The organism is Microcoleus sp. Pol7_A1, assembly GCF_036701085.1.
Taxonomy (GTDB): Bacteria; Cyanobacteriota; Cyanobacteriia; order Cyanobacteriales; family Microcoleaceae; genus Microcoleus; species Microcoleus asticus.
In genome coordinates this window covers 1-57,388 of sequence record NZ_JAUBQD010000005.1, presented here as the reverse complement: position 1 = coordinate 57,388, position 57,388 = coordinate 1, and the positions used below count along the sequence as shown (strand labels likewise).

56 protein-coding genes (1 of these 56 cut by a window edge) are annotated in these 57,388 nt (G+C 46.5%); 27 read left to right on the top strand and 29 right to left on the bottom strand.

Annotated elements, in window-relative coordinates:
• The 4 genes from QUA20_RS05275 to QUA20_RS05260 form a co-directional block, all read right to left on the bottom strand.
• A protein-coding gene (locus tag QUA20_RS05275; protein ID WP_333186098.1) for a chromosome partitioning protein ParA crosses the window boundary here: on the bottom strand, positions 1-1,003 show its start. Its footprint begins 1,004 nt before the window's first position; 1,003 of the gene's 2,007 nt are visible here — the first part of the coding sequence; it begins with the start codon at positions 1,001-1,003; its stop codon lies beyond the left edge, outside the window.
• Between the two features lie 52 nt (positions 1,004-1,055).
• Entirely contained in the window at positions 1,056-4,064 is a 3,009-nt protein-coding gene (locus QUA20_RS05270; RefSeq protein ID WP_333186094.1) for a peptidase domain-containing ABC transporter, read from the bottom strand.
• Positions 4,065-4,197: 133 nt separating this feature from the next.
• Positions 4,198-4,947 carry a peptidylprolyl isomerase gene (locus QUA20_RS05265; protein WP_333186091.1) on the bottom strand — a complete coding sequence of 250 codons (750 nt, stop codon included), beginning with the start codon at positions 4,945-4,947 and terminating at the stop codon, positions 4,198-4,200.
• A gap of 314 nt (positions 4,948-5,261) precedes the next feature.
• A complete protein-coding gene (locus tag QUA20_RS05260; protein WP_333186088.1) occupies positions 5,262-9,113 on the bottom strand; it encodes a glycosyltransferase in 3,852 nt (1,283 codons plus the stop codon).
• 360 nt (positions 9,114-9,473) lie between these two features.
• On the opposite strand from QUA20_RS05260, the gene QUA20_RS05255 reads away from it, so the two are divergent.
• From QUA20_RS05255 to QUA20_RS05245, 3 genes are all read left to right on the top strand, one after another.
• Positions 9,474-11,147: a methyltransferase domain-containing protein gene (locus QUA20_RS05255; RefSeq protein ID WP_333186085.1), complete on the top strand. Its 1,674-nt coding sequence runs from the start codon at positions 9,474-9,476 to the stop codon at positions 11,145-11,147.
• A gap of 83 nt (positions 11,148-11,230) precedes the next feature.
• Complete coding sequence (locus tag QUA20_RS05250) at positions 11,231-12,100, top strand: calcium-binding protein (protein WP_333186083.1); 870 nt, start codon at positions 11,231-11,233, stop codon at positions 12,098-12,100.
• A 40-nt stretch (positions 12,101-12,140) separates the two neighbouring features.
• Positions 12,141-12,968 carry a Uma2 family endonuclease gene (locus QUA20_RS05245; RefSeq protein ID WP_333186081.1) on the top strand — a complete coding sequence of 276 codons (828 nt, stop codon included), beginning with the start codon at positions 12,141-12,143 and terminating at the stop codon, positions 12,966-12,968.
• Between the two features lie 12 nt (positions 12,969-12,980).
• On the opposite strand, the gene QUA20_RS05240 is transcribed toward QUA20_RS05245, so the two are convergent.
• The 3 genes from QUA20_RS05240 to QUA20_RS05230 all read right to left on the bottom strand — a co-directional run bounded on the left by QUA20_RS05240 (position 12,981) and on the right by QUA20_RS05230 (position 15,267).
• Positions 12,981-13,787, bottom strand: a complete 807-nt coding sequence (locus QUA20_RS05240) for an MOSC domain-containing protein (protein WP_333186078.1) — start codon at positions 13,785-13,787, stop codon at positions 12,981-12,983.
• A 116-nt stretch (positions 13,788-13,903) separates the two neighbouring features.
• Positions 13,904-14,203, bottom strand: coding sequence for a putative quinol monooxygenase (locus QUA20_RS05235; protein WP_333186076.1), 300 nt, complete (start codon positions 14,201-14,203; stop codon positions 13,904-13,906).
• A 386-nt stretch (positions 14,204-14,589) separates the two neighbouring features.
• Positions 14,590-15,267, bottom strand: a complete 678-nt coding sequence (locus tag QUA20_RS05230) for a hypothetical protein (protein WP_333186073.1) — start codon at positions 15,265-15,267, stop codon at positions 14,590-14,592.
• A 274-nt stretch (positions 15,268-15,541) separates the two neighbouring features.
• Between QUA20_RS05230 and QUA20_RS05225 the strand changes: the two genes are divergently transcribed.
• The gene (locus tag QUA20_RS05225; RefSeq protein WP_172186419.1) at positions 15,542-16,021 is read left to right on the top strand and encodes a hypothetical protein; all 480 of its coding nucleotides are present in this window, start codon (positions 15,542-15,544) and stop codon (positions 16,019-16,021) included.
• A gap of 138 nt (positions 16,022-16,159) precedes the next feature.
• Here QUA20_RS05225 and QUA20_RS05220 read toward each other — a convergent pair whose 3' ends face one another.
• A complete protein-coding gene (locus QUA20_RS05220) occupies positions 16,160-16,663 on the bottom strand; it encodes a hypothetical protein (protein WP_333186070.1) in 504 nt (167 codons plus the stop codon).
• Between the two features lie 553 nt (positions 16,664-17,216).
• On the opposite strand from QUA20_RS05220, the gene aroA reads away from it, so the two are divergent.
• Entirely contained in the window at positions 17,217-18,572 is a 1,356-nt protein-coding gene (gene aroA, locus QUA20_RS05215) for a 3-phosphoshikimate 1-carboxyvinyltransferase (RefSeq protein WP_333186068.1), read from the top strand.
• Between the two features lie 126 nt (positions 18,573-18,698).
• Here the strand turns inward: aroA and QUA20_RS05210 are convergent, their stop codons facing one another.
• Together QUA20_RS05210 and QUA20_RS05205 are read right to left on the bottom strand one after the other, a co-directional pair.
• Positions 18,699-19,136, bottom strand: coding sequence for a CAAD domain-containing protein (locus QUA20_RS05210; protein ID WP_333186064.1), 438 nt, complete (start codon positions 19,134-19,136; stop codon positions 18,699-18,701).
• 196 nt (positions 19,137-19,332) lie between these two features.
• Complete coding sequence (locus QUA20_RS05205) at positions 19,333-20,340, bottom strand: 2-hydroxyacid dehydrogenase (protein WP_333186062.1); 1,008 nt, start codon at positions 20,338-20,340, stop codon at positions 19,333-19,335.
• A gap of 247 nt (positions 20,341-20,587) precedes the next feature.
• On the opposite strand from QUA20_RS05205, the gene QUA20_RS05200 reads away from it, so the two are divergent.
• Entirely contained in the window at positions 20,588-21,592 is a 1,005-nt protein-coding gene (locus QUA20_RS05200; protein ID WP_333186059.1) for an ion transporter, read from the top strand.
• Positions 21,593-21,999: 407 nt separating this feature from the next.
• Here QUA20_RS05200 and QUA20_RS05195 read toward each other — a convergent pair whose 3' ends face one another.
• The 3 genes from QUA20_RS05195 to QUA20_RS05185 all read right to left on the bottom strand — a co-directional run bounded on the left by QUA20_RS05195 (position 22,000) and on the right by QUA20_RS05185 (position 24,498).
• Complete coding sequence (locus tag QUA20_RS05195; RefSeq protein WP_333186056.1) at positions 22,000-22,734, bottom strand: ABC transporter ATP-binding protein; 735 nt, start codon at positions 22,732-22,734, stop codon at positions 22,000-22,002.
• 167 nt (positions 22,735-22,901) lie between these two features.
• Positions 22,902-23,579, bottom strand: a complete 678-nt coding sequence (locus QUA20_RS05190) for an energy-coupling factor transporter transmembrane component T (RefSeq protein ID WP_333186053.1) — start codon at positions 23,577-23,579, stop codon at positions 22,902-22,904.
• On the bottom strand, positions 23,572-24,498 hold the full coding sequence (locus QUA20_RS05185; protein ID WP_172186427.1) for an energy-coupling factor ABC transporter permease: 927 nt from the start codon (positions 24,496-24,498) through the stop codon (positions 23,572-23,574). The genes QUA20_RS05190 and QUA20_RS05185 overlap by 8 nt, the downstream gene beginning before the upstream one ends.
• A 2-nt stretch (positions 24,499-24,500) precedes the next feature.
• Here QUA20_RS05185 and QUA20_RS05180 point away from each other — a divergent pair, with 2 nt between their 5' ends.
• The 9 genes from QUA20_RS05180 to QUA20_RS05140 all read left to right on the top strand — a co-directional run bounded on the left by QUA20_RS05180 (position 24,501) and on the right by QUA20_RS05140 (position 32,968).
• Positions 24,501-24,638: a hypothetical protein gene (locus QUA20_RS05180; protein WP_333186050.1), complete on the top strand. Its 138-nt coding sequence runs from the start codon at positions 24,501-24,503 to the stop codon at positions 24,636-24,638.
• Positions 24,639-25,600: 962 nt separating this feature from the next.
• Positions 25,601-25,924: a hypothetical protein gene (locus tag QUA20_RS05175; protein ID WP_333186047.1), complete on the top strand. Its 324-nt coding sequence runs from the start codon at positions 25,601-25,603 to the stop codon at positions 25,922-25,924.
• 116 nt (positions 25,925-26,040) lie between these two features.
• Positions 26,041-26,475 carry a ferritin-like domain-containing protein gene (locus QUA20_RS05170; protein ID WP_172186430.1) on the top strand — a complete coding sequence of 145 codons (435 nt, stop codon included), beginning with the start codon at positions 26,041-26,043 and terminating at the stop codon, positions 26,473-26,475.
• 206 nt (positions 26,476-26,681) lie between these two features.
• Positions 26,682-27,641: an FTR1 family protein gene (locus QUA20_RS05165; protein ID WP_333186045.1), complete on the top strand. Its 960-nt coding sequence runs from the start codon at positions 26,682-26,684 to the stop codon at positions 27,639-27,641.
• Between the two features lie 600 nt (positions 27,642-28,241).
• Positions 28,242-28,979 (top strand): response regulator transcription factor, encoded by a 738-nt coding sequence (locus tag QUA20_RS05160; protein ID WP_172186445.1) that lies wholly within the window; start codon positions 28,242-28,244, stop codon positions 28,977-28,979.
• Positions 28,980-29,366: 387 nt separating this feature from the next.
• Positions 29,367-30,437 (top strand): chlorophyll a/b binding light-harvesting protein, encoded by a 1,071-nt coding sequence (locus tag QUA20_RS05155; RefSeq protein WP_333186043.1) that lies wholly within the window; start codon positions 29,367-29,369, stop codon positions 30,435-30,437.
• Positions 30,438-30,459: 22 nt separating this feature from the next.
• Positions 30,460-31,950, top strand: a complete 1,491-nt coding sequence (locus QUA20_RS05150) for a chlorophyll a/b binding light-harvesting protein (RefSeq protein WP_333186042.1) — start codon at positions 30,460-30,462, stop codon at positions 31,948-31,950.
• Positions 31,951-32,056: 106 nt separating this feature from the next.
• Positions 32,057-32,395, top strand: a complete 339-nt coding sequence (locus QUA20_RS05145) for a hypothetical protein (protein ID WP_333186040.1) — start codon at positions 32,057-32,059, stop codon at positions 32,393-32,395.
• Between the two features lie 57 nt (positions 32,396-32,452).
• On the top strand, positions 32,453-32,968 hold the full coding sequence (locus QUA20_RS05140; protein ID WP_333186038.1) for a transcriptional repressor: 516 nt from the start codon (positions 32,453-32,455) through the stop codon (positions 32,966-32,968).
• A 365-nt stretch (positions 32,969-33,333) separates the two neighbouring features.
• On the opposite strand, the gene QUA20_RS05135 is transcribed toward QUA20_RS05140, so the two are convergent.
• Both QUA20_RS05135 and QUA20_RS05130 read right to left on the bottom strand, forming a co-directional pair.
• The gene (locus tag QUA20_RS05135) at positions 33,334-34,185 is read right to left on the bottom strand and encodes an Npun_R2479 family HD domain-containing metalloprotein (protein WP_333186036.1); all 852 of its coding nucleotides are present in this window, start codon (positions 34,183-34,185) and stop codon (positions 33,334-33,336) included.
• Positions 34,186-34,373: 188 nt separating this feature from the next.
• Positions 34,374-34,595, bottom strand: a complete 222-nt coding sequence (locus tag QUA20_RS05130; protein WP_333186033.1) for a hypothetical protein — start codon at positions 34,593-34,595, stop codon at positions 34,374-34,376.
• Positions 34,596-35,062: 467 nt separating this feature from the next.
• On the opposite strand from QUA20_RS05130, the gene rpsL reads away from it, so the two are divergent.
• Together rpsL and rpsG are read left to right on the top strand one after the other, a co-directional pair.
• Positions 35,063-35,443 carry a 30S ribosomal protein S12 gene (gene rpsL / locus QUA20_RS05125; protein ID WP_172186436.1) on the top strand — a complete coding sequence of 127 codons (381 nt, stop codon included), beginning with the start codon at positions 35,063-35,065 and terminating at the stop codon, positions 35,441-35,443.
• Between the two features lie 138 nt (positions 35,444-35,581).
• Positions 35,582-36,052 (top strand): 30S ribosomal protein S7, encoded by a 471-nt coding sequence (rpsG, locus tag QUA20_RS05120; RefSeq protein ID WP_006632196.1) that lies wholly within the window; start codon positions 35,582-35,584, stop codon positions 36,050-36,052.
• On the opposite strand, the gene QUA20_RS05115 is transcribed toward rpsG, so the two are convergent.
• Entirely contained in the window at positions 36,049-36,207 is a 159-nt protein-coding gene (locus tag QUA20_RS05115; protein ID WP_333186030.1) for a hypothetical protein, read from the bottom strand. The genes rpsG and QUA20_RS05115 overlap by 4 nt on opposite strands.
• A 191-nt stretch (positions 36,208-36,398) precedes the next feature.
• On the opposite strand from QUA20_RS05115, the gene fusA reads away from it, so the two are divergent.
• The 7 genes from fusA (at position 36,399) to QUA20_RS05080 (ending at position 43,666) form a co-directional block, all read left to right on the top strand.
• Positions 36,399-38,471 (top strand): elongation factor G, encoded by a 2,073-nt coding sequence (gene fusA / locus QUA20_RS05110; RefSeq protein ID WP_172186438.1) that lies wholly within the window; start codon positions 36,399-36,401, stop codon positions 38,469-38,471.
• 102 nt (positions 38,472-38,573) lie between these two features.
• A complete protein-coding gene (gene tuf / locus QUA20_RS05105) occupies positions 38,574-39,803 on the top strand; it encodes an elongation factor Tu (protein WP_333186026.1) in 1,230 nt (409 codons plus the stop codon).
• Positions 39,804-39,978: 175 nt separating this feature from the next.
• Positions 39,979-40,296, top strand: coding sequence for a 30S ribosomal protein S10 (gene rpsJ / locus QUA20_RS05100; protein WP_006632193.1), 318 nt, complete (start codon positions 39,979-39,981; stop codon positions 40,294-40,296).
• A gap of 159 nt (positions 40,297-40,455) precedes the next feature.
• Entirely contained in the window at positions 40,456-40,953 is a 498-nt protein-coding gene (locus tag QUA20_RS05095; protein ID WP_333186023.1) for a helix-turn-helix domain-containing protein, read from the top strand.
• A gap of 50 nt (positions 40,954-41,003) precedes the next feature.
• Complete coding sequence (locus tag QUA20_RS05090) at positions 41,004-41,525, top strand: IS630 family transposase (RefSeq protein ID WP_333186020.1); 522 nt, start codon at positions 41,004-41,006, stop codon at positions 41,523-41,525.
• Positions 41,526-41,863: 338 nt separating this feature from the next.
• The gene (locus tag QUA20_RS05085; RefSeq protein WP_006632192.1) at positions 41,864-42,505 is read left to right on the top strand and encodes an LON peptidase substrate-binding domain-containing protein; all 642 of its coding nucleotides are present in this window, start codon (positions 41,864-41,866) and stop codon (positions 42,503-42,505) included.
• 222 nt (positions 42,506-42,727) lie between these two features.
• Positions 42,728-43,666 carry a PspA/IM30 family protein gene (locus QUA20_RS05080; protein WP_333186017.1) on the top strand — a complete coding sequence of 313 codons (939 nt, stop codon included), beginning with the start codon at positions 42,728-42,730 and terminating at the stop codon, positions 43,664-43,666.
• 33 nt (positions 43,667-43,699) lie between these two features.
• Here the strand turns inward: QUA20_RS05080 and QUA20_RS05075 are convergent, their stop codons facing one another.
• The gene (locus QUA20_RS05075) at positions 43,700-44,341 is read right to left on the bottom strand and encodes a pentapeptide repeat-containing protein (RefSeq protein WP_333186014.1); all 642 of its coding nucleotides are present in this window, start codon (positions 44,339-44,341) and stop codon (positions 43,700-43,702) included.
• A 34-nt stretch (positions 44,342-44,375) separates the two neighbouring features.
• Complete coding sequence (pheA, locus tag QUA20_RS05070) at positions 44,376-45,302, bottom strand: prephenate dehydratase (RefSeq protein WP_333186012.1); 927 nt, start codon at positions 45,300-45,302, stop codon at positions 44,376-44,378.
• A gap of 208 nt (positions 45,303-45,510) precedes the next feature.
• On the opposite strand from pheA, the gene QUA20_RS05065 reads away from it, so the two are divergent.
• Complete coding sequence (locus tag QUA20_RS05065) at positions 45,511-46,089, top strand: DUF1997 domain-containing protein (protein WP_333186009.1); 579 nt, start codon at positions 45,511-45,513, stop codon at positions 46,087-46,089.
• Positions 46,090-46,230: 141 nt separating this feature from the next.
• On the opposite strand, the gene QUA20_RS05060 is transcribed toward QUA20_RS05065, so the two are convergent.
• The 5 genes from QUA20_RS05060 to pgl form a co-directional block, all read right to left on the bottom strand.
• The gene (locus tag QUA20_RS05060; RefSeq protein WP_333186007.1) at positions 46,231-46,683 is read right to left on the bottom strand and encodes an FHA domain-containing protein; all 453 of its coding nucleotides are present in this window, start codon (positions 46,681-46,683) and stop codon (positions 46,231-46,233) included.
• A 724-nt stretch (positions 46,684-47,407) separates the two neighbouring features.
• Positions 47,408-48,139, bottom strand: a complete 732-nt coding sequence (locus QUA20_RS05055) for a PRC-barrel domain-containing protein (RefSeq protein WP_333186004.1) — start codon at positions 48,137-48,139, stop codon at positions 47,408-47,410.
• Positions 48,140-48,194: 55 nt separating this feature from the next.
• A complete protein-coding gene (locus QUA20_RS05050; protein WP_172186325.1) occupies positions 48,195-48,686 on the bottom strand; it encodes an FHA domain-containing protein in 492 nt (163 codons plus the stop codon).
• An 82-nt stretch (positions 48,687-48,768) separates the two neighbouring features.
• Positions 48,769-49,557, bottom strand: a complete 789-nt coding sequence (locus QUA20_RS05045) for an FHA domain-containing protein (RefSeq protein ID WP_333186000.1) — start codon at positions 49,555-49,557, stop codon at positions 48,769-48,771.
• A gap of 205 nt (positions 49,558-49,762) precedes the next feature.
• Positions 49,763-50,482 (bottom strand): 6-phosphogluconolactonase, encoded by a 720-nt coding sequence (gene pgl / locus QUA20_RS05040; RefSeq protein WP_333185997.1) that lies wholly within the window; start codon positions 50,480-50,482, stop codon positions 49,763-49,765.
• 450 nt (positions 50,483-50,932) lie between these two features.
• Here pgl and QUA20_RS05035 point away from each other — a divergent pair, with 450 nt between their 5' ends.
• Entirely contained in the window at positions 50,933-52,294 is a 1,362-nt protein-coding gene (locus QUA20_RS05035) for a hypothetical protein (RefSeq protein WP_333185995.1), read from the top strand.
• 222 nt (positions 52,295-52,516) lie between these two features.
• Here QUA20_RS05035 and QUA20_RS05030 read toward each other — a convergent pair whose 3' ends face one another.
• The 5 genes from QUA20_RS05030 to QUA20_RS05010 all read right to left on the bottom strand — a co-directional run bounded on the left by QUA20_RS05030 (position 52,517) and on the right by QUA20_RS05010 (position 56,371).
• Entirely contained in the window at positions 52,517-53,683 is a 1,167-nt protein-coding gene (locus tag QUA20_RS05030) for an LptF/LptG family permease (protein WP_333185992.1), read from the bottom strand.
• 81 nt (positions 53,684-53,764) lie between these two features.
• On the bottom strand, positions 53,765-54,493 hold the full coding sequence (lptB, locus tag QUA20_RS05025; protein ID WP_172186330.1) for an LPS export ABC transporter ATP-binding protein: 729 nt from the start codon (positions 54,491-54,493) through the stop codon (positions 53,765-53,767).
• Positions 54,494-54,665: 172 nt separating this feature from the next.
• Positions 54,666-55,136 carry an LptA/OstA family protein gene (locus QUA20_RS05020; RefSeq protein WP_172186331.1) on the bottom strand — a complete coding sequence of 157 codons (471 nt, stop codon included), beginning with the start codon at positions 55,134-55,136 and terminating at the stop codon, positions 54,666-54,668.
• Positions 55,137-55,453: 317 nt separating this feature from the next.
• The gene (locus QUA20_RS05015) at positions 55,454-55,861 is read right to left on the bottom strand and encodes a DUF309 domain-containing protein (RefSeq protein WP_333185987.1); all 408 of its coding nucleotides are present in this window, start codon (positions 55,859-55,861) and stop codon (positions 55,454-55,456) included.
• Between the two features lie 147 nt (positions 55,862-56,008).
• Entirely contained in the window at positions 56,009-56,371 is a 363-nt protein-coding gene (locus QUA20_RS05010; protein ID WP_172186333.1) for a ferredoxin-thioredoxin reductase catalytic domain-containing protein, read from the bottom strand.
• A gap of 300 nt (positions 56,372-56,671) precedes the next feature.
• Between QUA20_RS05010 and QUA20_RS05005 the strand changes: the two genes are divergently transcribed.
• Entirely contained in the window at positions 56,672-57,022 is a 351-nt protein-coding gene (locus tag QUA20_RS05005; RefSeq protein ID WP_333185984.1) for a hypothetical protein, read from the top strand.
• 158 nt (positions 57,023-57,180) lie between these two features.
• Here the strand turns inward: QUA20_RS05005 and QUA20_RS05000 are convergent.
• A partial coding sequence (locus QUA20_RS05000) for a transposase (RefSeq protein WP_445304644.1) occupies positions 57,181-57,388 on the bottom strand: 208 nt, incomplete at its 5' end.

Sequence of the window (57,388 nt, the reverse complement as noted above, 5' to 3'; positions counted from 1 at the left end):
CTCGGCGCGTATTTATCTCACCTCGGCGCGTGTTAATTTCGCCTTTGCGGGCGTTAATTTCACCTTCGCGCTGCTTGATTTGATCTTGCTGTTTGAGAACGTCGCTTTGTCCTCTGAAAACATCTTGTTCCTGTTTTTCTTTTTGCAGTTCAGCGATCGCTCCTTGCTCCACCAGAGGGCCGAGTCTGCCTAGAATGTTTTGATTCGACTTCAATACTTGTTGGGATTTGGCTAACTGTTCGTCCGCCAAATCTCTCTGAGCCAGGGCAGATTTTACTTGCTCTTGCGAAGAACTTAACTGCTGCTGAGCATAATTTAATTGGTTCTGGGCAAAACCCAGTTGTTGCTGTGCTACGGTCATTTGATCGCCTGCGGCTTTCTCAGCATCCTGAGCTTGCTTCAGTTGTTTTTCCAACTCCTGAACTTGTCCTTGGGCTGCGGCTACGCGAGACAAAAATTCCGATCGATAATTAACATAAAGCCCTTGCTGAGCAGCATCAAAATTTCCGCTCGCTCCCCGATTGAGGTACAGCTCGTCAATCAAAGCTTGCAGCACTTGATTTTGTGCCGTGAGGCTCTGTCTGTCTTTGATAGTTGATTCTAGGCTTGAAGGAATAGGGCCTTGAATTTTGCCGTTAACCACATCTTCGTAAAATTTGTTTTCCTTTTCCAGAGCCTCTTTAGTTTTCTTAACAGAAGTTAAATCAGCACTGGATGCAAGGGGGTTAAAAGTGAGCAAAGGCTGGTTTTTTTCTACCCGATCGCCATTTTCAACGTGAACTCTCACCACAGCTCCTGTAGCAGGTGCTTGGATGTCTCTAGCACCATCTTTGAGTTCTAATTGGCCGATAGCGGGGACAGCTTGCTCTACGCTAGCAAAATAAGCCCAAACTACAGCAGAAGTGGTCATCAGCATGATCATCCACAAAAACAAGTGCGACCAAATCGCTGGTTTTTCGAGAATGACTGGTTGCTCAGAAAGTATTAACGATTTCATAGCCATTTGTTAGTTCTCAGTTGTTAATTGTTAGCGATCGGTTGTGAGTTGTTAGAGATCAGGTATTCGATGACTCTTGTTGTTGGAAGAGGCAGTAGTAACGCCCTTTAAGAGCCATTAATTCTTTATGAGTTCCCCGCTCGACTACAGAACCTTGATCCATCATAATAATTACATCAGCGTTTTGGATGGTAGTCAGGCGGTGAGTAATGAAAAACACCGTGCGGCCGGCGAAAGCTTCTGCTAAGTTATTGCAAACTTGGCGTTCGGAATGGTAGTCGAGGGCGCTTGTAGCTTCGTCCAAAATCAGCAGTTTCGGGTTTTGCAAAATCGTGCGGGCGATCGCCAAACGCTGCCTTTGACCCCCAGAAAGCGACGAACCCCGCTCTCCGACGATCGTATTGTACCCAGCAGGCAAGCCCATAATAAAATCGTGAGCCACCGCTAGTTTCGCAGCTCGCACAATCTCATCGGTACTCGCATCGGGATTGCTCAGAGCAATATTTTCCTGTACCGAGCAGTTAAACAGCAAAGTATCTTGCAGCACCACCCCAAGTTGGCTGCGCAGCGAATATAATTCCACCTTGGCAATGTCGTACCCGTCAATAAAAATCCGGCCCGACAGCGGCGGATAAAGACGCTGTAACAGCTTCATCGCCGTACTTTTCCCGGAACCGCTTCCTCCCACAATTCCCACAAAACTGCCAGCGGGAAATTCCAAATTCACATTCGCCAGTTGCAGCGGCCCGCTTTCGAGAAATCTGAAGGAAACCTCCTCATAGGTAACCTGCCCTTGAATTGCCGGCAGCGGGATATTGCTGCGGTCTTCATCGCTGGTTTCCGTCGGCGTATCGACCACATCCTTAAGCATATCGATCGACATCGAGACTTCTTGGAAACTCTGCCACACGCTCACAAAACGCAGCAGCGAACCTGTCACGTTCCCGGAAATAATTCGGAAAGCAATCAACTGACCCAAAGTAATTTCATTTCCCAGTACCAAATAAGCTCCCACCCACAACTGAGCTAAGTTACCCACCTGGTTTAAAAAGCTGCTAATCGTACCCGCCGCAGTCCCCGTGATAATTGTTTTAAAACTGGCTGTAATGTATTTTGCGTAGCGGCTCGACCATTCCCAGCGGGATTTCAATTCAATATTTTGAGCCTTAACAGTTTGAATCCCGCTGACTACTTCCACTAAATAAGATTGAGAGTCAGCAAAACGGTTGTTTCTCTGTTTGATCAGGCGCAGCACCAGCGGATTGATTAGAACAATCATCAGCCCCAGTATCGGTACCACTGCCAAAGATACTGCCGTTAGCTGCACGCTGTAGGAGAGCATCACGGCGACGTAAACCACCGAAAATACCGCATCGAGAACCACTGTCAGAGCTGTACTCGTCATGAATTCCCGAATCTGACCCATCATGCTGAATTTGTAAACCAGATCTCCCACGCGCCGGTTGTCAAAGTAATTTTGGGGCAGCCGGAGCAAGTGGTCGATTACCTCCGCACTCAATTTGACATCGATGCGGTTTGAGGTATCTATAAACAAAAAGGTACGCAAACCGTTGAGCAGTCCTTCAAACAGAGCAACACCTAATAGAAATGCTCCCAAAATATCCAAGGTGTCAATGCTGCGCTGACCTAAGACTTTATCAATAATTACTTGGCTGATTAATGGGTTGGCAAGACCAAATAACTGTACAAAAAACGAAGCGAGCAACACCTCAAAAAACACTGTCTTGTGTTCCATGAGGGCCGGCACAAACCACCAGAAGCTGAACTGCTCTTTTTGTTCGACTTGCGGAGCTTGCAGCAGCAGGACTTCTCCTGATTCTCCCCAAATTTCTTTAAACTGAGGTATCCGCTTCCGCATCAGCCCCTGTTCGGGCGTGGCAATCACCAATTCTTGCTCGGTGATGCTGTAAATAATGGCAAAGCTATCTTGCCATTTAATCATTACGGGGGCTTTGATGCGGTTGATGGCTTCTGCTGGCACTTGCGCCAATTGAGGCGTGAGGCCGATGCTTTGGGCGATCGCCCCGCAGGCTTGCATACTGATAGAACCAGCAGTTTTTAACTGATTTTCTAGAACTTTGCGGATGATATCTCGACGAAATTTGAGGCCGAAATACTTGCTCAACATCTGGAAGCAAGCTAGCGGGCTGTCAATCTGCCCTTTGGCGCGGAAAACTGGGTATCTCGCCGCATCCTTTGGTTGGTCGGTTTTGGGTTCTGGGGGACGGTCTGGGCCGGGTAGAACCTCAATTAATTTTCCGCCGGGCGGCTTCTGCCCCAAGCCTGCTGTATCTGTCGTGCCATTTAATGGGTCTGTTTCGGGTTGGGGTTCTGGGGGTTCCCGGAAGCCGACTAAGCGGGCGCCGAGGCGACCTTCTATTTTTAAGGATTTGGCTGCGTTTTCCACTGAGAAGCGGCTGCCGGTGGGAAAGTCGCCCAAGACGCCGCTGCTGACGAGCCAAATTCGATCGGCATCTAGCTCTTTGGCGATGTCTTGAGTTTTTTTGTTGCCGTTTGGCACGTTGACAACTGTCGCATCTTGCCAAGCTTGCAGGGTGAGTTCCTTGAGATTGGAAGTGCCGTCTGCTTGGCGCTGCAACTCCAGGCTCAACAGTTCAAATACTTCGCTCAAGGAACAGTGTTCGCGAAAAGCTTCTCCAAATGTCGGCTGTTTTTCCAGTACGCTCAGGAAATCTTCGGCAGGTAGGACGATCGCGATCACATCTGTAGAAGCGATGGCGGTTTCGCAGGGAACTCCCCTGAGCAAGCCAGCCCAGCCGAGAATTTCCTGCGACTGCACCAACCGCAAACTTACGTGACGCTGCGAGCGCTGGTCAAAGCCCAGCAGCCGGGCCTGGCCTTGATAGATAATTGCCACCTGAGTCGGCATTTTTTCCCGTTCAAACAGCGGTTGCCCCGTCCGGTAGCCGAGGAGTTGGCATTTAGCCACCAAGGCTGACAGAGCCGTCTCAGAGAGTCGGTCAAAGGGAGGTGTTTTAGCTAGGAAATCCTGAATCTGGGAGAGGGAAACAGCGGAAGAAGTCATCCGATTTTAGATTTTAGATTTTAGATTTTAGATTTGAATCCACAGATGAATCCGGAGGCTTTTTGTCAAGATGCTACGCTTTTTAAAGTCTCCACGGGTAAATCCGGGGGCCCCAGAGCAAAATTGCTTTCGGTCATGATATTGAAGACACGGAAGAGAGGGGCTGTAGCGGGCCTATTTGCGATATCTGTTCGGCGAGCCAGCTTTCAAAGAGTTCGTTAATCAAGTGCAGCCGCATCGATTCATCGAGCTGGGCCGGCATGAACTTTTCTAGTCGAATAATTACCATCCATTCTGCCAGAGGACGCGGCGTCCAGAGTTGATTTGGCTGGCTGACGGACAAAAGTTTGCTGATTGCCGGGTGGGGCTGGCTGAGGGGTACAGGGCCCAACAAGCCGCCGGACTTGGACTCCGGCCCTTCGGAAAAGTCGCGGGCCACTTCAGCAAAGGTTTGTTCCCCTTCGAGGATGCGAAAGTAAAGTTCGTTTGCCAGTGCTGGATTTTTGGTGCGCACCAGGGAATAGACTACGTGGTCTAGGCTGGCTTTGCGGGTTAAAAAATAATTATCTACTTTAGGTCTCCAAGTGGCTTGCTTAAATTTTTCGATCAGCAAGGGCCTAACGGCCATCTCTTGAAGTTCTTCTTCCGTCATGTTTTGGCTGCGCAGCCAAGCTTCTTTGGCTTCGGGGGCGGTCAGTTGGTGTTGTGCCAGAAAGTTCTCGACGGCGGATTGGCGTTCTTCGTCGCTGCAACTAAAGGATGCGATCGCTTGGTCTACTATTACACCCCGCAAGAATTGTGGCATCAACTGGTACCGCTTCAGGAGCGATGGCATATCCTGAGCTTGCAGTAATTTATCGCCTATTTGAAAAAGTCCTGTCATTTTTTTATCTCCAACTGACTTGCGCTTCCCCTTTTAATTTAGCTGTGGCAGGAAAAGAGCGACAACCACTAACCCCTCGATTCCCCGATGATAGCAGACCGTCAGCGGGCTAGCGCTATTGCTGTCTATTTCTTGACGCTCTGCCTAGCGAGGGGTTCCCCGCGTGTCTCAGAATGGTAGTGGAATAAGGTGAGAGTGGGATCGGGCGAGAGTGGAAAAATCTTTCTTCTGCCATCTTCCTTCTTATCTCAACATCCATCCGTTAAATCCGTTAAAACCCGTATACTGCTTCGTCGCCGAACTTCCTTCTTCCTTCACTCTCGGAATAGTCTTTCAAACAGTGTTCCGAGTTGGGTCGAGCAAGCGCGACTGTCGAGATACTTAGGGTTTGCCGCCATTTTTTGCTGGATTCGATCGCGGTAGTGCCGGCGCAGTTCTGGGTTGATCCCCAGTGCTATGCTGAGCTCTAAATAAGAGTTCTCGCTGTTTGCTACCAGTTCCGGAATTAGCAGTTCTTCGAGCACTGCGGATGATTGTCGCGATCGAGTTGTTTGCCCTTTTCTTACCACTACAGGCAACCCTGCCAACAGCGGTTCTGCTAAGGAGCAGGCACTGCTGTATGGATAGGTGTCTAAATATATATCAGCCAATTCCAGACATTTTATGCAATCTGCGCGAGATGGCAGCGCTTTAATTACAACTAAGCGCTTTTTGTCAATGCCAAATTCCGCAAATAGCGATCGAATTTGTTTGTAAAAAAGTACCGTCGGATAGTTTTCATTGCGGGAACTAAAGGGATACAAAACTAAAAGAGAATTCGGTACGGCAGCAATAATTTTTGCCCAAGTTTTTCTCAATTCTGGGATAATTGTAAAAGCTTGAGCGCCTGACATGAACACTACAGATTCGTCGGTGGCTCCCCAACTCCTGCGAGTCGGTTCAACGGTCGCAGGTGCTGATGCTACAGTATAGCTTAAACAAACTCCCGAGCCTTTTAAAGTAATTAATTTTTCGCGATACTCTGCAGCAGCACCTGCGGGCAATGTCAAATCTCCGGCAATAAAATAATCGATATTTCGGCAGCCGGTAGTGGCGGGGGTTGATGCACCAGTAGCTATTTGCACTCGCGCTAGCCGGTGCAGGCACAGCAGGGCGCTTGGTTGGGCAGTGTCGGTAGTATTGGTGCAGATTAGCAGAATATCTAAATCGTGCGATCGAATTTCTCGGACTTGATTTGGCAAATCTTCTGACAGTTGCACCAGTTTGTCGGCGCAATTTTCGCAATATTTCCCCAGTCGCTCGTCTTGTACCTGGGAATGGTACACGATAATTTCAAATTTGCTTCTGTCTAAATATTCAAAACTCGCAATTGCAGCACGAGTCTCGGATTTATCATTAATTTTATCTAGTAAAAAACCGACTCTAATTTTAGTTATTTCAGATTTTATATTAGCATAATTCCAGTCTATTTGACAGCCGATATTTTTCAAATGATATTCCAAAATATCAGCTCGCTGGGTCAATATATCGAACAAATTTGCCTCGCTCAAGTACAAAGCTTTGAAGCTAACATTTTGCGTCATAAATGCCGCTAAATAACGCCAAACTTCCGCATCGGGAAAACTGGCGATATTAGCAGCGACGTACTTGATTAGCTGCTGGAAATATTCAGAGTACCTTTCAACTTCCCACTTTTCTTGCAAATAACTGGGAGACTGAAATAAGAATGTCAGAAAATCGTCAAAAAACCACTGGGGAATCGCTGCATTTTTATACTCTAGCGGCAACTGATAAGCGTCGCAGTACAGCATCGCTGCGAGGGTATATTGAATCTTATCGGCAATTTCCCCTCCTTCAGCAAGTTTCGAGGATAACTGCTGGACAAAACTTTGTTCTGACGCAGTTAAAGTTTCATTTTTGAGACCGCTATCTAGTAGCAACTTATGAGCTTGCCCAGCTTCTTGCGAGTAAGCACTTTCTAATTTTTCCGCTGGCCAATTCAGCCAATTTGTAGCTATTTCTTGGCGGTATTGCCGCAGTTGCGCGAGAAAAGACTGGTTTGAGGGCGATTTTTTGTACTGTTCAACCAGTGCTGACAAGTCAGATATACGAGGCTGGGTTCTTAATGCCAATTTGTGGCGAATTGTCTGTTTGATTTGTTTATTCAGGAAACTGTAATCAGGACTATTTAGTAGTTTATTGTAAAATCTGACTACATCCTTATGATTTTCCCCAGCAGCAAAGTTTTTCCAAGTTTGTTGTTCGGGATGAATCCGCAGTGACGACAGTTTTTCGTCTACAAATCCGATGTGATAATTCCCCATGATCCGCCACCACATATCTAAGTCTACATACTGAGATAATCCCGAATCAAATAATCCTATTTCGGTAAAAACTCGGGCCGCAATTAAGACGGTACTCGGTTCGCCAATTTTGTTGATGGGGTTGCTCAAGCAGTTAGTATCTGCCAGTAATTCTTTTCCTGGCTGAATAGATTTTAAATTCGACCAACTTTTATGCAAATCTTTAATTGATTGGGAAGCTCTCCGCAAAATCGGGTTAGATTCATCTTCAGCTATGGTGATGCCGCGCGGGGAGAAAACCATACCTATTTTTGAGTTTTGCTGAGCGACTGCAACCATTTTTTCAATACATTCTGGTGCTAGCAAGTCGTCTTGAAAGAGAAATTTAATGTATTGACCTTTTGCTTGGGATATGCAAAAGTTCCAGTTTTGTGATAAGCCGTAGTTGCGGTGCAGTACGATGCGGAAATCGACTGAGGTTTGTAATTGGAATGATTGGGCGATCGCAATTGTGCGGTCTGTGGAGCCGTCGTCGGATATAATCAGTTCTATGTTAGCGTAGGTTTGGGCCAAAGCACTTTTGATTGCTTCCCCAATAAATGCTTCTCCGTTGTATGTCGGAATGCAAATGCTAACCTTCGGCTGCTCGTTTGGCAGTTCTCCTTTTGATTGACTTTGTTGCTGAGATGGCGACAAGTTAGCCCTAAATTTTGCAGAGTTCGCTTTGGCAGTTCCTGACAGAGGTATGCTTTGAAACTTATCGGTAATCTCGGCAATATATTCGAGACGTTTTCTAATTTTATTCCCTGTAACTTGCGGGTTGAGTAAAGTCTTAATTTCCTCAGCAGCTATCGCTCCAATTTGTTTAGCTTCCCGGTAATTGTTGAAGACGTACCGCATTAAATCAGCAGCGTGTTCGACATCCGCTTCAGCCCAAACATTGCCTTTTTTGTAAGGCCCGCAATCTTTCTCAATTGGGATTAACTTATACTTGACTAAATAGCTGTTGCCGACATTCATAAATTCTGTATTTGATGAATAGCCGGTGGCAATTACGGGTTTGCCGTAAAACATGGCTTCAGCCATTGTTAAGCCAAATCCTTCGCAGCGGTGCAGGGATAGATAACAGTCGCAATTGTACAGCAAACCGTTAATTTCATCTTTGGACAAATACCCGTCTAGATGTTTGATATTTGAAGAATTTTCTAGGGCAGAATTTAACAATTTTTGCTGATCAAGATTTTTGTCGGAGTTGGAAGATTTGAGAATTAACAATAGGCGGTCATCTTCGCCAAAAGCTTGTTTAAATGCTTGAATGGCAGCTAAAGGATTTTTGCGCTCGATGCGGCTGGAAAAGTCGAACACAAACAAGAAAATAAATTTATCTTTAGGTAAATTCAGTGCTTCTCTGCTAAGAGATGGTGCGGGGAGAGCAATACTGGGCATGATTTTGATAACGGGAATTGGCGAGATTGCGGAAATTGCCTCGGCGCAATAGTTGCTATAAGTCCATATTTCGTGAAAGTGATTAAATGCTGGCTGCCATTCAGGGGGAAATGCGGGAAGTTCCCAGGCCCAAAAGCCGATATTGTATTTGTTTTCAAAATAGCTGGAATCTGTATGTTTGATAAATGTTGCAACTTCATCTGCGTTGACTTGAATTAAGTTTACGGGATGGGGATTGTCTTGGCTAAAGTTTTGATAGGTGGTGTCTTTTTTGCGGTGGGGACTGCGGGTAAAATTGTTGATATTGAAAGGAATGTTGGCGGCTTCTGTGGCTCTGATGTTGGCTCGGACACCTTCTCCTATGCCAAATTCGCCGCTGATGTAGCCGGCGATGTTAATTCCTAGGTTTGAGTTCATAGTTTATAATGTATTCAGCAAATTGTTGGGTTGATTTTTGGGAAAAAAGCCGAATTAATTGAGATGCTCAATCGCGCTAAATGAGGGTATGGGTTGAGAATAAATTATAATTTTGCTCAATATTTGCTAAGATATAGCAATCCTTGCAGGATGGGTGAATAAGATTAAATGAACCGCAGAGGGCGCAGAGGAAGAGAAGAGAGGGAAGAGAAAGAGTTGGCAACAGAAAATTTGGTGCTTGACAAATGTGCCGATCGCTATTGTATACTGGCATCGCAATGCTAACCTTCGGCTGGTCGTCTGTTGGCATGGGTTGCTCGGTTTTATTTTACGATAAACTAATCAGGAATTTTAGAGAAAGTGATCGATCGCGCCAACCACGACCTGTTGAAGCTGCTACCGCCGGATGCTAAAGTCATTGTTGAAATTGGCTGCGGTACGGGTTCGACAGGCGAACAGTACAAGCTGATCAATCCCCATTGTCAGTATATTGGCATTGAATGCGATCGAGAAAAAGCTAAAATTGCGGTTGATCGGCTAAACTGGGTGACGGTAGCAAATATAGAAGAAATTTCCATCGAAAGTCTCGACATCGCTCCAGGAACCGTCGATTGTTTGCTTTTTGGCGACTTGCTACCCTACCTCAAAAATCCCTGGGATATCCTCAAGCAGTACAGTGCTTTGCTGAATCGAGAGGGGCAAATTCTCGCTAGAATCCCCAATGTTCAATACTGGCGGCGAATTGTCAATCTGCTGCGGGGACATTGGGAAAATGCCGACAGCAAGATGCAGCACTGGTTTACTCTAGAAAGTATTAAATCACTATTTGCTCAAGCCGGATTGCAGGTTTATGAATTTCAAGGAAAGGGACACAAAACCGAAAATTTTGTCCGCTTTCAGGAATTGCTGCATCCAATGGTAAAGGCTTTAGAGCTCACATCAAGCAGTTTTGCTACGGAAACAGGTGCTGAATATTATATCGTGCGATCGACCAAATCGACCGTACCTGCGCGCAGACTGCTGATTCAGACTATCATTATGGCTCCTACAGGGTGCGATCGCGTGCGAGTTTTGGAACCGGACAAATTTAGCGCCACAATTCCCGGTGTCCGCACCGTATCCGGCGTGAAAGCAGCAGAATTAATTCCGCCACTGTCTGGAGAAGAAAAAGTCTTCATCTGGCAGCGGACAATCATGCAATATCCCGGCTATATTCCCCAACTCAAAGAACTGCTGCAACAAGACTATTTAATAGTAGCTGAAATTGACGATAATCCCGTCCGCCGCCGCGAATACGCCGACAATAATTACCTCAGCTATCGCGGCTGTCACTGCGTTCAAACTTCTACAGAACCCCTCGCAAAAATTTTGCGGCACTACAATCCCAATGTGGCCGTATTTCCCAATCAATTAGCTTATCTACCTCCGCCGCGAATTTATCCGGCAGAAGATACAGTCACAATTTTTTTTGGTGCGCTAAACCGCGAAAAAGATTGGCAGCCGATTATGCCAGCGTTAAATCGAGTTTTAGTCGCACACAAACACCAGATTCGAGTTAAAGTAATCCACGACCGCAGATTTTTTGAAGCTTTAAAAATACAGCAAAAAGAATTTGAACCATTTTGCAGTTACGAACGGTATCAAGAAATTATGTACAGTTGCGATATCGCTCTGTTGCCGCTCGTTTCCAACCCGGTTAACGAAATGAAATCCGACTTAAAATTTATTGAATGTGCAGCGCGGGGAGTAGCGGTGCTGGCAAGTCCCACCGTGTACGAACATTCGATTGTCGAAGGTGAAACCGGATTGATTTATAGATATGAAAAAGAGTTTGAGATTAAGCTAAATTCGCTGATTTCTGACACTTCTATGCGTCGGAAAATAGCCGCGAATGCTTACGAATGGGTGCGCGACAACCGCTTGCTGTGCGGACACTACCGGCAGCGACGAGATTGGTACTTACAAATGCGGGACGAGTTGCCGCGTTTAAATGCTGAGTTGCGCGATCGCCTGCCGGAGTTATTTGGTGGCTAAATGCGGTAAGATTTATAGGGTTATTGTGCGCTCGTTCTGTTTAATTGTTTAATTGTTTAATTTTTAATTGTTACTCCACACCAATGCGAATTCTATTCACTATTGCTCACTTTTACAATCCCAGCGGCGACGGGAAACACGCTTCCCAGCGAAATGAACCGCAACCGCGACTAAATGCTTTAACCGCTTCCGTGACATCGCTGCAAGCTTTGTACGGCAAATCTCAGTCGATGATTGACATTCGCGAATGTGCAACTATCCCTGCCAATCAATCTCAACAGCATGAAATTGACATTGTTGTTTGCACTACTCAAGGCTATCATCTGTTGCCTCAACTGCCAGTGCAGCCCAGATCTTTTATGCACCACCCTACAAAATGCGAACCGCTGCTGTTGGGTTTTGAGTGTCAAGCAGTTTTGCGAGCGTGTCTCGACAAATACGATTATTTCTGTTACTTGGAAGATGATTTAGTTCTGCATGACCCGTGGTTTTTTAGTAAATTAAAGTGGTTTACACATCACGGGGGAAATGGGAATTTGCTGCAACCTAATCGCTATGAAATATCGCCTCAAGGGGCTGTTTTTAAAGCATATGTTGATGGTTATTTAGCGGAAACAGCTACTGCTAAGTTTCAAAATGTGGAGGAGCATCGGCAGTTAATGGGAAAAATAATGGAACAAACAATCGCTTTTGAGCGGGCTTTAAATCCTCATTCCGGCTGCTATTTTTTGAATGCGGATCAGATGGCACACTGGGCTAAGCAGTCTCATTTTTTGGACAGGGATACTAGCTTTATCGGCCCGCTGGAAAGTGCGGCGACTTTAGGAATTATGCGGACTTTTAGAGTTTATAAGTCCACTCCTGCTTATGCTAATTTTTTGGAAATTCAACATTTTGGAGCGAGTTTTCTGAAGTTGATTGGTAATAAGGTAAGGGTGCCGGAAGCAGGATGAGTTAAGATATTCAGGTAAGCTGCAATACTTGAGAGGTAGCATGAACCAGGCAACCGAAAAGATTGTCCTTCCCTCTCCCTTCCCCGACCACACTCAACTGCCAGAGGAAGATGGCACTTTCGTGAAGAATTTTCAGGAGCGTCCCCAGAGCATTATTTTGACTGATTCTATTGGGTCGGTATTGCAACGGCTTCATCCCGATGGGCAATATGCTATAGGGCAAGACTGTGGCATATATTGGCGAGAAACAGACCCGCAAGAAAAGGGAGCAGAAGCTCCTGATTGGTTCTACGTGCCGAACGTGCCACCAAGACTAGGAAATCAGATTCGTCGCTCTTACGTGCTGTGGCGGGAATTCATGGCTCCGATGATTGCTTTGGAGTTCGCATCGGGAGACGGTTCACAAGAGCGAGACACAACGCCGTTATCGTACTCAGAAGTCGAATCGGCGCCAAGACCTGGGAAGTTTTGGGTCTATGAGCGGATCGTGCGGATTCCGTATTATGGCATCTATGAGATCAATAGTGGCAGGCTGGAGGTTTACAGCCTGAACAATGGGTTTTACCAGCAGTTGCTTCCGAACTCGCGCGGTCATTATCCGATCGCGCCAATGGGCGTAGAATTAGGACTGTGGCAAGGCAGTTATCAAAACCAGACAATGCTGTGGCTGCGGTGGTGGGATAGCGAGGGCAATTTGCTGCTGACAGGTACAGAACGAGCTTCCTTAGCAGAGCAGGCTTTGAGTACAGAAGCCCAAGCGCGGCGGGATGCCATCCCTCGGTTGTTGGCAATGGGATTGAATACAGAGCAAGTGGCAGAAGCGCTGAGTTTATCAGTAGAAGAAGTTAGGCAGCATTCACAATCTTAAGGTTGCTTTTTATTAATCAGAAGTCAAAACATCGCCGATTTTAACTGTGCCGCTGTTGATAATTTTGGCTAAAACTCCAGTTTGTGCGTGACCGAATTCCTTTTGGAGTAAACTCAGTAGGGAAATATCCCGATCGCCCGTTTCGGGATTCACTTCTATATTGACACAGCGACCGATTCGTGCTGTAACTTGTATGCGCGCCGTGCCTAATTGAAACTGTTTTCCGATCAACTCAAATTCTGACCAAGCTGCCATACCTTCTAGCACAATGTTCGGGCGAAATCGACCCACGTCTATGTTTTGAAGAGCAATTTCTGTTAATTGGTCTAATGTGGCTTGACTGAGTAAAGAAATGTGTACGGGTTCTCGATCGGGATAACGAGTTTCGCCGCTGCTGTCGCCGACTAATTGCAAAGGTGCAAGCTGCGGATGTCTCGCTTCTTTTGTGGGTTGAATTGCGGCCAGATATTCGGTGAAAAAAGTGCCGATGCGATCGCGCCCCGCTGCTGTGTTCGTTTCTGCTGATAACACTGCAACTCCTTGACGCTGGACTGTTAAAACGGCCGTTTCCGGTTGATAATGACATTCTAAAGCTGCTAACAGAGGCCAATCATTTTGGACGGCAAAATGTTTTTTGCTCATCCAAGGGACATTTTGGACGGGCATCTTTGCAGCTTCAATATTATCTGCAAACATGAGAGCAAAAGCTCGATCGCCCTTAATTCCGTGTCCGGCTGTTAAAGCAAACTCCGACATTTCTTGCGGTGTCAGCCCTTTAATTGGATAAGTGAATAACTGTTTTATGGTTGCTAATGTCATAAAATTTTCCGAAGTTACTACAATTTTAACTCTCACTCTTTTCCCCCCTTATTAAGGAGGGCTAGGGGGGTCGAAGCTAATTCAAAAACCTTAATAAAATTGCTATAAAAACCCGATTAAGCTAGCAATTCATAGCGGCGGATATCTGGAGGCCCAACAGCCAAACCGTCTAATTTCTGCACAGCGTCTTGAATGTGATCTGAACCGAGATGTAGTTCGAGCAAAGCTGCACTTTCCCACTCTTCAACAAACGTAAAATCTGTGGGATCGGCTTGATTTTGCAGGAGTTCGTATTTGATGCAGCCTTTTTCTTTGCGAGTTGGCTCCATAATGCTCAGCAGCAGAGATTTAAGTTCTGCTACTTTGTCGGGAAAGGCAGCGAGGCGGGCGACTACTCGCAAGGTTGTTTTGGACATAGGAGAAAAAAGAAACAGATATGACAATCGAATTGACCGCTTGCTATGAGGCAAACTCAACAAAACACAATTTTACTTAAAATAACCTAAAGAGGTCGATCGGTCAATCGATTTGAGATTTGAGATTTGAGATTTTAGATTAAAGAATTGAAGCATTGACCCCACGGATAAATTCGGGGGTTGCTTTATCGGATACAGGCTTTTTATTTCTGGACGGATGAATCCGGGGGCTTGTATCCTGGATGCTTTCGGTCAACGGCACTAAAATCAGTCAAGCAGGCGCTCAAGTCTCAGAAACTCGGTTTCTTGCCAAATTCTTCGTTACTAACCGCAGAGCGTCGTATAAACCGGGTTTCTCGATCTATTTTGGCAAATACCGGAGGAACTCAATCTTTGGGATAAAATCGCTTCTTTTCTGTAGAATATTCCCAGGCGAGATCCTCCGGGTCTTTTTCGCGGCTCCACTGAGCAAACTCCGGCTTAACTTTCCACTTGCCGATCGTAGTTGCGTGAACTTTGAACCGGCGGGAGAGTTCCGTCTGAGTAAAAGAGATTTTGGGTTTTTCAGGAGTCTTGGTTTGAGCAATGGGGAATAAATTTGGTTTTTTCTCTTGTGCTTTTTCCCGATTTGTGGGAGGCTCTTGAACAGCTATTCCCGCATTAGCTGTTTCGCTTTGATTGACAGGTGGAGCTATTTGAAAATAATACAAAATTCCGCCTTGTTCCGTCACTTCAAACTCCGCTGCAAACTCAGAGGCCCGTTCGTCGAGATACTCTTGAACCTTTTCTCCGGGGAGTTTCGCATTCATCGCCAAATCCAAAGCCGTAACTCGCCCTTGATTTTCCTTGATCAACTTGTAGAAAACCGAGTCTAAATGAGCGAGTTTGTGTTTTTGCTGCTGCTGGTAGAGCTTGTAAGCCCAAGCAATGCCCGCTGTGGTGGCGATCGCCCAAAACATCCCTCCCGACTCGAAACTGGCAACCGCCGTCAAGGAAATAGGCAAAAGCAGGGTAAGATATCCCCAAATGCTGCCCTTCTTTAGGTTATTGCTGTTTTTGACCATAATTCCTAAACAGGTACGTAGTTTAGCTTAGTAGAGCGTGTCTGAATGCCGCGAAAGTTTTTCGACAGTCGATATATCGATCGGCCCGCTGACACACCCAAAAACGGATACTGTGCCGCGTACACTCGCCTTGTGGACAATCCCTAATTTTAGACCAAAGTTCCAGCTCCTTTGATTCAATGTCGCAAGTAAATCGAAAATCGAAAATCGAAAATCGAGTGACGCACTCTACGACAAAATCCCAGAATCTACTTTTTTTTGCAACCGAGGGTTCATGTACTTTTTTCGCAAACAGATTGCCATCCTGCTGATAGTTGTTGCTTGCTGTACGCTGACGATTAGTTGCAGCGATAGCCGAGCTGTCCAGTGTACTAAATTTACTGAAATTGTCAACAAAGGCAACGCTCTCATTGATGTTGATAAAGACAGCAACGATGCTGCAACGACCGACAATTTAGCTAAAAATTTGAACCTGATAGCGACTGAACTTGAAGATCTGCGAATAACAGATCCAACCCTCAAAGAAATTCAGGAGCCATCGGTTAAATCCTTCCAGGAAATTAGTCAAGCACTCGGCGACATCAGCAAAAGCCTTCAGGCTGGAAATCTCGCTTCTACAAGTATAGAAGGTCGAGAGCAAATCCAAACAGCTCAAGCAGATATTATTAGAGTCGGCCAACAGGCGAATCAAGCAGCCGCAAATCAAGACGCTTTGACTAGCAAACTGATTAATTATTGTAAGAGCAGTTCCTAACGATTAATAGTTTTGAGTTTTGAGATTGCCACGCGAGCCGCGAACAAGGCTGCGCCGTGCATGAGTTTTGGAAGGCGTCGCCTTCACCGGACATCTACTAATTCCCAATTACCCATCCCCAATTATCCATCCCCAATTTTAGTGATGAATTTCTAGATTCAAAATATAGCGACCGAGTTGCACTTTCTCCGACCACAACTCATATTCTAACCGCAGGTGTTCCGGTTCTGGCTTTCCTGTCAGCGTCAAGTTGCGAGTGAAGTTACGGAGTCGCAACTGTTCGGGAGTCGCCAGCGATTCGCCCTGAAGCCAATAACGGCTCAGCCCGTACATTTCTCGTTCCCAGCAATGGCGGTAACTATATTTGCCGTTTCCTTGCATGGTCATAATGACTCGATAGGGTGAAACTTCTAGCCAGAGCAACCGGGGTTTTGTAGTTGGGGGTAAGATTGTAACTTGCTCGCCAGATTCGTCGGAGTCGTCGGAAAATTGGCGATCGATTATTGCTGGTTCGTGCAACAACAAGTGAAAGCGATCCCGGTCTTTTTGATAAAGCGTACCAGCCGTTTCAACGACTGACCACAAAGGTAAATCTGTGGATACCAGCGATAAACTTACAGGCTTGCGGTGATGGGTCAGCATAAACAAAAGTGTAGGGGTTGTTGTGGATCGGGTAGTTTCAGATTTGAGACTTGAGATTTTAGATTTTAGATTGGCTGGCTTCCAAATTCCGGAGCTTTTGCTTAAAAAAATGAAAACTCTACAACTCGCAATCGAAAATCTAAAATTGTTCTGTCAAAATTCAATCATCTGGTCGATAACTGAGAGCAGAACATGAAATCTAGGCAGATAGACAGATAGTATTTGTCAGGACCCCCATAGAGGCTAGAAACCCGGTTTCTACGAAATTTGGCATTTAGTAATGATAAATATACGAAGAAACCGGGTTTGTGAGGTCGCAAGTGCGATCGCGAACTATTTGTGAAATTAAGGTGAAATTAAGGTAAAATCCGTGCAGTTGCGCCCGCTTTCTCTTGTCGCTGACAACTGACAGCGCACTGTCCCGGCGAGTTTAATCAGCCTTGGAGTTAACTGGACACATTGGGAAAAAACCCGCAGGCATTCCAGAAGACGACTGACTTAGGACTGGGAAAAAGGTAGGATAGCTAACGCCATCCCATCCTAGTTTATCTCAATGCAAGCTGACATTATAACTACTTCGCTTCTTGACAAAACTCAAACTTTAAGCATTCAAAAACCGGCCTCGGGCTTGTCGCTGGTCGGGAGGATTCGAGTTCCGGGCGATAAGTCGATTTCTCACCGAGCTTTGATGTTAGGTGCGATCGCCCGAGGTGAAACTACAATTGAAGGATTGCTGCTAGGAGAAGACCCCCGCAGCACTGCTAAATGTTTCTCGCTCTTGGGAGCCAAAGTTTCTGAACTCAACGCGGAACGGGTGACAGTCACGGGTGTCGGAATTGGCGAGTTAGAGGAGCCTGTGGAAGTCTTGGATGCGGGCAATTCCGGCACGACGATGCGGCTGATGTTAGGAATTTTAGCCTCTCATCCGGGGCGTTTTTATGCGGTAACGGGTGACAGTTCTTTGCGATCGCGCCCGATGTCGCGCGTCATTAAACCGCTGCAACAAATGGGAGCGCAAATTTGGGGTAGAAAGAGCAATTCTTTAGCTCCTTTAGGGATTCTCGGACAGCAGTTAAAAGCGATTCACTACCATTCTCCGATCGCCTCGGCTCAAGTTAAATCTTGCATTTTGCTGGCCGGTTTGATGGCAAGCGGAGAAACTACAGTCACAGAACCCGCTCTGTCGCGGGATCACAGCGAGCGGATGCTGCGGGCGTTTGGAGCCCGATTGAGCGTCGATCCAGAAACTTGTAGCGTGACAGTCACTGGGCCGACACAACTGCAAGGGCAGAATGTGATTGTACCGGGGGATATTAGTTCGGCGGCATTTTGGCTAGTTGCTGGGGCGATCGTCCCGGGTTCGGAACTCGTAGTCGAAAATGTCGGCGTCAACCCAACCCGTACAGGCATTTTGGAAGCTTTGGAGATGATGGGCGCCGATATTGAACTGCAAAATCAGCGAGAGGCAGCCGGAGAACCTGTAGCGGATATTTTGGTTCGCAGTTCCGGCCAATTGCGGGGATGCACCATTGCTGGCGACTTAATTCCCCGACTGATTGACGAAATCCCGATTTTGGCCGTAGCGGCGATCTTTGCGTCCGGTACTACAATAATTCGAGATGCGGCCGAGTTGCGGGTCAAAGAGAGCGATCGGCTGGCCGTGACTGCTGCTGAACTCAACCGCATGGGAGCCCAAATTTCCGAGTTACCCGACGGTTTAGAAATTACCGGGGGAACTCCTTTAACTGGCGCCGATGTTGACAGCTACACCGACCACAGAATAGCGATGAGTTTGGCGATCGCAGCCCTCAACGCCACAGGTATTACTAACATTCACCGGGCAGAAGCCGCTGCCATTTCCTACCCGGACTTTACCGCCACTTTGCAACAAGTTTGCCATCCAAATTGAGAGCGGGATAGTGGGAGAGCGGGAGAGGGAGGAGTCCGAGATTTGGACAGGGGAGAGCGGGAAAAATCATCTTTCTTCCTTCTTCCCTCTTCCTTCTTCCTTCTTCCTTCTTCCTTCTTCCTTCCCTTAAGAATCTTTACCTACAACTTGTTCTTTTAAAGAATCGATTTCCGTTAACAACTCTTGGCGATTAGAAGCTTTGAGCAGATAGCGGTAAACAAACCAGCCCGTATATCCCATACCAATCAACTCAAAAATTGGAGCTACCAAAGGGACATCATTAAGAGCATCTAAAACTCCCAGCATTACCTTAATGCTAATACCGCCTGCCAGGATTAAACCAACAGTTATGAGAGGCTTTTGGTAGTCAGCAAAAAAATTGGATAGATAGGCTGGAAGTTCCGACAAAATTGTAATAACTTGGTCTTTAATATCTTGGAGCTGGTTTGTCGGTGTTTCTGTGGTTGTCACTGTAGTCATGACCCCCGGTTTGTCCTCCACCAGGTCTACTGTGACGACTTCAGTGACTGTTTGTGTCTCGTCAGAAAAGTTAGCTTGTGTCATTTGATACTTTCTCCGGTGTCTAGTAAAATTGCAGGCTGTGAGTTGCTGGCAGTATAATTCTCAGGCAATTAGCACAGGACTCATGCAGCCGCGACTAATTGATGAGACTAAGGCAGAGCTTCCAAAATTGCAAGCAAAAATAAGGATATAACTTCATTTTAAACAATTCCCCTAGCTGGCAAATCGGTCTTTTGACTCATTTTTTCACTCGATCGAGGTCGATTTGATTCGCGCAAGGGCGTCCTTGTTCAAAGTCGGCGATATTGGCGATCGTGGTTTCGGCGATATTTGTCAAAGCTTCCTCGGTGAAAAAAGCTTGATGTCCGGTAATCAGGACGTTGGGGAAAGTCAGCAAGCGCTGAAATACGTCGTCTTGAATGACGTGATTTGACAAATCCTCAAAAAACAGATCCGTCTCTTGTTCGTACACATCTAAGCCGAGGTAGCCAATTTTACCAGACTTCAGTGCTTTGGTCACAGCTTTAGTGTCAATCAACTGACCGCGGCTGGTATTGATCAGCATCATCCCCGGTTTCATTTGCCCGATCGCCTCTGCACCGATCAAATGGTAAGTTTCCGGCATCAGCGGACAGTGAAGGCTGACAATATCAGAGGCTGCGAACAGTTCCGGGAGTGAGACGTATTCCATGCCTAGGGCAAGGCAATCTACGTTTTGGAAAAAATCGTATCCCAGCAGGCGACACCCGAATCCGTGCAGAATTTGGGCAGTAATTGCGCCAATTCTGCCAGTTCCCACGATTCCCACCGTTTTGCCGTGGAGGTCAAAACCCAACAGGCCGTCTAAGGCGAAATTGCCTTCGCGGACGCGGTTGTAAGCCCGGTGGATTTTGCGGTTGAGGGACAAAATCAGAGCGACTGCGTGTTCCGCGACGGCGTAGGGAGAATAAGCGGGAACTCGGAGGATAGTTAGGTCTAAATCCCTCGCTGCTGCTAAATCGACGTGGTTGAATCCAGCCGATCTCAAAACCAGTAAGCGGACGCCTTTTTCGGCGATCGCCCGCAGCGTTTTCGCGTCCAAGCAGTCGTTAACGAACGCGCAGACGGCCGGAAATCCAGCGGCCAAAACGCTGGTTTCTAGGGTCAGATGCGCTTCAAAAAAAACCAAGTCGTGTTGACCGCCGACATTGGCTGCTGTCAGAAAAGTGCGATCGTAGGATTTGGTATTAAATACGGCTACCTTCATGCTTTTTGCCTCCAAACCCAGTAATAGTTGGAAAATTTTTCCAGATTAACTCTAAATTTTACTAGAATGCCGTTGCCCCAAACAACCCAGTTTCCACCGCGTTCAATATAGAGTTTCGCAACGAGAGCATCTTTGAAGAAACCAGATTTTTAGCCGTAAGGCAAATCCTGCTTAATTTTTTGAATATAATTGCTTAGACTGTAGTAAAGCGCGATCGTTAATTGTCCATTTTTTAGGAGAAACTCAGATGCCCAAACAAATCAAAACTCAAATCTATGCAATTTTAGAAAAATCCGATATAGGCAATTTATACAGTTTAGCAGACGATATTGTTATCACTTTTTTAATTGTAATAAACGTCGCAGCTTTTATTGCTTCTACTTCACCCGCATTGTCGCAAGAACAAAAGTTCCTTTTAGAAATTATCGAAATTGTTTCATCCTTAGTATTTACAATAGAATATCTTTTGAGGGTGTGGGTGTGTACAGTCGATAGCAGATACAGCCACCCGCTTTGGGGAAGATTGAAATACGGTATTACACCGCTAAGTCTGATCGATTTAATTTCAATTATACCGTTTTACTCAGTGCTGTTATTTCCTAATTTAAGCTTCGTTAATTTAATTCGCCTGCTGCGCTTGTTGCGGTTGCTAAAAATGAGCCGTTATTCAGATTCGCTCAGAACTCTGGGAGCAGTATTGTACGCTAAAAAAGAGGAGTTAATTGCCACTGCCTTTGCAGTTTTTATTCTGTTAATATTTGCCTCTAGCGTCATGTATTTTGTTGAAAATGAGGCGCATCCAGAAACTTTTGCGAGCATCCTCGATGCAATGTGGTGGGGAGTTGTGACCTTAACTACTGTCGGTTACGGTGATATTTATCCAATCACTCCTTTAGGGAAATTTTTAGGAGCAATATTAGCATTTTTGGGAATCGGAATTTTTGCGTTACCTGCGGGGCTCATTGCTGCGGGTTTTTCCGAGGAAGTTCAAAGGAAAAAGCAGGAAAAAATGGCAGCAAATTTACAGCAATCTGCTAATTATCAATCGGTCAAAATGCTGGCGGAAATCGAGGCCGGGTTTCAACAAAACCAAAGTGCGATCGCGCTTCACATTGAAAGTTCATCCGAGTTGATGAAAATGTGTGTTTTAACGGCGAAAGAGAAGTTAGGAAATGATTTTCAAAATGAAGAAATTATTCGCGATTTAGCTATTCATTTTTATAATGAAGCAGTTCGCAAATTCGAGCTTTAATAAGAGATATATATTGCCTGTCATTGCGACCGAAGCGTTAGCAGATCAAGCCGAAGCAAAGCACTCACTTGCAGTTATGACCGAAAGCATCCAGGATACAAGCCCCCGGATTCATCCGTCCAGAAATAAAAAACTTGTATCCGATGAAACTTGCCCCCCAAATTTATCCGTGAGGTCAGTCGATTTTAGATTTTAGATTTTAGATTTTAGATTTTAGATTTACTCCACAGATAAATCTGGGAGCTTGAACTAGGGTCTAAAATTTTTATCTTTCCACGACTTAAGTACGTGGCCGCGTATCCGTTTTTGGGCTGGGTGAATGCTTCAATTCTTTAATCTAAAATCTAAAATCTAAAATCTAAAATCGATTGACCGTTTTATGTACAGCACTAATGACTAATGGCTAATTACCAGTCTGGCGGCAAATTGTAATATTCAAGAGTCGATCGATCTTTTAGCAATTCTTGCGTTTCTCGATCGACCTGAATCTGACCGTCAGCCAAAACTAACGCCCTTTGAGTCGTTTTCCCGATCCAATTCAAATTGTGGGACGCGATCAAAATTACCTCGATCGGCAATTGGGACAAAACCTTAGCCAAGTGACGCCGCCACGAGGGGTCGAGTCCGTTGGTCGGCTCATCTAAAATCAAAATTGCCGGCTCTAATGCTAAAATTGCTGCTAATGCTGCCAACCTTCTTTGACCACCCGAAAGTTCGTGGGCCGAACGGTTGGCAAATTCTACTAAACCGAATTCGTCTAATAGAGCTAAAGCTCGATCGCGCGCAACTCCTGGGGGCACTCCGTAATTGCGCGGCCCGAACATTACATCCTCCAAAATAGTGGGCATAAATAGCTGGTCGTTAGCGTCTTGAAAGCAAAATCCAATCTGCCTGCGCGCCTGCGATAAAGTCGCCTCTTCCAGCTTTTTTCCCTGCACTCTAATCTCGCCCGATTGAGGCATTTTTAATCCGATCAAGTTTTCGAGCAAAGTGCTTTTTCCAGCGCCAGTTAAACCTAGTAGAGCAACTCTTTCTCCGGGTTGTAAGGTGAAGGAAATTCCTTGCAACACAGGTTTTTGCTGCGGATATCCGAATACTAAGTCTTGTACTTCAATTGTTGGCATCACTTTGAGATTAGTCATCCGATTTTAGATTTTAGATTTTAGATTTTAGATTGAATAATTACTACTCGTTCCCAGGCTCTGCCTGGGAACGCAGATCGGGAGGCTCTGCCTCCAATTTTGCTCCGCAAGAAGCGAGGCAGAGCCTCTGGACATCGGTTCCCAGGCTCTTCATGGGAACCAGTTAATTACCCATTCCCGATTACCCATTCCCAATTACCGTAAGAAGCTGTTGTTAATGCGGCTGCGGTTAAAATTGTGAATGTCAGCCAGAGTCGCTCTTTTGGTGTCGATTTTGAGTCGGCGGGCAAACTTCCTTGATAGCCGCGAATTAACATGGCTGCATGAACTCTTTCCGCCCGATCGAGACTTCGCAAATAAAGCGCTCCGATCATGGAAGCACTGGCGTAGCGCAGCCATCCTCCCGTACCCGATAAGCCTCGTAGTTGAGCCGATCTTTTCATCCGGCTGACTTCGGCTAGCAAGATTTCTAAATATTGTCCCGCTAAAAGTACAATCTCTTGCAAGCCTGCTGGTAGGGGTAATCCTTTGAGGGCGATTCCGAAACTGTGGGGCGGCAAAGTTAGCAGAAAACTGTTCATGATCAGCAGGCAAATTAGGGAACGCAGCAACAGAAAACTGGCGCGTTCCCAACCTTGGGGCAGCACTAATAAGGAGAGAAAAAGCAATTCTGCTCCCAACAGTTGCGCTAGGGTTCGCACCGGAGCCTTGAGCCAAAACGACCAAAAAAGTGCGATCGTCCCATAAATCCACAGCCACAGCCAAGCGCCTGTCTTCATAAAACCAATACCGATGACAATTATGAGAGACAGACGCAATCGGAAAGGTATGGAGAGCTTAAGCATTTTTAGGTTTAACCAACTGAGCAATCCCAAAAGCCGCGCCGAAACAGACAGCAGAGCCTAAAACTCCAGCAATGCTAGTACCTATAGGCTGTTCTTCTAATCCTTTAACTGTGTAATCTGCTAAAGGAGTAGGATTTTCGATCGCCACAGCTTCTTTATCTTTAAAGCCGTATTTTTCGGCTACCGCTTCTAACCCGTCAGGCCAACTTGAAGCAAACAGCGAAAGCACCCCCGAAATTAATAAAACTCCGATTATCGGCACTACCCATTTCTGCAATTGTGGCTGTTCTCCCGGCAGTAAATCCGGCCGCACTTTGACGAGATAAGTTAAAACGCCGCCTGTAATTATCCCTTCGCCAATCCCAATTAAAATATGTACGCCTACCATTGCTGGCAGTGCGATATTGAGCCCTACTGTTCCAGAAATTGCCAATTGGATCGCCACACAAATCGAAGCAGCCACGACGCTGAGGGCGGCGGCGATACCCGCGGCTAGGGGCAAACGATTTCGCGAACCTCCCAAGAGTTGCTGTAGCGGCTGCAACAGCCACCAACCCACCCAAATGCCAACTAGCCCCATGTTAAAAATATTGGCTCCCAGGGCGGTGATGCCCCCGTCGGCAAACAAGACGCTCTGAATTATAAAAACTGTGCTCATTGCCAAAGTGGCTGCCCAAGGACTCCCCAAAACTACAGATGCCAGCGCTCCTCCCAACAAGTGTCCGCTGGTGCCGCCGGCTACGGGAAAGTTGATCATCTGGGCAGCAAATACGAAAGCTGTGGTTAAGCCCATGATTGGGGCTTGCCGCAGTCCAAGACTGGCGCGGGTTCGATTTAGGGCAACTGCAATTGCTGCTACACTTGCTATGCCGGTGGCAATGGCTACTGGCGGTGAAAGAAAACCATCAGGTATGTGCATTGATGTATCCCAAACAAGAGAACTTCCAGCCTTTTAGTCAACTATTTTTTACAAAAATTTACTATCCCCTGTGGGGGTATTTCTGCGATCGGGCGATCGGGGGACTTGTGGCGGGCGATCGCTTATTCGATATAGATTAGCGCCTCAGGGCCAGAGTTTTGAGGAGCAGAAATTTTACATTAAATCATCCTGAAGAATTATTTGGATATTTTACAGACAGCCTGCACATTGAAGCTTTTTCATAAGAATTATCAATATTTATTTACAGATTCACAAGCAAAATGTATTCACCGTCAAGCTCAAACAAGAATATTAAAAAAATATAAAGAATTAACTGAACATCCCTAATGGGTTTTATTGTCATTTATTGAGAAAAAATTGCATTAAGTTTGTGACGACAGCAGCAGTGAAATTGCCCGATCGCTAATCAAAGCCAAAGTATTGCGTGTTTTTGAAACTAAAAAGTCCGAATTATGGCTAGTTAATATAGTTATTGGTTTCCGTCACAGCTATGTACTGGCATCCTCTCTTTCCCTATTTACCGTAAAATTAGGTAATGTGAGGTTTGATAATAAAGACAAAAAATAAACCACTCCCAGCCAGGGAGATGCACAAAATAGTTTGGGTTAGCATCGGAGTTTTGATTCTTTTCTTTGTGACCAAGAATTTCTTGATGGTACCCGCCACGTGATTTATCCGTGGAATCAATCCAAAATCTAAAATCCTCAAGCCCCCGAATTTATCCGTGGGGTCAATCCAAAATCCAAAATCTAAAATCGAATGACTTATCCCATCGCAATGTGGCGTTAGCCAAAAAGAAAAGTTTCGCGGTTTTCACGTCAAGTCTTTGACAATTGAGGGTCAAAATCCCGGTAAGGTAGCAGATGCTAATCCTGTTCCTAATAAATCGGCCCCATCAGCTATTGCGAGTAGCAGTGCGCTTCCGGCTATGGTTACTGACAGTCAAAAAAAGCTGCCTGAAAAGTCTCCTGATGTTGCACCTTTTACGAATAAGTCTTCTGAAACAGCTATTGCGAGTAGCCCTAAAGATCGGACTGTCTAAGCTGCACCTGTATCAGCAGGTAAGCAGGAAGTTCAGGCGGTGGATGGAACAAATCAGACAGCAGAAATTACCGATCGCGCTAAACTAGATGAGTTAGCTCTGAAAGTCTACGATCGCATAAATCAGACTTGGCAAAGTAGCCCTACTTTCACTCAAAATCTAGTCTATAGGGTCAGTGCAAGTCAAGATGGGGCGATCGGCAATTTCGAGCCCCTGAATCAACCAGCCAAGGATTACACCCAACAAACTCCTTTGCCAAATCTGCTCAAATTTGCCGAGACTAGCAACAGCAGCAGTGCGCCACCAGTCGCTAAGTTTACTGTAGTATTTGCTCCTACTGGAACCTTAGAAGTTAACCCGTAACTCACATACAACACCTATCCGGTAATGTGCAAACTGTGCGCCTTAATTTTACTTTTTAACTTAAATGTGATATTATAAGCAACGCCCTGTAGGGTATTCTACATCTAAAACAACAAATGAAAGAACTTGACGAGAAAAAAACCCAAGAACTGCTATGCACCATCATGGAATGGGAACTAGCAGGAGTCGTGCGCTACACCCACTATGCACTCATGGTGACAGGGCCAAACCGGATTCCCATCGTACAGTTTTTTAAAGCACAAGCAACCGAATCCCTACTCCACGCCCAACAAGCCGGAGAAATTTTAACAGGTTTAGAAGGGCATCCCACCCAAAAAATTGCTACGATCGAAGAAACCTACAAACACTCGGTAAAAGACCTTTTGGAAGAAAGTCTAAATCACGAAAAAAAAGCGCTCAAAAAGTATAAATCTTTACTTGAAGTAGTGACAAACTCCAGCGTTTATCTGGAAGAATATGCCCGCAGTCTGATTGGACAAGAAGAATTGCACCAAGTAGAACTAAAAAAAATGCTGCGGGATTTTAGTTAAGGAAAATAAGAGTCGGCAGTCCTTATTTATTAGTCCTTAGTTACTCGCGAACCGCCTTAAGAATACCTGCTGCTTCTCTTCTTTCTATTCCTTCGTGACAAGAGCGCTAACGCGCCTTCGCGGTTCAATCATTTGATCTTCTGCTAGCGCTAAAACAAAAGTTGCTAAGGACTAAGGACTAACTACAAATTAGCAGTTATCAAAAAATGAATTTTACTGAAGCCATCCCAACTTTTGTAATTACCCTCCGCGAAGGCGTTGAAGCCGCTTTAGTCGTGGGAATTGTGCTAGCTTGCTTAAAAAAATCCGAGCAAAGTCACCTCAATTCTTGGGTTTATACAGGTATCGCAGCCGGCATTGCTGCTAGCGCTTGTGTAGGTGCATTATTCAATCTGTTGCTCCACGCGCTCTCAACATCAAATCAGCCTTACGCACCAGTAATTAAGCAACTGCTCGAAGGTTCTCTTGGAATTGTTGCCATAGTAATGCTAAGCTGGATGCTAATTTGGATGACTCAGCAAGCGCGCTTTCTCAAAGCTGAAGTAGAAGGGGCAGTTTCAGCAGCTTTGAAAGAAAATACTAATGCTGGCTGGGGCGTATTCGGCTTAATTTTTATCGCTGTACTTCGCGAAGGTTTTGAAACAGTTATATTTGTCAGCGCCCAATTTCAACAAGGTTTAACTCCGGCTTTAGGTGCTTTGGGCGGTTTGCTTGGGGCGGCAATCATTGGCACGCTAATATTCAAGTGGGGCGTCAAAATTGATATCCGCCTCTTTTTCAAGTTTATGGGGATTTTGTTGCTGCTAATTGTAGCGGGTTTAGCAGTATCTGCACTCAAACATTTTGACCAAGCGGCTGGGATTTTGTCGCAGATGAATAGCAAGTATGCAGCGATTTGTTTTTATTACGATCGCCTCGCACCACTCCACTCTTGTATTTTAGGTCCCCTCGTGTGGAATGCAGCGGAAATTTTGCCCGATCGGGAATTTCCGGGAGTGGTTCTAAAAGCACTGTTTGGATACAGAGATCGACTTTATCTCGTCCAAGCGGCGGCTTACACAATATTCTTAGCCACCATCGGCGGTCTTTATTTCCAAAAATTAGGCTTTAAGGCGACTGTTGCCAGCAAAAATACTCAGCCAGCTCAATCGCAAACTCGCCCTTAGTAGGTATGTATGCAAGCGGTTTTTATAGGTTGTTTCGCTGATTTCAGGGCGATCGGAAAATCAGCCCCACTTGCAAAAAAATAGGCTTGAAATTTTCAGGTGGCGGGATTGATTATTTGACTTTTATCCGATACTATTAAACGATATTAATATATTTTTTTTTTATAAATACTTATATTGATATTATTTAAATCTCCCGTCAACAGCCCAAAAAAGTAAGCACTACCCCTCAACAAACACATTTTTGTTTAATAAAAATTAACAACTTCAAATAATTAACAGTTAAGGGTTAACAGGGTTCTGCAAGACGCGGGCTGCCGTTAGGGGGATTCTGTGAAGTCGCAGGCGCACCCTCCAAAAGTTCAAGCTGTTCTTGGTCGAAAAAAATCGGCCCCCAGCAAGATTCTTGGCGAACAGTTTTCTGATATGCGCTCCTAGGGCTTATAATTAGTACAAGAATATTTACAGAGCCCGGAAAGTTCTTAATGAACCTTATCATCCTTAATGAAGCTTAAAATTAAAAAATTGTTCGTTAAAGTTACCTGGAATCCCCAGAAGGCTGTAGGCTCTGCCATTCGGTTAGCGGTGAGATAAATAATGATGCCCCGGATACTTGTTATTGATGATGACGCGGCGATCGCCGAACTCGTAGCCGTCAACCTAGAAATGGCTGGCTACGAAGTCACCCAGGCAGAAGACGGCATCAAAGGTCAGGCACTAGCCATACAACTGCTTCCCGACCTGATCATGCTAGATCTGATGCTGCCTAGAGTAGACGGATTCACAGTGTGTCAGCGGTTGCGGCGCGACGAGCGCACAGCCGACATTCCCGTCTTGATGTTGACCGCCTTAAGTCAAACTCAAGACAAAGTAGAAGGCTTCAACTCCGGCGCCGACGATTATCTGACCAAACCCTTTGAACTAGAAGAGATGCTGGCACGAGTGCGAGCCTTGCTGAGGCGCACAGACCGCATCCCCCAAGCTGCCAAACACTCCGAAATCTTGAATTACGGCCCGCTGACCCTTGTCCCCGAAAGGTTTGAAGCTGTTTGGTACGCTAAGACCGTCAAACTGACTCACCTAGAGTTCGAGTTGCTGCACTGCTTGCTCCAACGCCACGGTCAGACAGTCTCTCCCAGCGAAATTCTCAAAGAAGTGTGGGGTTACGACCCCGACGACGACATCGAAACTATTCGCGTACATATCAGACACCTGAGAACCAAGATGGAACCCGATCCCCGCCATCCTCGGTACATCAAAACCGTATACGGGGCGGGTTATTGCCTGGAGTTGCCTAACAACGAGCAAGTAGCCGAAGAAACCAAATCCTCTGCTTGAGCGATCGCGCCCGATGCAACAAGCAATTACAAATCTAGCTAAAAAAGCCTGGGAACACTTGCTCTCAGGCTTTTGATTTGAAATGTCCAGGCCACTCAATGGCTGCACCTTAATAAAATATTTTATCAATAAATCTATAAATATTTACTGACTGTCAACCTAGAGCAGTAATGAAGCTTGTGCGAGCCGATCGCTCAAACCACCCTAAAAAATTAGCTTTAAGCTCTTTTGGGCGAGTGGTTTACATATCTTAACTAAAAAAAGTGAAAAAAATTATCAAAAAGACTTGACTAAACTTTCAAAATTGTTGATTATCTATATCAATAAGCCGCACAAGCTTAAGACTCAATTGACATCTTTCTCAAGAGGTAACTCGCCGTGACAAGCATGGCAAAAAAATCCTTCCCAGCCGAAGGAGAAACCTTTCCCTGGTGGGCCGGGAACGCCCGCTTAATTAACCTTTCCGGTCGTTTGCTGGGTGCTCACGTCGCCCACTCCGGCCTCATCGTCCTCTGGGCGGGAGCCTATACCCTGTTTGAGCTTTCCCGCTTCAACCCAGAATTGCCCATGTACGAACAAGGCTTAATTCTGCTGCCCAACCTAGCCAGACTCGGCTTGGGCGTCGGTGCCGGAGGCAAAATTGTCGATACCTATCCGTACTTCGCCGTTGGCGCGATTCACTTAATCAGCTCAGCCTTTCTCGGCTTCGGCGGCATCTTTCACTCCCTCAAAGGGCCAGAAACCCTCGAAGAAAGAACTCCTTTCTTCGGCTACAGATGGGAAGACAAAGACAAAATGACCACCATCTTGGGCATCCACCTAGTTTTGTTAGGTATCGGTGCCTTCTTGTTGGTGGCCAAAGCAATGTATTTCGGTGGTTTATATGATACCACAGTCGGGCAAGTGCGGGTAATTTCGGAACCCACACTCAACCCCGCTGTCATTTTCGGCTACCTGTTCGGTGCAGGTGGCAAACACTGGCTCGCCGCGGTTGACAACCTCGAAGATGTTGTCGGCGGCCATATCTGGGTAGGAATCCTCTGCATAGTCGGCGGCCTGTGGCACATTCGCACCCAGCCTTTTGCTTGGACGGAGCGCCTCTTCATCTGGTCAGGAGAAGCTTACCTCTCCTACAGTCTCGGCGCCCTAGCCTTAATGGGCTTCATCGCCACCTACTTTGTGTCGGTCAACACCCTAGTCTACCCAGAGGAATTCTACGGGCCGGCCCTAAAAATCGGCTTCGAGCAATTTCCTTACTTCCACAGCCAAGGAATGCTGACCTCCCGCGTCTGGTTGGCTAACACCCACTTCTGGCTCGCCTTCTTCGTCCTGCAAGGACATTTATGGCACGCCCTGCGAGCAGCAGGATTTGACTTCCGCAAAGGCAAAGTCGTGCAGCCAATGCGCGAAGACATCCAGCCAAGGGGCGGCCCAATTGCAGCCAGTCCAGCCAGTTAACCGCATCAGGAGGAAAGCAAAAATGCAAGGAATAGCAGATCCGAATTTAATTCCAGAACCGGACAACCCACAAAGCGAGTACGGCTGGTGGGCCGGCAACGCCCGCTTCATTGACCTTTCAGGGCGAATTTTGGGAGCTCACGTAGCTCACGCAGGTTTAATCGTACTCTGGGCCGGGGCAATGACCCTGTTTGAACTCTCGAATTTCAACCCAGAGTTGCCGATGTACGACCAAGGTTTAATCCTGCTGCCGCACTTGGCAAGTTTGGGTTTTGGAGTAGGAAAAGCAGGTCAAATTATTGATACCTATCCCTACTACGTCATCGGAGTTTTGCACCTAATTAGCTCTACCGTTCTCGGTGCAGGCGGGCTTTACCATTCCTTGCTCGGCCCGAAAGTATTGCCGCAAAACAAAACTTTCTTTGGTTCTTTCGGCTACGACTGGGAAGACAAAGACAAGATGACAACCATCATCGGCATTCACCTATTGCTGTTAGGTGCTGGTGCTTGGTTGTTGGTGGCAAAAGCCTTATTTTGGGGCGGTCTTTACGATCCCCACGTTGCTGACGTGCGGATAATTAGCGAACCGACGTTCAATCCCGCCCGCATTTTTAGCTATCTCTTGCCCGTACACGGCCCGGAAGGAATGGCAGCAGTTGACAACTTAGAAGATGTTGTCGGCGGTCACATTTATGTTGGCTTGCTCTGCATTCTTGGCGGTTTCTGGCATATCTTTACCAAGCCTTTTGTTTGGGCCCAGCGAGTGCTGTTTTGGTCTGGGGAAGCTTACCTTTCTTACAGTTTGGGCGCTCTGGCTTACATGGGCTTTTTGGCAGCCTACTTCGTGACTGTAAATGATACGGTTTATCCAGAGGTTTTCTACGGCCCTGTGGGTTTGACAGGTCCAGATGCAGCGGTTGTTTCTTCGCGGACTTGGCTGGCAACAACTCACTTTGTCTTGGCGATTTTGGCGCTTTCCGGTCACATCTGGCACGCGCTGCGCGTTCGGACAAAAGCAGCAGGGTTTGATTTTCGATCGGGCGAATTTGTAACGGCAACTGCCAGGAATGTTGAAAAGTCCGATCGGGTTCAAGCTCAACCCGCAGCAGCAGTAAGTTTTTCCGATGTGACTGTAACTTTTTTACGGAATTTGCCGATTTACCGCAAAGGATTGTCTCCCATAGTCAGGGGATTAGAAGTTAGTTTGGCTCACGGCTATTTCCTGGTAGGAGCTTTTGCAGTATTGCTGCCTTTACAAGAAAAAAGTTTAGCACCTCTAGCAGCATTGCTGGCAACTCTGGCATTAGTCTTGATTTTGGCAATGGGCCTCTCCATTTACGAAAATCGGAACATCGAAGCCGATAAAGTTCTTTACTGGCACAAAACGCCGGAAGATTGGAGTTTATTCCGGGGCGGTTTGGTGATGGGCGGTACCAGTGGAGCCTTCCTTGCCTATTTGCTGCTAGACAATTTTGCTGGCATTGATGCAATTTTCCGAGGTGTTGTGAACTGAGGTTAAAATAGCATCTGAATCAAATTTAAGCAAGAAACAAAGTTCAACTTTCTTGCTTAAATTGGCTCAGTTCGGAATTTGTATGTACTGTTGAGAAAATCTCCCTATGACTGTTTTTATTTGCTGTTTCTGTATCGTGACTGTCATGGTTCTGTTTTCGTGGAGTGTTGCAGTAGCGCTGCGAGAAGGAGTCCATCAAATTCGGCGACTGCATCAAATTCCGTGTTCGGATTGCGAGTTTTTTACTAATGACTACCGCCTCAAGTGTACTGTGCGGCCGTGCGTTGCTTGTACTGAGGAGGCGATCGGCTGTACTGACTTTGAACCGAAAACTTGTTTAGCCAATTCTTGTCAGCAACATTGCTCAAAGCTTCACAAAGCTTACAGAGAAATACCGACAACTAATCCTCCAGTTACACCTTTACCAACAGGGATAAGTAGCTAGAGGCATTAATGATGAATCACGAAATCTTTCTTACTTCTTTTTTATTTCTTCACGAATATGAATTTATACAGCGCTAACTCACTCAAACTCGAACTAAATCAGAGAGGCTGCCGCCTGACTCCCCAGCGAGAAACTATTTTGAGCGTTTTTCAAAGTCTGCGGCAAGGAAATCATTTGAGTGCGGAAGAATTATACCAGACTTTGCAGAATCAAGGAGAAAGAATTGGTTTGTCAACTGTCTACCGCACCCTGCATTTATTAGCAAGGATTGGGATTCTGCGTGAACTAGAATTAGCAGAAGGACACAAACATTACGAACTGAATTTGCAGGAATTGCACCACCACCACCATCTGGTTTGCATTCAGTGTCACAAAACCTTTGAATTTAGCGATGAATCGATTTCAAAAATTGGCAAAAAGCAAGTTGAAAAAGCTGGTGTAGAGCTGCTTGACTGTCAATTAACTGTGCGTGCTGTTTGTTTGGAAGCGCTGCGGGAGGGATGGCCTTCTTTGCTGCCGAGCAATTGGTCGTGTCCGAGATATCATTCCGAAATTGAGGAGGAAATTAGTTGAGTTGGATGAAACTCATATTTTGCACCATTCTTGCTTAAAACGCCCGACGACCTGTTCCACAAAGAGTGAGTTTTCTGGTGGGCCGTTGCTCTTCTAGCCCGCTCCTAAAAAACCTATTGAAAATGGTGCAATATCTTAGATGGAATACACTTCGGTAATAGGGAATTTGTAACTCTTTAACTCAGGTACGGCAATAGCGTTGCAAGGAATGTTAGCGAAGAGATTCTTCAGAAAGCAATCTTACGCATTCACAACTTGGCGTCTTTCCCTTCCCCTTAATAGCGTAGCAAGGAATGTTAGCGAAGCAATTCTTAGGAAAGCAATCTCACGCATTCACAACTTGCCACCTTCCCCTTCCCCTTCGGTCAAGCAACCTCAGAATCGCTACGTTGGTGTTCCATCCGAAATATGTTAGCGTACAAACTAGCAACAATCTGTTTGCCTTCCTGCGTCAACTGCAAGTAACCGAGAGATTCACTGATGTGCGGATAAATGCCGCTCCAGTAAAACTTAGAGTAGCTTTGCAGCAAGTCGCCCGGATGTCGGTATCCCAAAAGTTTAGTAGCACCGCTTTCTTCCAACTCGTAAAATAGCGCGCCTATTTTCTGCAAATATTGCGGGTTGCTGAGCTGACCTATCAAGTCAGCACCGCGAACTAAACTAGAGTAATTAACTGCATCCTCGTCAGTGTAGCCATCAAGCACCGAGAAACGAGTTTGTTCTATGTTCTGCTTAATTATCTCAGCATTAATTAGCTTGTGGTTGCCGAAGCGCTCGTCAATGAACAATTTAGCTCTATCAACTCGGTAAGGAGCTAAGCTAGCCGCTGTTGCACCGGGAGCAAGTGCAATTCTCATGCCATCTTTTCCCGTAGCATACAATCCTTCGGCTTCTTGGTCTTGTCGGCAAACTCCTTTGACATATCCGATATCTTGGCACAGCAAAGAAATGATGAAGTGCAGCCAATCTTCGCAGGAAACTCCCCCCTTGCGAATGTGTTTTCCCCGCAAGATTTCTTGACCGACTAAGGTAATGCAAATGGCGTGTTCTATATTGTGATAAAGAGCGTCGCTGTTGGCGATGTTTTCTAACGCCATTGCCCCCACCCAGGCAATAATATCAGCATAGTCTGATTTGTACCCTCCGTAAGTGCGGCTGTACCCGTCCTGAAGTTGTTCGATGAAAGCTTCTATCAGCAGTTCTGTATAATTAAACATACCCTGTCCTTTTACTTTAATATTGCCTTTCAAGAGCGGTGAATCTATTTGGGAAACCTCTAATTTTATGGATGAGATTTTAACTCACAACTCATGCACCCCGTGGTTGTTCGCGGCTAGCGCGACAATCTCAAAACTCATTGAAGCCGCTACGCCCGGGAAGTCATGAAGCAATCTCGCGCCCGCACTCAAAACTCCCAAGCAACTGAGTCTATCACTGACACCCATCCCCGCCGTACTGCATAGAGTAGCCTGCTGATAATTTTTCGATCGTCTGAACTTCTTAAAGTGTGAGAATTAATTGGGTATTGAATTTGCTGCAACTGAGTCCGATCAATTTTACCGAATTTCCCAATGTTCAAGTAAAGTTCGGAAATTTCATATTCAGGAATATAAGCTTTGACTGTCATCTGCGGTCAACTTAATGTATATTTCTTATTGTCCAGCAATTTTAGATAACTTTATGTGATGTCGATCGACCCCTGAGTGTGATGCTGAGACTGTGATGCGACTGTGATGCGATCGCAGGCTAGAGTTGATGGGCGTTTCCGACAAATGGTGATGCGATCGAAATATCGATCGTCATAAATTTTGCTGACGGCTGTGATTAGCCTGACGGTTGCGTTTAGATCGTAATTATGTCACATATCATTCGCCCGTTGAGATCGCAAGTCGAAACTGGCACCAAGGAAAGAAGTTCGACAGCCTTGCCAAATTCCTTGCCAAAGAAAGTCGAGTCGTGTACTATATAGAGTCTGGTATCCTCACTTACCCATAATTATTTTCATTCATCCCGTCCCCCTAGAGGGGAAGGGACTTTCAGTGCGGATGCCCCTAAATCACTATACTCAGCAAAAAGCTAGAAATGCCGTAACTCATGCCCACTATTCAGCAACTCATCCGTTCAGCACGGGAACAAACGCAGAAAAAAACCAAATCGCCAGCTCTCAAGAGTTGCCCGCAGCGCCGCGGAGTTTGCACCAGAGTGTACACGACCACCCCGAAAAAACCCAACTCGGCGCTGCGGAAGGTGGCTCGGGTACGGCTGACCTCTGGTTTTGAAGTGACAGCCTACATCCCAGGGATCGGTCACAACTTGCAAGAACACTCGGTAGTAATGATCCGGGGCGGTCGGGTAAAAGATTTGCCCGGAGTTAGATACCACATCATTCGCGGTACATTAGACACCGCTGGGGTCAAAGACCGCAAACAGGCTCGTTCCAAATACGGGGCCAAGCGTCCTAAAGAGAAAAAATAACCAGGATCTCGCCCGATCGGGGTTGGGAAGCAACAATAAATCCGATCGCGCCGATCGCACGCTCGATCATCATAGATCGAGATATGACTCCAAAACCCCAAACTCAATCATTCAAAATCAAAAATCCCCAATAGAACTATGTCTCGCCGCACAGTTATTCAAAAACGTCCTGTTCCGCCAGATCCAACCTACAACAGCCGGTTGGTAAGCATGATGGTGAGACGGATCATGCAGCACGGCAAAAAATCCGTTGCCTCCAGCATCGTCTACGACGCCCTCAAAACCATCCAAGAACGCACAGGGGCTGAACCGTTAGACTTGTTTGAAAAAGCAGTCAAAAACGCTACACCCCTGGTCGAAGTCAAAGCCCGCCGGGTAGGTGGCGCCACCTACCAAGTGCCGATGGAAGTGCGTTCCGATCGCGGTACGACCCTCGCCCTCCGCTGGCTGATCAGATTTGCCCGCGCCCGCACCGGCCGCTCGATGGCAGCCAAGCTAGCCAACGAACTGATGGATGCAGCTAACGAAACAGGCAGTGCCATTCGCAAGCGCGAAGAAACACACCGCATGGCCGAAGCTAACAAGGCTTTTGCTCACTACCGGTACTAACTGCTAAATCGGGCATGGAGAAGAGCGCGATCGTGCGGTATAAAAGCACCGGGCGAGAAATTGGCAAGTGCAAGTTTTGATTGTTGAGATTGCTTCCCTTGGCGCAGTTGCCCGATCGCGCAAGCAAACTCAAAACTCCCAAAATCAAAATTCACGCACTAAAAATTCACGCACTCTCTGAATCCTCCATGTCGCATCCTTAATATTTTTGTAAACAAATCTTGCAAAAAATATTAAAATGTAACAAGAAGCTCCAGGCACTGTTGTAATTTGCTGGGAGTGCAAAATAGGGTTTCTGTGTAGTATAATAGTATTATAACAGCAACACAAGATTAAGGAGGTAGCTGTGGCACGTACCGTCCCGCTAGAAAAAACTCGCAACATCGGCATCGCAGCCCACATCGACGCGGGCAAAACAACAACAACTGAAAGAATTCTGTTCTATTCAGGCATGGTTCACAAAATGGGTGAAGTGCACGAGGGAACAGCAGTCACTGACTGGATGGAGCAAGAGCGGGAGCGGGGAATTACAATTACTGCCGCTGCTATCACCACCAGTTGGAAAGATTACAAAATCAACATCATCGACACTCCCGGACACGTAGACTTCACGATCGAAGTCGAACGCTCGATGCGAGTGCTCGACGGAGTGATCGCAGTGTTCTGCTCGGTAGGGGGAGTGCAGCCCCAATCGGAAACAGTTTGGCGACAAGCAGATCGGTACAAAGTACCGCGGATCGTGTTCGTCAACAAAATGGATCGGATGGGCGCAAACTTCTACAAAGTCTACGGCCAAATTCGCGATCGAATGAGAGCGAACGCCGTACCCATCCAAATCCCGATCGGCAGCGAAGAAAACTTCCGGGGAATTGTAGACTTAGTGCAAATGAAAGCCTATATCTACAACAACGACACGGGAACCGACATCGAGGAAGTAGAAATTCCCGATGAAGTAAAAGAGCTAGCGGCAGAATACCGCACCAAGCTGATCGAGTCCGTAGCAGAAACCAACGACGCCCTCACCGAGAAATACCTCGAAGGCGAAGAGTTAACAGAAGCAGAAATTCGTGCAGCTTTGCGCGCTGGCACGATCTCTGGCACGATCGTCCCCATGCTTTGCGGTTCGGCGTTCAAAAACAAAGGCGTTCAGTTGTTGTTGGATTCAGTGATCGACTACCTGCCGTCGCCCTTGGAAGTTCCCCCAATTCAAGGACTCCTGCCCAACGGCGACACAGCAGAACGATTTGCCGACGACAATGCGCCCCTGTCAGCCCTGGCATTCAAAATCATGGCTGACCCCTACGGCCGCCTGACCTTCGTTCGCGTCTACTCGGGTATCCTCAAAAAAGGCACCTACGTCCTCAACTCCACCAAAGACAAAAAAGAGCGGGTGTCTCGCTTAATTGTCCTCAAAGCCGACGATCGGATAGAAGTTGAGGAACTGCGGGCAGGAGACTTGGGAGCAGCCTTGGGTTTGAAAGACACCTTCACCGGCGACACCCTCAGCGAAGAAGGATCGCCAGTGATTCTGGAATCTCTGTTTATTCCAGAGCCAGTCATCTCGGTGGCTGTCGAACCCAAAACCAAACAAGACATGGAGAAGCTCTCCAAAGCCCTCCAGTCGCTCTCGGAAGAAGACCCCACCTTCCGAGTTAACGTGGACCCCGAAACCAACCAGACAGTCATCGCCGGCATGGGCGAACTGCACCTGGAAATCCTGGTAGACAGGATGCTGCGGGAATTCAAAGTAGAAGCCAACGTGGGTCAGCCCCAAGTAGCCTACCGCGAAACCATTCGCAAATCCGTCCGCGCCGAAGGTAAATTTATCCGCCAAAGCGGCGGTAAAGGTCAGTACGGTCACGTCGTGATCGAACTAGAACCCACCGAAGTCGGAAGCGGCTTTGAATTTGTCTCCAAAATTGTCGGCGGCACTGTACCCAAAGAGTACATCGGCCCGGCAGAACAAGGGATGAAAGAAGCCTGCGAATCAGGTATTGTAGCAGGATATCCCGTGATTGACCTCAAAGCTACTATGGTAGACGGGTCTTTCCACGACGTAGACTCCTCAGAAATGGCATTTAAGATCGCCGGTTCAATGGCAATCAAAGAAGCCGTGATGAAGGCGTCGCCCGTGCTGCTAGAGCCTATGATGAAAGTAGAGGTTGAAGTTCCCGAAGATTACATCGGGAACGTCATCGGCGACCTCAACTCGCGTCGGGGTCAGATTGAGGGCCAAGAGACGGATCAGGGAATTGCCAAAGTTTCTGTAAAAGTTCCACTAGCAGAAATGTTTGGCTACGCTACTGACATCCGCTCGAAAACCCAAGGTCGAGGCATCTTCACAATGGAATTCAGCCATTACGAAGAAGTGCCGCGAAATGTGGCTGAAGCCATCATCGCTAAGAACAAAGGTAACTAACGATTTTGAATTTTAGATTTTGGATTTTGGATGAAATCCAAAGTCTAAAATCTAAAATGTTAAAATCTAAAATCGCTAAAAAAAACAAGGAACAAATCGAGAATGGCACGCGCAAAATTTGAACGGACTAAACCCCACGTAAACATCGGTACGATCGGTCACGTTGACCACGGCAAAACAACTTTGACCGCCGCGATTACGATGACTCTCTCTGCACTAGGTCAAGCAAAGGCTAAGAACTACGCCGACATCGACGCCGCGCCTGAAGAAAAAGCACGGGGTATTACGATTAATACTGCTCACGTCGAGTACGAAACCACAGATAGGCACTATGCCCACGTTGATTGCCCCGGACACGCTGACTATGTGAAAAACATGATCACCGGTGCGGCTCAAATGGACGGCGGTATCCTAGTAGTGTCAGCAGCAGACGGCCCCATGCCTCAAACTCGCGAACACATCCTGCTGGCTAAGCAAGTTGGCGTTCCCAGCTTGGTTGTTTTCTTGAACAAGGAAGACATGGTAGATGACGCAGAACTACTGGAACTCGTCGAACTCGAAGTTCGCGAACTCCTGAGCTCTTACGATTTTCCGGGTGATGACATCCCTATCGTGACTGGTTCGGGATTGCAAGCTCTCGAAGCGATGATTGCTAACCCCAAGACCAAAAAGGGCGAGAATCCTTGGGTGGACAAGATTTACAAGCTGATGGAAGAAGTAGATTCTTACATCCCCACCCCAGAACGCGAAGTTGACAAGCCTTTCTTGATGGCAGTTGAAGACGTATTCTCGATTACTGGTCGGGGTACTGTTGCCACTGGTCGGATTGAGCGCGGCACAATCAAAGTCGGCGAAACAGTAGAAGTGATTGGCCTTAAGGACACTCGCAACACTACGGTGACTGGTGTGGAAATGTTCCAGAAGTCGTTGGAACAAGGCATAGCCGGCGACAACGTGGGTCTACTGCTGCGGGGGATTTTAAAGGAGGATATTGAAAGAGGCATGGTAATTGCCAAGCCCAAATCCATCAGTCCTCACACTCAGTTTGAATCTGAAGTTTATATCCTCAAAAAGGAAGAAGGCGGCCGTCACACGCCCTTTTTCTCTGGCTATCGCCCTCAATTCTACGTCCGTACCACTGACGTAACGGGTACGATCGCACAGTTCACCGCTGATGACGGTACTGAAGCAGAAATGGTGATGCCCGGTGACCGGATCAAAATGACTGTTGAACTGATCCACCCGATCGCGATCGAACAAGGAATGCGCTTCGCTATCCGCGAAGGCGGCCGCACCGTCGGCGCCGGCGTTGTTTCCAAAATCCTCAAGTAGGACTCCGATAACAGCTTAAATAGCAGAAAAGCCGCCAAATTAAATTAGGCTTTTCTGCTATTTAGTGATTAGTTATTAGTGATGAGTCCGCAGTTAGCAGTTAGCCCAAAAACAACTGCAAACAGGCAACAGACAACAAACAACAAACTGAACCTAGAAAATTCAAGAAACAAAAATGGCAACAATTCAACAGCAAAAAATTCGCATTCGCCTCAAAGCTTTCGATCGCCGAATTCTAGACGCATCCTGCGAAAAGATTGTAGATACAGCAAATCGGACAGCAGCCACAGCGATCGGCCCGATTCCCCTACCGACAAAACGGCGGATTTACTGCTTGCTGCGATCGCCCCACGTAGACAAAGATTCTCGCGAACACTTTGAAACCCGCACGCACCGCCGCATCATCGACATTCACCAGCCATCGGCCAAAACAATTGACGCTTTGATGAAACTGGATTTGCCAGCCGGCGTAGATATCGAAGTCAAGCTGTAGATTGACTCATCGAAAACTCGAAAAGAAGGAACAAAAATTAAACAAATAGTTCCTTCTTTTTGTTTAATTTTCCCTACTCATTATACCAATTTCCTAAAATAGTGCTACAGTTAGTAGAAGTGCATTTTGCAATTGACTAGCCAAATAGAGGTCAAAACGATGTCAGGAGTTGTCAAAATTGTAATTCGAGAAACCGCAGGAGAACTGAAAACTTTGCTGTGCCGAGAGAAAGATGCTGTGCGCCACGAAAAACTGCTTCTTCTGTATTGGCTCAAAACCAAAACAGTGGATAGTGTATTGTCTGCTGCGGTGCGGTTAGGTAAGCATCGTACCACTATACAAAGATGGTTGTCTAGCTACCGAGCTGGGGGAATAGAAAAACTATTATGCCAGAAACCTCGTCCGGGTCGGCCCAGAATAATGACTCCAGAAACTGTAGAGAAATTATCAGAAGAGTTAAACCAAGTAGAAGGATTCAGTAGCTACAAAGAAGTACATCAATGGTTGACAAGCTGTTGCGACATCCCCGTGGCATATCGGACAGTGCATCAATGGGTAAGATATCGCCTTAAAGGCAAATTAAAAGTTCCACGTCCCGTGAGTGAAAAGCAGAAGCCAGGAGCAGTAGAAGAGTTTAAAAAAAACTGCCAATTTTAATTAAAGCCAGTCTGAGTCCCTGTCAAAGCTTTTTAAAACAATGGAAAAAAGTGCGGTATTGGAGTCAAGACGAAAGTCGGATGGGGTTGCATACAATTCAAAGAAGAAAGCTAACAGGTTACGGCATAAAACCGCAAGGAAAAGTACAATGGGACTTTACTTATTTGTGGTTGTATGGTGCAGTAGAGCCATTAACAGGAGCCAGTTTTTTTTATGAGTTTACTCATTTAGATACAGTGTGCTTTGAGAAATTTTTAGAGCTATTTGCTAGTGAGTACCCGGAGGATTTACATCTAATTCAATTAGATAATGGAGGGTTTCATAACTCTTTAAATCTCAGTATACCAGAGAACATTATCTTACTATTTCAACCCGCCTACAGTCCGGAAGTAAACCCGATAGAAAGACTGTGGGGATATGTAAAAGAACAATTGAAATGGTTGAGATTTGACCAAATAGAAGAGTTGAGAGCAGCGCTGCAAAAAGAGTTAAAAAAATTGACTAAAGAAGTCATTGCTTCTTTGACGGGATGGGAATTTATTTTGGCAGCTATATCTGTAGCAGGACTTTAGGAAATTGGTATAAGTTATTAGATATTAGTTATTAGTTAATAATCAGCAATAATTTCTGCTCCAGCACGAACTTAAATAATTATTCTTAATTAAGGATCGATCGCTACAAAAACCATCCTTTAGCAGTCGCTATCATCGCCTTCAGGATCACTTAGTTCAGCAAAAAGGTATATTTAGGATTTTGACAAAATAACGCCTTTGTAAAGCTGCCAGCACGGGAGATAGCGATCCGTCGATCCCCAGGCCACCGGAAAAGCCTGATCGCTCCTGCCCCGGAATTGCCTCAAATCAGTTAAAGTAAGAAAAAGAAGCGCAAGTACCGTCACTTTTGAGCGACAATGGCATCCTCTTCCTCTGTAGCAGTTCGCGAACTCCCCTTATTTCCGTTGCCGGAAGTGGTTCTATTTCCAGGTAGACCGCTGCCGCTGCAAATCTTCGAGTTTCGCTATCGAATCATGATGAATACGATTCTGGAGGGCGATCGCCGTTTTGGTGTACTCATGTGGGACCCCAACCAAAACAAAGTCTCTGCCGTCGGTTGTTGCGCCGAAGTGATTCACTGTCAGCGACTCCCCGACGATCGCATGAAAATTATGACTCTCGGCCAGCAGCGGTTCCGAGTGCTCGACGCCGTTCGGGAAAAACCCTATTTAGTCGGTCTAGTAGAATGGATTGAAGACGAACCGCCGCAAAAAGACCTCAGACCTTTGGGAAAAGATGTCGAACAACTGCTGAGAGATGTAGTTCGCCTCTCCAGCAAATTGATGGATCAGCCGATCGACTTGCCGGAAGACATTCCCAGTTTGCCCACCGAATTGTCCTATTGGGTAGCCAGCTACCTTTACGGCGCAGCGACAGAACAGCAAACTCTTTTAGAATTGCAAGATACTGCTGCGAGATTGGAACGCGAAACCGAGATTTTGACTTCTACTCGCAATCACTTGGCAGCGAGGACTGTACTTAAAGATACGCTCAAGTAGCCAATTGGAATAGGAAAAAAGTACGACCGGTTTTGCCTGCATTGAAGCAAGAATTACACACAAATCACACGATTTTCGATTTTCGATTTTCGATTTTCGATTGGGAATGATTGATGAACTAAGGGTTCGGATCGCGGGCTGACAGTTCCATGATTTTTTGGAACTGCTAGCTGTTTAATCCTTAACTTCACAGAGGTTCGGACAGGTTCTTTATAGCAGAAAATGCTTGTGTTAGAAAATCTCGACCAACCGAAACCATACGATGCAGTTAAAGGCGGTCAACTGCCGCCTCCTGTGGGCGGTGTCGTACTCGGCGGACTAGCAGGAGTTAAACATCGGCTGTCTAGTTCTGTCAGCGAACATCGAATCGCCGCCCTGACAGAGACATTGAATTACGGCGATGCAGGCTTAAAAATAGTCATCCAGATTTGTCAAAGCGAAACAGGGCCAGTGCAGCGGGCAGCCTGCGATTTGCTGCGAAAAAGACTGAGTTCGATCGCCCGCGAAAAATTACAGGCTTTTGTAGCTTCAAGTTCAGATTCAGAAGCTGAGTTAGACAGCACGGAAAAAATATTAAAGCACTCATCCGGTGCAGTCTCAGAAAAAAATTACGATCGGGAGTTGTCCGAAGCACAGTTAATATTTGAGACAATTACGCAGCAGATACAACCAAATTTGTTGCTGTTAGAAGCATTGGTAGCCTCTGTAGAGCGCGAAGAATTTACCAGCGAACTGATGAATCTTTGGGAACTGTTAATCTTAGAAATTCAGGAACCTCTCAAAGAACTGCGTCAGGCTGTTGGCAGCGCGATTTCCGCCCAACTGCGCATTCAGTGGCAGTACAATCAAGCTGAATCTCAAGCCAATCAGTGGCAGCAGCGAGCTTTGCTAGCTCTTCAGAAAGAGGATGAAAATTCAGTCCGCCTCGCCTTGGTTCGCAAGCAGATTCAATTCGATAAGGCGACAGAACTAAAAATTGACTTAGACGACCAAACTGTGCGAGTAGAAACTCTCAATCGCAACTTGCTGGCTTTGGAAAGTAAGATTGCTGAAGCTAATTCCAAGAAAGAGATCCTCAAGATGCAGCTTCATTTTGCTAGGGTACAAAAGCAAATAGATTTCACTTTCAGCCAAGTCAATAGTATATTTTTTAGTCCTTAGTTGTGGGATTCTCCGGTTATATATTGCGCGATCTCAAACTTGTCTGACGCAAAAATGTATTGCCCCACTTAAATTTGCCTCATCTAGCTTAGCTCCTTCCAGATTAGCTCCGCATAAAAATGCCCCGCTCAAATTAGCACCGCTCAAATCAGCTCCTCTCAAGTCTGCGCCCTCAAGGTTACTTTCACATAAAAATGCACCTCTCAAGTTGGCTTTTCTCAGACTCGCGCCCCGCAGTTTTGCCTCACTTAGATTGGCTTTTTCTAGGTTTGTATTGTCCAAGCAAGCATCTATGAGGTTCGCTTCCATCAAGTTTGCGGCGCACAAGGAGGCTCCGCTCAAATTAACACCTATCATTTTGGTGTCGCTCAAGTTGGCGTTTTCCAAGTTTGCTTCCATTAGGTCAGCTCCTGTTAATCTTGCGAAAGTTAGATCTGCTCCGCTCAGGTTAGCTCCATTTAGGTTGGTCATCACCAGACAGGCATTCTTGAGCTTGGCACCTATTAATTTTGCCCCCCTTAAGTTGGCCAGGGAAAAATTGATTTCTTTGAGTTCGGAGCAGGCTAGATTAATATCAATTAGGAAAGCTTCTCGCAAAAAAGCCTCTTTCAAGTTGGTTTCATGAAAATTTCTTTCTCCGGCTGCGTATCGCTTGAGAAGTTCATCAGCATTCATCTCACCAGCCTCCTAAGTTTTACTTAAAATAAAATTATACTACTGATAGTACATTGTAGCAACCAAATATTTTTAAAGTTTCTGTGTGATTTTTTAATTCTTCGAGTGCCGATCGCACAAATGCTTGGGAGGCGTTAGCCTCAAAGTCCATAAAGAAAATATATTCTCCGAGCGATCGCTTAGTCGGTCTAGATTCAATCCGACTTAAATTAATACCGCGACTGGCAAATACTTGCAAAGGTTTTACCAGTGCTCCCGGCATATTGGCAGGTACGCTAAAAGCTAGTGAGGTATGGGTGCAATTAGACGGTGAAGCATCGAGGATCAACTTAGCAGCAGATTTTGTAATGGATTTAATCGATGAGGAATCGGCTGCTTCTACGTTTGCGATTTCTCCAACACTCGTGCTGAGTACCCAAAATCGAGTGTAATTATCGGGATAATCATTAATGGGGTGAGCTAACACTGGCAAATTGTAAAGTTCAGCAGCTCTTGGGGAAGAGATCGCCGCTACATTTCTATCTTCCAGATATTGCAATGCTTCCGTGGTTGAATTGGTCGGAATCAATTGAGCTGAGGGAATAAACTGCCCCAACCATAACTGACACTGAGCTAGGGCTTGCGGATGAGAGTAAACTTTTTGAATCTCGTTAATTTTTGTAGCATTAGACACTAGCGCGTGGGAAATTGGCAAAACTAAGGCGTGTTGAATGCGGAGTCGATCTAGTCGCCACAGTGTATCTAAAGTGACAGTCACGCTGCCTTCGATCGAATTTTCGACTGGCACAACTGAATAGTCAACCTGCCCTACGGCCGATGCCTCTAGCGCCTGGGAAATGGTGGAATAAGGACACAGGGTGCATTCAAAGTTGGTTTCTTGGCTCAACCAATTGACATAAGCTAGAGCCGCTGTTTCTGCATTTGTACCAACAGGGCCGAGATGTGAGATCGAAATTTTCATTTAGAGACAATTTTAGGTTACAAAAGTTTGCTTTACTCTCATCAGCTAGCAAGTATGATGAACAACTAGCGATGTCCCGAAAGCTTTTATCAGTGATTTCTCGGTTGACATGGCTGGGGGTGCGACTTAGTGCGCGACTTATGTCACCTTAAAAAAGGTGATAGTTTATTAAGATATGCTTAGGAATCCTATATTTTGATATCTTCTCATGTATATCCGCTTTAATTCTTCCCAATCCGTTGAGATCGCCGTACCAGACGAACGGGTTCCCATTCAACATTATCTGCGCCAGCCGAGGCGACTGGTCAACGCCCTCGTCGATCGAAGCCGCACACAGCAGCTAAGCGATGACTGTTTCCGCCTGAAAATGCGACCGTTACAATTTATGATGCTGAGCATTCAACCCACCGTAGACATGAGGGTGTGGGCTGAGTCAGACGGCAAAATCAATTTGGAGTCCGTCGCCTGCGAAATTCGTGGGGTGGGTTACATAAACGATCGCTTTGCTCTCAATCTCAAAGGACAGCTTTGTGTACACCAAAGCAGCGGGGTAGCATACTTGAAGGGAAAAGCGGATTTGGAAGTCCAAGTAGAGTTACCGCCGCCGTTTTGGCTGACGCCCAAACCAATTTTAGAAGCAACGGGCAACGCTTTGCTCAAGAGTGTACTGCTGAGCGTCAAACAGCGGTTGATGCACCAGTTGCTCTTAGATTACCGCCGATGGGCAAGCAACCAAACTGAGGTAATCTCCAGCGAGATTCCCCAAATCTTATCTTTAGAAGGGTGAGATCCTAGAACACAAGCTGTTAATTAATTTACAGGCATATTTAGGTCAAAATTAGGCTACTTACCGAAAAATTAGTTATATCGGCGAATTGCGTACCTTGAGCTTTGTTTGAGTTCGCCCGCAGGGATAGATAGCTGCCGGTCAGTCAAGATCGTTTTGAGTCAGCCCTCCATGTTCATCCTCTTCTATGATTCCTACACCCCGAGGCCAAGCAGTTGACTTGTCATTTAAAACTTCGTCCTTTTGGCGGAGTTCGCGCTGCGGTGACTTGGTTGTTTTGCCCGGTTGATTGGTTGCGCCCACCCGAATCCTGATTTTTGGCCCGGAATTGCCCAAGCGAATTGTCATCCCGTCCACAGCAGACACCTGAGCGATCGGTCTATCATCTACATAGGTGCCGTTAGCACCAAAATTAATAATTTCCCAGCCATTGGCGTGATTCCACAGCTCTACGTGGTGGCGGGAAACTACAGCGCTGTAAATAATTACATCATTGTCGTTCGATCGACCGATCCGAACCACCGATTCGGATTCAAAACACCAACTTTGAACTGGGACAGACTGGATAGGATGTAACAGAGTTAAGGTAATCACGGATGTTTTGACACTCCCCCGCCAGACAGAAACGGGGATGCTTCCAGATAGATTTTTGGGGAGAAAACTGCAAAAAATTTGATTTTCAAAGGGATGGTGAGTACGTTACTCTTGCTTCGTTCTGCCGTAAAAGTTGAACTTTTGGCTGCTTGAGGCATTTGAACAAATTTTTGATCGTTAGCTTTTGGCGCAGGCGCAAATTTTTGCTTTCCTCGGTAACAACCAAACATCGTGTTATTAATCTGCTGAACTTCCCAGTGATTGACGAATGTTGAGACCGCTTGATTAATTTTGTCTGGGATGGAGCGATTGCGCCGATGGGTGAGCTGCTCAATTCGAGCGGCACAAACATTTTCCCGCGGACTAGCCCCATAATTTAACTCAGACCCGCGCTGGTTGCACCGCTGATTCGAGTTCTCTATCTGTTGAGAGTCAACGAGCGACGAATCGCTGTTCGTGGATACAGAAGTTAACCAATTATTAATGCTGGGGTCTCTAGATAAAATACTTGTTGGTTGTATCAAACAGCATAGGTCTTTTTGAATTGCTAACATTTTCCTTATTGATGCGATACCTTTAAAATAGAATGCTTTGAGCAGCACAGAAATTCTGAGCGAGAACGCCTCAATCTCCTAGACCGAAAATACAGATCGACCTTCCTCGGGCGCGCCACCCCCAAAATCCGATCGGCAATTAGTCGCAGGGCGATCGGGAAGGCCAAACTTCAACTCAAATCAGACTCTGGCGGGTCCGGATCTGGCCGGGCAGATTCATCCCTTTGCCGCTTCAACTCTGCAACTTTTTCTTGAGCTACATCCCTGACTTCTAGAGCTTTATCTTGGAATTTTTCCGCCAGACTTTGAGCGCCCCGCTTCACGCCTGCCACATTTTTGAGAGTTCTGTCGAAATCTTCGTGTAAAAACTCTGCTACCAGACCGACTTTTTTGTGCAATCCCTCCGCGTACTGCACTGGCTCCGATACAGCAGCTTCAGAGACGATCGCCCGCTTGCTGCCGATCGTCGAAATAGCAGCCACCGGTAGCAAGTAAATCCCGTCTAAAACGCCGCGCCAGCCGCTCGATTTAAACAGGTAGTGGATCACTGTACCCGTCCGGGAATCAAATAGGTAGTCAACCACCGTACCTGCCTTATTCCCAGCGTCCGTGAGCACCTCAAGCCCGATCGGACACACAGCTTGTTCCGGCTGATGCAATTCCGGCAGTTCCGGGTTAATGGTGACAAAAACATTTTCGCCTACCGTATCAACTTGCGCCCAAGCGAACCAAGTTTTTTTGCTGCCCAAAAGTCCCGACTTGCAAGTAAAGCCGATCGCCCGCTGGGAGTGAGGATCGAGCCAAAGTCTATCTACCCTGCCGACCTCTTCCGCTGTTCTGCGGTCGATCGTGCGGCGGTTGAGCAGTTCGCTGCGCCTAACAATCTGTTGTGATGTACTCATAAATAAACTCCTGAGTGCCGCCTTTGAAAAATTTCGATCGTCCAAAGAGGCCGATTTAATATTCTTCTTCCGAATAATGGCGAGTATTGTCTGCCTCCGTTAAATCCTCCTCTTCCCTAGAAATGCCAACTTCTTTTTGGTCGGGAACAGGAATCGTGCTAATTTGCGCGCCGCCCGAGGGAGCGTGAATTTCCTTAGCCTCCCTTGGCTTGACGCTAATTTGTCCTAGCTGGACTGAGGACTGATTGGGGCCGACGTTGATTTGAATTTTCGGACCCGAGCGAGCCAAGTGAACGATCAGACCGTCCACAACCGGAACCTTAGCGATCGGCTTACCATCGAGGTAAGTGCCGTTGGTACCTAAATTGATCAGTTCCCAAGTTATGCCGCTGCGCCGCAATTCGATGTGGCGGCGAGAAACGACAGCGCTAAAAAGAACGACCTGGTTTTCGGTCGATCGCCCGATCCGGACGACCTGCTCGTCTTCAAAGATCCAACTGCGGACGGGTATAGACTGGAGTGGATGTAGCAAGGTCAGCTTAATCACATTGGCAGCATTGAGTTTTGGTAGAGCGCCTCAAGATGCGATTTTAGATTTTAGACTTTCGATCGCCCAATCCAAACTCGATCTAAGAGATTTGAAATAAAAACGTAACCAGGTCTCCTTTGCCAAGAGAGATGCGGTCTCCCGGTCGCAACCGGTGCCGGTTTCCCTTGGGCAGCGGAGTATTGTTGACGTAAGTACCGTTGGAACTGCCTACATCTTCAAGGTAGCAAGCATCTCCCTCCACCCGGAGATTTGCGTGTACGCGAGAAACTATCTCAGAATTAGCAAATCCGGAAACATCAATATCCGGCGGCACTAAGTCATTTGGCTTGCCTATGTGAACCACAGACAGACTGTGAGGCAATTCCATCGGCGTATTTGTCTGAACGTGTAGCAGGCGCGCCGACTGCTGTTGCAGTTGAGTTTTAGCTACACCTGGCTGTGGTGCCGGAACCGGGGGAGAGGTATTTACTGGTGTTGCCACTGATTCAGTTGTAACAGGAACCGAGGGCGAAGGCGGGGGCTCTGGAATCGTAGGAATGCTGGCGGGAGTTTTTTCCAAGTTGGGCCCATTATTTAGGGTAACTAGAGGTTCCATTGCCATCAGGGGTTCGCTTGGCGGTAAATCCGGCATCGGTGACGATACCACTGTGGGGCCCACAGGCGAGGGGGACGCTACTGTCACCCCAACTTCTGGAACTATGGAACCCGGACGCAAGTTAAAGCCGCATTGACCGCAAAACGCTGCATCTGTCTGAACAGCAGCACCGCAGTTCGAGCAACTTGCGGTAACAGGTAAAGGCGTGTAGCAAGCCTCGCACTGGCTGGCCCCGTCGGGGTTCTGGTGATTGCAATTGGGACAGACAATCATCGATTTCTCCTTGCTATCGGCCAGATTTTCAAATCAGCCTCATAAAAATAGTCGTGTATATGGTCAAATTTTAACTTTAACCGCCACAATTCTTATATTGCTTCGCTAATACTAGCAACTGAGCTGACGCCGTGAGGTTGGCGGTGATGGGGAAGATTGAGTTAGTGATACTGCTGACTGTGTTGGCAGTGGGCGGATATATCTGCTATTTTACTGCTTCGCCAGCAGCCGCATCGAGCAGCCACCAAAGTTCGCCCTCTGGTTGAACGAGTCTGGCTGGATAGGTCATTTCATCGGCTGCGGGGGCAAAAATTTGAGCTAGGGCAGGTTGTTTGCTGGCTCCTGCGACCATGAAGAGGACGCACCGGGCGCGGTTGATTAAGGGGACTGTAAAGGTGATGCGGGGTTGACCGTCTTTGTTGCCGACAGTTACTAGGGCGTCGCGGACTTGCAAGGCTGCTGTGCCGGGAAATAGAGAGGCTGTGTGGCCGTCGTCCCCTATGCCCAATAGAATGATGTCGAAAGCAGGAAACTCGCCGTCGGATACTTTGAAGAACTGCTGCAATTCGGTTTGGTGCGCCGAGGAGTCGGCTGCAGGGTCCCCGGCGCCTGTGGGCATGGGGTGGATGTTGCTGGCGGGGATATTTACTCGATCGAGCCAGGCTAGGCGCGCCATTTTTTGATTGCTGTCTGGGTGTTCTGGGGGAACGTAGCGTTCGTCGCCCCAAAAAACGTGAATTTTGTCCCAAGGGAGCTCTTGAGCTGCGATCGCTCTGTAAAGCGGTTCGGGTGTGCTTCCGCCCGCTGCGGCGATCGTACAAACTCCGCGTTCTGCTATGGCTGCGTGGATTTTTGACAGGACAATCTCAAGCGATCGATCTATTAATTCTTCCCGATTTGCTAATACTTCTACTATTTTTTTCATTAATTTCCTCTCAACTTTCCTTGGGTGTTGTTCTGAGCAATTGTCAATTTTGCCTTAACATTTTGCTTTGAGGTCGATCGGCTGACACGTCTTGCAGGCTCAACACTACGTCCCCTCAAATTTTATCATCTTATGCCCCTTGATTGAGGAAAGCAAGACATATTTCTACCAGTGCGTTATGGATTTTCATCTGTTGCATTGATTTCGCAACTTTCAATCAAAAGTCCGATCGCACTGCAAGCATCTCTGCAGAGAGTAAAAATCGTTTTTTGGAAGCGATCCCGCACAGCAAAGTACATACATATAACGAGACGATGGCACACAGACAGTAAAAGCACAACCGAGATGGTCCCGATCGCACTTACCCAGGGACAGCAAAAATAATCAAGATTGATGTGGTAGAGTAGGAAAAATAGTTTTAAATCCGCACGCTCGGATGGAAGCAAAACTATGTCAAGTTTTAAGCGATTTCCTACATCTGTCCGCTATCTGATAGCTCGGTTGCGCCACTGGTCGCAACCGGCGGTTTGGGCACCGTTAGCGGTGCTGTGTGCGGGGGGGGTATTTATCTGGGAGGTCTCTGTACATCCAGAAAGGTTGAGCATAGATGGCGAAGAAGAAGCAGCCTCAAACAATGCAGCTTCGCTGCCGGGGCTGTCTGCGGAAGATAGCGCCATTGCGGCTGAAATCGACAGCTTACCAGTGCTAGTCAATCAGTTAAATCGCTCTAATTCAGAGTTCGGTTTGTTAAATTCATCAGTAGTCAAAAGCCAAGGTTTATTTGAGCAAATTCGCGATCGGGGCTTAGTAATTCCTCAGCCATCTTCAGCCTCCAAGCAGGTGGCAAGAAACAGATTATTGCCCTTGCCAAATTTAGCAGCAAATCCTGCTGTCGGGGCCGCAAACAATAACCCGCAAAATTCTAGCTTGGCAAGTTCAAACGCGACATCAGCTTTGAGTTTATCTGGCAGTGGGGAACCCATTGCCGCAATAAAAACGATCGAGCCTGAGTCTAGGGATACAGCGACAGCAACTTTATTGCAGGCGTCGAGTGGTGCTAATTCAGGCAAACAAAACGAAAATTCTCTTCCTTTGAGTCCGCTGCAAGCAGCTATGAAAAAATACGTCGTTGCTAACACTGCAGCAACGGCGGCTGCGGCTCAGAAAACAGCAGACTCGGCTAAATTGCTCGATCGACCGGCTTCGGCTGCGGCAAATGCGGCAAATTTGCTCCCAACGACCGCTACAGCTCAAGCTGGAGCAAATCCTGTGAATGTTCCCGCAGCACTTCCCCCACTTGTGGCTCCGACAAATACTGCGATCGAGGAATCTCAAGAATTCTTAAAGCCGACAGCTACAGTCCCTGAATCATTTCCTGGGTTAAATTCCAGAGTACCGAACCTCCCCGAAATTAATGCAGGGGCTCCAACAGTGGCTTTGCCGAAAAATCCCTACCAAACTAATTTATCTGGTTCCGGCTTCGCACCTGAAGTTCAACCTGCTGCACTTCCAGTAGCCATACCTTCGCCAACACCTTTACTTCCCAATGTCGGTCAATCCCCCTTTCCGAGTACGATCGGGGGAAGCAAGATAATTAGCCCTCAATTCTCTCCCAATTCAGCGAATTCTCAATTTCAAACAGCTCCACAAAGTCAGCTTAACTTGCCGGAGCAGCCTAACTTTGGAGTTGTTCCCCAAAATACAAATCAGGGCGTGCAGCCCATTCAACCTCAAACTTTTGCTACACCCCGCTCTCTGGCTCCCGGACGCTACATTGGCGGCGGCGAAATCAATACTTTTTCTAATCCTTAAATGAAGGAAGTTCGGCAACGAAAACGATAAGCCCAAGGGCATCTAAATTTTACAGTCAAGTTTGATGACATTCTGGTGGGGTGTCCCGCCCACCAGAAAAATACAACGCAAGATGCTCGACAGCTTATATCAATTCCCAATACTTAGGCTAGGCGGTTCCTGAGCGAAGTCGAAGGGCAGTACAAGTTCCCAATTACCCATTCCTAATGTTATTGGTAAAACTTACCTAGAGGCTGCCCGCACCAACAACAATCCCCCGATTCCCAAGCCAAACATTATCGGCAGCCAAGCCGACAGAATTGGAGTCAAAACAGCTTTCACACCCATAGAACTGGTGATGAAAGAAAATACGTAGTAAGCAAAAATCACAACTACGCTAATACCAAAACTCGTTCCTCTGCCGGAGCGGCGCGGTTGAGTTCCCAAAGCTGCTCCCACTAAACCAAATACCATGCACACGAAAGGAAAAGCATATTTTTCTTGAATTCGCACCTTTAATTTGCGAATTTGCGGTTCGTCACCACTGTTCTTAATGATATCCAAACGCTCTACAGCTTGGGCAATGTTCATTTCCTTGAAATCCCGCACTCTCGCAGCTAAATCTAAGGGCGTGCGGGGGAGTTGCAACTGCTGGTGTTGAAACCTAACTATATTGCGGTAAGAGCCATCAGGAGCTACTATATAAGCGGTTCCGTTGAAAAAATCCCAGGTATTTTCTGAGGGATTCCAAGTAGCGGATTCTGAAGAAACGATTTGATTGAGGCCTGGAGTGGAGCGATCGATAATTGTTAAACCTTTCATTCGCTGACCGTCAAATTGTTCTGCATAAAAAAAGCGGGCCAGGGTTTCGTCGCCACCTTTTTCTGGTTTGCGAAATTCTGTGTAGATAATATTTCTATCTTGAAATGTCGGTTTTTCTCGCTTCAGGGCTCTGTCTAAAGTCAGAGTAGCTCTGTAGCTGGCGGCGGGTACGACTAACTCTTGCAAACCAAAGGTGAAGCCGGCAACAATTAAACTCATAATCACTGCGGGCAGTATTAATCGGTAAACGCTAACTCCGCAACTGCGGAGGGCGATGAGTTCGCTGTCGCTGGACATTCGGCTGTAGGCCATTAAGGTTGCTAGCAGCATTGACATCGGGAAAGCCAATACTACGAAGTAGGGAATTTGCAGCAGAAAAATTTCTAGGGCTGCGCCGTAGGGGAGGCCGGATTCTGTTACTCTGCGGACTAATTCAAATAAGGCTCCAACTGTGACGGCGACGGATGTAAAGAGTCCGACGCCAAAGAGAAATGGCCCGATTAGTTCTTTGGTAATGTACCAGTCCATTACTGAAATTCTCGGCAGCCAGTTGATGGGATTCAAAGAATTGGATATTGCTATTTTCATAGTGGCGCGTTGTCGCAGATTGCTCCTCAATCTAACATCTAAAATCTCAAATTCGACCGTTTGCCGAATGCATTCAAAAGACTATCGCACGAAGCTGTCGCCCAAGTAATACTGCCGCACTAAAGGGTTGCTGTAGAGTTCTTCTTCAGCCCCGGAGGCTAAAATTTGGCCGTCTCGCATGATGTAGGCTCGATCGGTAATTTCGAGGGTTTCTCGGACGTTGTGATCGGTGATGAGGATGCCGATTTTGCGATCGCGCAGTTTGGCAATAATGGTTTGAATTTCGTCTACGGCGATCGGATCGACGCCTGCAAACGGTTCGTCTAAAAATAGGAACATGGGCCCGTCTCGCCCTGCGGCTAATGCTCTGGCTAGTTCAGTCCGTCGCCTTTCTCCCCCCGATATTTGAATTCCCAAACTAGATGCTATTTTTTCCAAGCGAAATTCTTGCAATAGGAAATCGACTCGATCGCGCCATTCCCAGCGCGGCACTTGAGTTTGTTCTAGGACTAACAGAATGTTGTCGCGCACGCTCATGTTCCGGAAAATGCTTGCTTCTTGAGCGAGATAGCCAATTCCCAAATGCGCTCGCTGGTGCATCGCCAATTTAGTGATGTCTAAATCGTTTAGCCAAACAGTGCCTTGATTTGGTTTTTCTAATCCGGTTGCTATGTAAAATGTTGTGGTTTTGCCGGCACCGTTGGGGCCGAGCAGTCCTACGATTTCTCCTTGGCTTACCGAAAGATTGACGCGACTGACTACATTGCGTTTTCCGTAAGATTTGTGAATATTTTCGAGTACAATTTTCATTTTCGCCGAGGCAACCTCTACAAGCTAAATTTCAGACTGCGGGTTTGTGCGATCGAGTCTCTAATTTAAATTTTACCTTTTCAATTTTGTTAGTTTTATAAAGACGAAATTTCGCATCTATCCCAAGTAGTATGTTTTGGCTGAGGCGAAATTTCGCTGCTGCGAGCCACTGTTACCGGGGGGCTGTAGTTGGACGTGGGGAGCCCACTGCATTTTGGGCTGCCGCATCTTGTTCCGGGGCAACCAGATAGACAGATTCTACCTGTCCTGGGTTGTCTGGCAGGGCAATAAACCGCCCTTCGTCGATGAGGTATGTTATGGTTTCGCCGCGCAGACTGTTGCCCTGCTGCAATACGTAAACATCTCCGCTGAGAATGATCCGGCGCTCGCGGCTGAAATATTGAGCTTGAGCAGCAGTTGCTTGTATTTGGCGGGCTGGATAGTTGATTTGGACGTTGCCGCGGGCTGTCACGATGCCGGTTTTGGAGTCGGCTTCTTGAATGTCCGATCGCACGCTGAGAGTGCGGGGCGGCCCGGCTTGCGGGTAGGTGGGAGAGGCGATCGCGCCTGCCAGAGTGAGGGGCAAAAGCAGCGATAATCCTTTGAATATTCGGGAATTGAGTAGTTTAGCGGAGGGCATCATAAGCTTGGAGCCTCAAAATTTGTGAAATTGCTGAAGGGCACGATCTCCAGTTAGGTATTTTATCTTAACGGCCAGAAAGATTTTCGCGCTTGTCGATCGATTGACCCGAGAGTCTCAACCAATTATCCTAGCAAGACAACAGCGAATTTAATTGGCTATTTTGCTGAGTGGCTGCAACTGTCTTAACCGAGAAGGGGCAAGATGCTCGTTCCACAGCAAATCAATCTGCTTGTACAGCGGGCAAGAAAGCCAGCCCTCCTCTGTGTAAAGGCCAAGTCTGCTGCACACCCTAATACCAACATTTATTTAACCTTTATTTAACTTTTTGGTACTTTGATAATTCGCGGCAATTGTAAGCCTGCCACTTCTCTACCTGCGAACAACGGTACAAATTTAGCTACTTCTTCCGGGCCAGCTTGTTGCAAAGCGCTCAAAAGTTTAGCACTTTGTCCGAGCAACTCTTCAACGGCAATTTCGGCATAAATCGGCTGATAATAACTGAGCCGATTTATTCCTTCTCCCAGCAAGATTACCGCACCGCGCCAGTTTTGATTTCCTAAGTGATAAAGCGCGACCGCAATTTGCAATGTTCCCTGATAAAACCTTTTTTCCGGCTCGCCGGCTTCCATCCACAAAGCCTCTAAAGTATCGTGACAAGCGTAAAATTCTTGGCTGTTAAACTGTTCGATACCTTGCCAAAATTCGACTGGGATTTCATCTGTCATTCGATTCGATATTCGGGATTTTCGATGGCGGCTGTGTGTTTTAGTAGGCGGCGATCGATTTCTTTTAAATAGCTTAGTCTTAAAAATAGGAAAAACAACGACCTGTTTTCAAAACTCCTGCCATTTCACGACCGCCTACTTAACCGATTACATAGTGTCTCTGACAGCTTGAATCTGATCCATTCCAATTTCCTGATTAGTTCCAGCGAAATCGTTATCTGGCGTCAGAAATAACATACAGTGACACTCTTTGCGCTCGCGCATGGGAATGCAGGGACAGTTCCAGTAGGCGGCTTTTACTTCAGCTTCTTTATCTTCGTAATGGCGACAAGGGCATAAGGGAGCACCTAGTTCATCCTTGTGTTTTGCTAGTCCTTCTATCACGACAGCAGTGACGGAAGGTTCGGAACAAAAGTATGTTCCCGTTCGCTTGGCGTAGGTTTCGGAGAAATTCTTCATCGCCTCCAAAGTTTTTTCGTTGGAGAGTTTAGATTTTTCTGTTGTGTTCATAGTTTAGGATCGGAGTTGGGGATGCTACGAGCTTTTGACAATTGTAGCGCAGAATGTGATTTTAAACACTTGTACATTTCTGTTTACTTACAAGGAAGAAAACCTTGACAAACATTGAGTTTTAGGTTGTTGGTTTTTTAGTGATTTTTGTCTATCCCGGAGGGTGCGGGAAACTTGTGGCAGACCGGGTTTTTGGAGCTGCCAAAAGATTTTGGCGATCGATCGCCCTCCACAATCATCCCCCAAAGGGGATAAAAATCGGATAAGATAGCACAGCCCTGTCCCTGTTAGTGGCATCAGATGGCAACTTCCCCGAACCGCACCCGCACCCGCGATCGAAAATCTCCTCCGTCTGGGCTGATTTGGCCGGCTGACACCGAGTTAGTCGGATTAGTGTTTGAATTGACTCCCGGCGCTCCTAGCTATCTGTACGCGCAGTATGCTATAGGTTTGCACGCTTGGTTTTTAGGTCAAGTACAGCAAACCGATCCGGATTTATCGCAACTTTTGCACGATGAACAGTCCGAAAAAGCCTTTACTATTTCGGGATTGGAAGGTGATTTGCTCCCCGGTGGCAGAGAATTTCAGCTTTTGGGCGATCGAATTTATCGCTGGTACGTAACCAGGGTAAACGCATCTAAATTAAGTTGACAAAAAATCATATTTGTGCCTGAGCTAGTATCTGAGAAAACCATTCTTAAAACTCTTAAATCTGATGCAATTAACCCAGTTAAAATCGAGCTTTAAGAACTTCTGAATTCTCAAAACTGAATCAATTTAGATCGGGAATCAGTTTTAGTTTTCGAGCGTTAGCTGGCAGAGTCTAAAATTTTAACTAAATAATTATTATCCATTCCCGCCAGATACCGCTTCATTTTTAAACTTCCTTTAAATCCTTTTTCCTGTTTCAGTAAATTGACAGCTAAACGCCGTAGAAGAGCAAAATTTTCCGGAGAATGATCTTTACGAATGCGACTCTTGTCTTCATAAAAAGTAACATCCAATGTCCAATGTAAG

Excerpts from the sequence above, each read along its gene's own strand:
- QUA20_RS05270 (WP_333186094.1), bottom strand. The coding sequence starts at position 4,064 with ATGACTTCTTCCGCTGTTTCCCTCTCCCAGATTCAGGATTTCCTAGCT.
- QUA20_RS05265 (WP_333186091.1), bottom strand. The coding sequence starts at position 4,947 with ATGACAGGACTTTTTCAAATAGGCGATAAATTACTGCAAGCTCAGGAT.
- QUA20_RS05260 (WP_333186088.1), bottom strand. The coding sequence starts at position 9,113 with ATGAACTCAAACCTAGGAATTAACATCGCCGGCTACATCAGCGGCGAA.
- QUA20_RS05250 (WP_333186083.1), top strand. The coding sequence starts at position 11,231 with ATGCGAATTCTATTCACTATTGCTCACTTTTACAATCCCAGCGGCGAC.
- QUA20_RS05245 (WP_333186081.1), top strand. The coding sequence starts at position 12,141 with ATGAACCAGGCAACCGAAAAGATTGTCCTTCCCTCTCCCTTCCCCGAC.
- QUA20_RS05240 (WP_333186078.1), bottom strand. The coding sequence starts at position 13,787 with ATGACATTAGCAACCATAAAACAGTTATTCACTTATCCAATTAAAGGG.
- QUA20_RS05235 (WP_333186076.1), bottom strand. The coding sequence starts at position 14,203 with ATGTCCAAAACAACCTTGCGAGTAGTCGCCCGCCTCGCTGCCTTTCCC.
- QUA20_RS05230 (WP_333186073.1), bottom strand. The coding sequence starts at position 15,267 with ATGGTCAAAAACAGCAATAACCTAAAGAAGGGCAGCATTTGGGGATAT.
- QUA20_RS05225 (WP_172186419.1), top strand. The coding sequence starts at position 15,542 with ATGTACTTTTTTCGCAAACAGATTGCCATCCTGCTGATAGTTGTTGCT.
- QUA20_RS05220 (WP_333186070.1), bottom strand. The coding sequence starts at position 16,663 with ATGCTGACCCATCACCGCAAGCCTGTAAGTTTATCGCTGGTATCCACA.
- aroA (WP_333186068.1), top strand. The coding sequence starts at position 17,217 with ATGCAAGCTGACATTATAACTACTTCGCTTCTTGACAAAACTCAAACT.
- QUA20_RS05210 (WP_333186064.1), bottom strand. The coding sequence starts at position 19,136 with ATGACACAAGCTAACTTTTCTGACGAGACACAAACAGTCACTGAAGTC.
- QUA20_RS05205 (WP_333186062.1), bottom strand. The coding sequence starts at position 20,340 with ATGAAGGTAGCCGTATTTAATACCAAATCCTACGATCGCACTTTTCTG.
- QUA20_RS05200 (WP_333186059.1), top strand. The coding sequence starts at position 20,588 with ATGCCCAAACAAATCAAAACTCAAATCTATGCAATTTTAGAAAAATCC.
- QUA20_RS05195 (WP_333186056.1), bottom strand. The coding sequence starts at position 22,734 with ATGACTAATCTCAAAGTGATGCCAACAATTGAAGTACAAGACTTAGTA.
- QUA20_RS05190 (WP_333186053.1), bottom strand. The coding sequence starts at position 23,579 with ATGCTTAAGCTCTCCATACCTTTCCGATTGCGTCTGTCTCTCATAATT.
- QUA20_RS05185 (WP_172186427.1), bottom strand. The coding sequence starts at position 24,498 with ATGCACATACCTGATGGTTTTCTTTCACCGCCAGTAGCCATTGCCACC.
- QUA20_RS05180 (WP_333186050.1), top strand. The coding sequence starts at position 24,501 with ATGTATCCCAAACAAGAGAACTTCCAGCCTTTTAGTCAACTATTTTTT.
- QUA20_RS05170 (WP_172186430.1), top strand. The coding sequence starts at position 26,041 with ATGAAAGAACTTGACGAGAAAAAAACCCAAGAACTGCTATGCACCATC.
- QUA20_RS05165 (WP_333186045.1), top strand. The coding sequence starts at position 26,682 with ATGAATTTTACTGAAGCCATCCCAACTTTTGTAATTACCCTCCGCGAA.
- QUA20_RS05160 (WP_172186445.1), top strand. The coding sequence starts at position 28,242 with ATGCCCCGGATACTTGTTATTGATGATGACGCGGCGATCGCCGAACTC.
- QUA20_RS05155 (WP_333186043.1), top strand. The coding sequence starts at position 29,367 with ATGGCAAAAAAATCCTTCCCAGCCGAAGGAGAAACCTTTCCCTGGTGG.
- QUA20_RS05150 (WP_333186042.1), top strand. The coding sequence starts at position 30,460 with ATGCAAGGAATAGCAGATCCGAATTTAATTCCAGAACCGGACAACCCA.
- QUA20_RS05145 (WP_333186040.1), top strand. The coding sequence starts at position 32,057 with ATGACTGTTTTTATTTGCTGTTTCTGTATCGTGACTGTCATGGTTCTG.
- QUA20_RS05140 (WP_333186038.1), top strand. The coding sequence starts at position 32,453 with ATGAATTTATACAGCGCTAACTCACTCAAACTCGAACTAAATCAGAGA.
- QUA20_RS05135 (WP_333186036.1), bottom strand. The coding sequence starts at position 34,185 with ATGTTTAATTATACAGAACTGCTGATAGAAGCTTTCATCGAACAACTT.
- QUA20_RS05130 (WP_333186033.1), bottom strand. The coding sequence starts at position 34,595 with ATGACAGTCAAAGCTTATATTCCTGAATATGAAATTTCCGAACTTTAC.
- rpsL (WP_172186436.1), top strand. The coding sequence starts at position 35,063 with ATGCCCACTATTCAGCAACTCATCCGTTCAGCACGGGAACAAACGCAG.
- rpsG (WP_006632196.1), top strand. The coding sequence starts at position 35,582 with ATGTCTCGCCGCACAGTTATTCAAAAACGTCCTGTTCCGCCAGATCCA.
- tuf (WP_333186026.1), top strand. The coding sequence starts at position 38,574 with ATGGCACGCGCAAAATTTGAACGGACTAAACCCCACGTAAACATCGGT.
- rpsJ (WP_006632193.1), top strand. The coding sequence starts at position 39,979 with ATGGCAACAATTCAACAGCAAAAAATTCGCATTCGCCTCAAAGCTTTC.
- QUA20_RS05095 (WP_333186023.1), top strand. The coding sequence starts at position 40,456 with ATGTCAGGAGTTGTCAAAATTGTAATTCGAGAAACCGCAGGAGAACTG.
- QUA20_RS05085 (WP_006632192.1), top strand. The coding sequence starts at position 41,864 with ATGGCATCCTCTTCCTCTGTAGCAGTTCGCGAACTCCCCTTATTTCCG.
- QUA20_RS05080 (WP_333186017.1), top strand. The coding sequence starts at position 42,728 with ATGCTTGTGTTAGAAAATCTCGACCAACCGAAACCATACGATGCAGTT.
- QUA20_RS05075 (WP_333186014.1), bottom strand. The coding sequence starts at position 44,341 with ATGAATGCTGATGAACTTCTCAAGCGATACGCAGCCGGAGAAAGAAAT.
- pheA (WP_333186012.1), bottom strand. The coding sequence starts at position 45,302 with ATGAAAATTTCGATCTCACATCTCGGCCCTGTTGGTACAAATGCAGAA.
- QUA20_RS05065 (WP_333186009.1), top strand. The coding sequence starts at position 45,511 with ATGTATATCCGCTTTAATTCTTCCCAATCCGTTGAGATCGCCGTACCA.
- QUA20_RS05055 (WP_333186004.1), bottom strand. The coding sequence starts at position 48,139 with ATGAGTACATCACAACAGATTGTTAGGCGCAGCGAACTGCTCAACCGC.
- QUA20_RS05045 (WP_333186000.1), bottom strand. The coding sequence starts at position 49,557 with ATGATTGTCTGTCCCAATTGCAATCACCAGAACCCCGACGGGGCCAGC.
- pgl (WP_333185997.1), bottom strand. The coding sequence starts at position 50,482 with ATGAAAAAAATAGTAGAAGTATTAGCAAATCGGGAAGAATTAATAGAT.
- QUA20_RS05035 (WP_333185995.1), top strand. The coding sequence starts at position 50,933 with ATGTCAAGTTTTAAGCGATTTCCTACATCTGTCCGCTATCTGATAGCT.
- QUA20_RS05030 (WP_333185992.1), bottom strand. The coding sequence starts at position 53,683 with ATGAAAATAGCAATATCCAATTCTTTGAATCCCATCAACTGGCTGCCG.
- lptB (WP_172186330.1), bottom strand. The coding sequence starts at position 54,493 with ATGAAAATTGTACTCGAAAATATTCACAAATCTTACGGAAAACGCAAT.
- QUA20_RS05020 (WP_172186331.1), bottom strand. The coding sequence starts at position 55,136 with ATGATGCCCTCCGCTAAACTACTCAATTCCCGAATATTCAAAGGATTA.
- QUA20_RS05015 (WP_333185987.1), bottom strand. The coding sequence starts at position 55,861 with ATGACAGATGAAATCCCAGTCGAATTTTGGCAAGGTATCGAACAGTTT.
- QUA20_RS05010 (WP_172186333.1), bottom strand. The coding sequence starts at position 56,371 with ATGAACACAACAGAAAAATCTAAACTCTCCAACGAAAAAACTTTGGAG.
- QUA20_RS05005 (WP_333185984.1), top strand. The coding sequence starts at position 56,672 with ATGGCAACTTCCCCGAACCGCACCCGCACCCGCGATCGAAAATCTCCT.